Origin of the sequence: Paenibacillus sp. 11B (genome assembly GCF_030487755.1) — a bacterium.
In the GTDB taxonomy this organism is placed as follows: Bacteria; Bacillota; Bacilli; order Paenibacillales; family Paenibacillaceae; genus Paenibacillus; species Paenibacillus vandeheii.
In genome coordinates this window covers 1-57,671 of sequence record NZ_JAUKNS010000005.1, presented here as the reverse complement: position 1 = coordinate 57,671, position 57,671 = coordinate 1, and the positions used below count along the sequence as shown (strand labels likewise).

The window sequence follows — 57,671 nt, the reverse complement described above, 5'->3', positions numbered from 1 at the left end:
AGCATCGCTGGCCGGGTGCTTCGTGACGAACGGTTGCTTGAAGCGGCGAAAACATGGCTGCTGCATGTGGCAGCCTGGGATACGGAGGGAACGACATCCCGCGATTATAATGACGAGGCAGCCTTTCGGGTTGCCGCCGCGCTGGCTTGGGGTTATGACTGGCTGCATGATGAGCTGAACAGCGAAGAGCAAGATGTGGTAAGGCGCAGTTTGCTGCGGCGGACAGAGCAGGTGGCCCAGCATGTGATGGTTCGCTCGAAGATCCATCATGTGCCTTACGACAGCCATGCGGTGCGTTCATTGTCCTCCGTGCTTGTACCTTGCTGTATGGCCTTGCTGCATGAGGAACCAAAGGCCGCAGCGTGGCTGGATTATGCGATCGATTATTATGCCTGTCTGTACTCCCCTTGGGGAGGAAGTGATGGAGGTTGGGCCGAGGGTCCGATGTACTGGACAACAGGCATGGCCTATGTGACCGAAGCAATGAATTTGTTGCGAAACTACGCGGGCATCGACTTCTTCCGTCGGCCGTTCTTCCAGCGTACCGGGGATTTTCCACTCTACGTATACCCTCCTGATGCTCGGCGCGCCAGCTTCGGAGATCAGTCTACGCTGGGTGACCCGGTAAACTTGAAAACAGGCTATCTTGTCCGCCAACTGGCGGGTGTTACAGGCAATCGTTGGTATCAGTGGTACTTTGAACGTGTACGCCAATCCGATCCGGGGACAGAGGGAGCTTTTTATAATTACGGTTGGTGGGACTTTAACTTTGACGACTTGGTATACCGCCACGATTACTCCCAGGTGGAGGAAGAGTCTCCTGTAGACATCGAACCGCTCAAGTGGTTCCGGGATGTGGGGTGGGTAGCCATGCATCACCGGATGGATAATCCGGATGAGCATATGATGCTGCTGCTCAAGTCGAGCCGGTATGGCTCCATCAGCCACAGTCATGCGGACCAGAACAGCTTCACTCTGCATGCATTCGGTGAGCCGCTCGCCGCGGATACTGGCTACTATATCGCGCACGGCAGCTCCTTTCACCGGGAATGGCGCAGGCAGACGCGCTCCAAAAACAACCTGCTGATTGGTGGAGCAGGACAGTACGCCGAGAACAACAAGGTGCTGAATATGGCCGCAACGGGACAGATTGAAGAAGCCTATTGGCGAGACGGTGATGGTTATGTACGCGCGGTAGCGACCGATGCCTACGCCAGCACCGTACCACATGTGAAGCGTGTTGTACGTGAAATCCATTTTCTGCAATCATCCTACTTCGTTATTGTGGACCACATTGATCTGGAGAAGCCGGACAGCGTTCAATGGCTGTTCCATGCACTGCACCCGCTACAGCTGAAAGGGCAGAGCTTCCGTCTAAACGGAAATAAGGCAGGGTTAGAAGGGACTTTTGTCTATGCTTCCTCCGGTGAGCTGGCGCTCAGCCAGACGGATCAATTCGCAGAGGTGGACCCGGCAGAGTACGAAGGGCTGGAAAAGCATTATCATCTAAGCGCGGAAACGCGGCCTGCCTCAAGCCATAGAATTGTAACACTGCTTGTACCGTATAAGGTCGAGGAGCCGAAGTATGTCCCCTATTTCATCGATGACCAGGATCACGGCATCCATCTCTACTTCACCGACAACGGTGTAACGAAGAAGATTGAGGTATCCAAGACGTACTAGAGGTGCTGACCTAAAGAAAACGCAATCTCATCTAAAACATCCCCATTGTTGCAGCGGTGGGGATGTTTTAACATCTAATTTGAAAGCGCTTCACCAAAGAGTGGTACCTAAATCTAAATCAGGATGAAAAGAGGGGTAGCATGAAAAAGTGGATGGTCTCAGGCATGGCGCTATTGCTGGTGGCAGCTGTCATGACAGGGTGCAACAAGGGGAGCGGCGCGGCATCCGGTGAGAGCGGGGGGGACGGCAAAACGAAGTTCTCCATGTCGTTGCGTACGTTGGCGTATACGTATGTGGAGAAGTCACCGGACATTAACAAGGATAAATGGGTCAAGAAGCTGGAGGATCTGACCCATACCGATCTGAAAATCGTCCTGGTGCCTCATAAGGAATATGAGCAGAAAATGGTCCAGATGTTTGCCACCAACGATATTCCTGATGTGGTGCAGGGTGACGGCGGGGTCAACGGTAAAGAGATGGCCGGATCGGTCGAGGCCGGGGTATTTCAGCCGCTGGATGAACTGCTGCAGCAGTACGGGCAAGATTTGCTCAAAGCCGTGCCGAAAGAAGCCTGGGACCAGGTAACCCATGACGGCCATATTTACGCCATCCCCGAATATTTATCCAATCCATCTCGTCGGGCAACCTGGATTCGCAAGGATTTGCTGGATCAAACGGGGCTACCGGTGCCCACTACGGTCGAGGAGACTATGGACGTTTTACGTGCCTTTAAGAAGCTTGGTGTGGAGAATCCATATATGGGGCGTGAAGATTTCAAGTATGCAGATACCTTTTTCGGTGCCTATGACGTACAGCAATTCCTGTCCATGATGGAGCAGCAGGGCGACCAGGTTGTACCGAAGTTTATGGATAATGAGAATATGCAGCAAGCCCTTACCGTCTACAAGACCATGTACGAGGAAGGGCTCATTAACAAAGAGTTCGCGACCATTAATTCAACGGTTTTCAAAAATACGATTCTCTCTGGCAAAGCGGGCATGTGGTCCATGAACGCCAACGAACTGATCCAGTGGGAGAAGCAGATTAAAGCGTCAGTTCCCGATGCCAAAATCGAGATTATCCCTTCACCTGTCGGCCCGGACGGAAAAGGTGGTTATTATTTGTACGGTCCGGTGACACGGGCTTACTTTATTAACAAAGATGCGGCTGATCCGGCGTCCATTATCCGTTTCTTTAACTGGATGGTGTCAGATGAAGCGGAGAAATTTTTCACGTACGGCACGGAAGGAGAGACCTACACAGAGGATAATGGCGTGATTTCATATACAGCTCCGACAGACTCTGCTGGCGTGGATGAGGAGCGTTACCGTCAGTCGTTCTTATGGTTCGTACAGGATACGACGTACAACAAAGGCTCGTTATCGCTGACAGAAGAAGGCAGAAAGCTGATGAATATTTACGATACTGTTTTAGCAAAAGAAGGCCGGGATGGCATCAACTTTGATCCGCGGTTGGAAGCCTTTGTACAGAATCCCGATATTGCTCCCAATTCGGATACACCTCCTCAAGTATTGCTCACACACATGATCAAGATGGTATACGGGAAGGAGCCGATCTCCGATTGGCCGAAAGTGGTTGAGGAATGGAAATCTAAAGGCGGGGATCGTGCGATTGAGGAAGCCACGCAGAAATTCAAGGACGGTGAAGGCGTATCTTTGCCGCGTCGCTAGAATTGGGCGGGATAAGCAACGACTTCAATTAGCAATAGGATGTCCTGCTCACCGTGCAGATGAAACATGTCAACGAGAAGCAGCAGCTCCGGAGAACGGGCAGATCGCAAGGGCATAATGTCAGGAGATTTGACTACCGTGCGGAGGGGATACAAGTGAATGACTTGTTCAAAACGTGGAAAAAGCGCGTTGTACTTGTTGCCATGTCTGTGATTCTCATTAGCGGCACCATCGTTCCAGTACACGAAGTCCGGGCAATGGATGACGCTGCTCCTCATTCTATTTTAAATGCGAAGCAGGAGGAGAATATCCCAGATCCGGAGGGCCCGGAGCTGGAAATTTACGCGGAAAATTTTGATGACCCCGACAATTTTGGCTCTACGGGTGGAATTGCACTGAGAGCTCCCTGGTTGCAGGAAGGTGCAGGCGGAAGCAAGGCCAAAACGTCATCTTCCACAACCGCACCGTCGCTGCCCAACATGATCAAGATGGACGGAACCGATGCTCTCGCACTGCCGCTAAATCTGACCGGATACGGAAACATCCGGTTCAGCTACTACACGCGTGCTTCTTCCTATATAAGTGGGAGCGTCATTATCGAATGGTCCAAGGACGGTGGAACATCCTGGACGACGCTGGAGACGTTCGAACTTCCACCGGGCACCCCGGACCTGAAGAACAAGGAAGGCAATACACTTAAAAGCTGGTCGCTGGGTGCGGAAGCGAACAATAACAGCACGGTGAAAATTCGTTTTCGGACAGGAGATGCCATGCAGGCCAACATGTATATCGATAATGTTGCCATTTACGGTCAGGCCATTCCTGGTATAACACCTGCTCCTTCTCCAGTGCCGCCTGGAGAAGAGGATACTGAATTCACACCACCACAAGGAGTGACTTTATACGAGGATGTGGAGATTGGCACAGCTGGCGGGCGAGCAATCTATTCATCCATTGCTGTTCCCGAGACAGCGACAGCTGAACCGATGCCGGTCATGGTCTATATCCATGGAGGTGGATGGAACCATGGGGATAGAAAGCAAGCACTCGGATCTATATGTAATTATGTACTTAAACGCGGTTACATTGGTGTATCTCTGGACTACCGGCTGACACCTGAGGCACCTTTCCCAGCACAGATTCAGGATGTGAAGCTTGCTATTCGATATTTGCGGGCCCATGCAGCTCAGTACAATCTGGACCCGAGTCGTATTGGTGTCTGGGGATCATCTGCGGGCGGCCATCTGGCAGCATTGCTCGGCACAACAGGGGATATGGTCGCTGGTGACACCGTAGTGCTCGATACAGGAGTGACGGTAGATGTACCGGATCTGGAAGGTTCCGGCGGATGGCCTGAGTATTCCGACAAAGTGCAGGCGGTCGCCGACTGGTATGGACCCGCTGATTTTACGACGACATTTGCCAATAATTATAGCTCGGTCACGGCTCTGCTTGGCGGGCATCGTGCATTCGATGTACCGGAACAGGCCAGACTTGCCATGCCGGGCACATATGCTTCATCGGATGACCCACCGTTTTGGATTCGGCACGGCGATGCTGACGCCACCATTCCCTATACCGACAGCGTTACTTTTGCCGGACAGCTTCAATCCGCGGGTGTCCCAATTGTGGATCTGAAGGTCGTACCCGGCCAGGGCCATGGGTTTACGGGAACGGCATCCGAGACTGCCAATGCAGAGGCGTGGGCCTTCCTGGATGAACATGTGAAGAACCGGGTAGTTACGGAGCCAATAATTTTCAAAAGCAATCCTGAAGACACTTCGCCTGGAGGTGAAGAAGTGGATGAAGAAAAACCGTTGATAGAGAAGGTCATCGCCAGCAAGCTGCCAAGCGACGATGCGGCGATTGACAGCGGCAAGCCTGACCTGAATTTTAATCAGGCTACGGGTTCCAGCACCGGATTGCTCAGCATTTCCTCGACTTCGTCCACCAAGAAATATGTGTATTTCAAGTTTAATTTGACCGGAAATGAGCCCGAGGGAGATCGGTATCGATTGCGGATTGCCGCAAAGAAAGGCACGTCGAATACGGATACGGAATTATCTGTGTACGGTTTGGATGCAACAGACTGGAGCGAATCATCGTTAACTTGGTCGAATGCGCCAGTCAAAAGTCTCAGCGAAAGTTCGCTACTTGGTACATTCCAGGTCACGGCAGATCGTAATGGAAGCCCGGCAGTTTACGAAGTCGATGTAACCGATTATGTGAAGAGTATTTCAGAGGCGGGACAGGTGGCATTTCTGCTGGGGGACGCCGGGTCAACAGGCTTTTCCGTGAACGTGTATACCAAGGAAGCCAACGGAACGAGCAATCCACGTCCGCAGTTATCCGTCATCGCTTTAATTGAAGATGGAACTGACACACAACCCCCGGAGTGGGAGCCGAACGCCTCCCTGGTAGTTCGCAACTGGGGAACGGAGTTTGCCGAACTGAGATGGCCCGCTGCCAACGATGATATAGCTGTATCTGCCTACCGGATTTATCGGGATGGAGGTTTGTTGGCTGAACAAGGTAAGCAGTCATTTCGTGACAGTGGACTTGCAGCCGGAACATCATACACATTTCAAGTGAGGGCCATTGACGAGGTGGGCAACGTCAGCAGTGCTTTGTCAACCAATATGACCACCCTTGCGGTTCCCGTATCGACCCTGCCGGTTGCTTCCGTCTCGGCAAGCGGAAGCGACGGCAACCTGGCGACCAATACCATCGACAATAACAGCTATACACGCTGGTCTGTTGCCGGAGAGGGGCAGTGGATCACGTATGATCTGGGTCAGGCGCAGCAAGTTGGCTATGTTGGTGTTGGTTTTTACAAAGGGGATGTAAGGAAGACCTTTTTTGAAATCGAAACGTCTGTTGACGGTGAACTGTGGACGCAGGTGTTCAGCGGAGAAAGCAGCGGGGATACGACAGAGATGCAAGCATTTGTTATCCCGGACACTTCTGCACGTTATGTACGGATTACCGGGCTTGGGAATTCAGATTCAAGTATTTATACGAGCCTGACCGATGTGCATCTGTATGCCCCTTTTGCTGGGGGAGGGACGCCTGTTGCACTGATTCCATACCTTGAGCCACAACCTCCTGAGGGGACGGTGCCCTTTATCGCTCCAGGTCTGACGGAGACAGATGGAACACCACATGCTGTCCATTCTCCACATGTCGTAACCGGACGAACGATTGATGTAAGGGATTACGGTGCAGATCTGGCTGACAATACAAGCGATGACCGACTTGCTATACAGGCTGCTATTGATGAGGCGAACGTTGGCGATGAAGTGTTTTTACCTAATGGAGTGTACAATTTGTTATCCGGACCAGATGGGACCACTAATCTGATGCTCAAATCCGGGGTGAACCTGAGAGGAGAGAGCAGTGAAGGAACCGTGCTCAAGACATCGCTGGATCAGGTGACGGGCAGCGCCGTCCTGAAAGCATCGGCTCAGCATAGCATTCTCATATCCAATATGACCCTAACTTCTTCCTGGTCCGGTAGCTACACGACCGACCACAAATCCAATAATCCCTCCGCAGGGGGGCCAGATAGCATGATTCACATCGCCAACTATGGCGAGGCTCCGTCGTATAACATTACGATCGATGGCGTGATTGTGGAGAAATTCAAACGAATGGCTATCCGCATCGAGCACAGCCGCGATGTTGTTGTGAAGCATGCAATATTCCGCAATGCAACAGATTTGGGCCCAGGAGGTTCAGGCTATGGAATTTCCATTCAGGGGACGGCCAAGACCGATCGGCTCGGCTTTGCCAATGATACGTTATGGAATGTGGTAGAGGATAGCACGTTTGAAGGTCCTTATCTCAGGCATGGAGCACTGATTCAGTTTGTGGCCCACAACAACGTGCTGCGGGGCAATACGTTTAACGGAACAAAGCTGGATGCCATCGATCTTCACGGCGAACTGGAGTATTTCAATGAAATCTCAGGTAACATTATTACAGATGTTCTTACTGGTGCAGGTATCGGACTCGGCAATACAGGGGGTTCAGCACCCAGCAACCACAGTAAGTCAGGCAAAGGAAACTACATTCATGACAACACGATCACGAACAGCCAAATCGGCATTTCGGTAACCATGGGCACACCCGATACATTAATCGAGGATAATCTCATCGAGAATACAACCACGATTGCAGATGCGGCAGGAATCAAAGTGTTGAACGGACCGGGTACGGTGATTCGAGGCAATGTAATCCGTAACAATACCGCCAGTGGATACTGGGGTGTGCGGCTTGAGCGTGACAAAGGAGATGCTGGAGCGGGCAACATCGGCGAAGGGAACCCCGAGAATGTGTTGATTGAAAATAACCGAATTGAAGGTAACACGAACGGAATCGGACTTTTTGCCGGAGTCGGCATTCTGCTGAAGGTCAACATTCTAAACAATGTAAATGAGAACTACTACAAAGCAGCAGGTGTGACAGTTACCGAGCTATAAATGATCAGAACAAGTAGCCTGGCAGGCGTCTATATAAGTTGAAGCTCAATGTTACACCTAAACGGAGAGTGCAGAACCAATTTGAAGAAGCGAAGCGTTCGCCTTTATCACCGGATTTTTTCCCTTGGACAAAGGGAATGATGAAAATCTGGGGATAAGAGCGATCGGAAAATGGTACTGCAATCGGAGTGATAAGGTGTAACATTAATAGTTCAACTTATGTAGCCTGATGGGCTACTTTTGTTGTGAATCATTGATTTAAGATTCATTAAAGGTTTGTCCCCTACCATGGTTTCATAAGCCTCAGTTGCTTAACAGAAACCAAGAAGGAGGATTCAATCATTGAATAGTTTACTACGTAAAGTTGCAGTAACGGCCTTGTCCGTGACGATGGTAACATCATCTTTTGCCGTGGTAGGAAGCCCGAACGCTGCATTTGCCGCAGAAGATACGAGCACCAGCACAGGTGTCACGCAAGCCTATGAATCGTTGTTCCAGACGGACAACGTTATTGATGTGAATGTTACGATTGATGATGCAGACTGGAAGAGCATGCTCGAAAGCCCGCTGGATAAGGAATATAAGAAGGTCAGTGTGGAAGTGGACGGCAACAAGCTGGATAACGTTGGTTTCTCCACCAAGGGCAATCTGACTTTGAAAGCCGTAGCTTCAATGGAAGATTCGGACCGCTACAGCTTTAGACTGAAATTCGATAAATACGACAAAACACAAACCCTGCTCGGTCTGGACAAAATGGTCCTGAACAACAACTACGCCGATCCATCGTACATGCGTGAAGTTCTTCATTATGAAGCTCTACGCAGCATTGGTATGGATATACCGATGACGAACTACGTTAACTTGTATGTAAACGGCGAACTGGTTGGTTTCTATACCGGGGTTGAAGCGGTAGATGACAGCTATCTGGAACGCAACTACGGTGAAGATTATGAGGACGGAGTCCTCTACGATACAGATGAGAAGAGTTACCTGCAATATTCAGAAGGCAGCGACTACAGCACCATCACGGAAGATTTGGGTACAGACGAGAACAAAACCAAGCTCAAAAACTTTATCAAAACGCTGAATGACATGCCTGAAGGTGAAAAAGGCAATATTGAGAGCGTATTGGATGTCGATTCGGCGCTGAAATATATCGCGGGCAACATGGTTTTTGGCAACTATGACAGCTATAACGGTGACAAAGGCCACAACTACATGCTATATGGAGATGCGGATGGCAAATTTACCGTTGTGCCTTGGGACTTTAACATGTCCTTTAATGGATACTCCGGTGGAGGCGGACGTGGAACAACAGGATCATCCACGACCAACACCAATGCAACGAACGTATCTGTGGACGAGCCAGTGCTTGGCATTAGCATGGAAAACGTACCGATGATCAACAACTTGCTTGAAGTGCCAGAGTATAAGGAAAAATACTTGAGCTACGTCAACGAATTGACGGATTATCTGGAAGGCATCCAGGACCGCATCACAGATCTGGCTGACATCATTCGTCCTTATGTAGAAGCAGATCCTACGAAGTTCTACACAACAGAACAGTTTGAATCGAACATTGCATACTCTGCCAACGCTGATGCAACGGGCGGCACGGGCGGTATGGGTGGTACACCACCAGAAGGATTTGAAGGTATGACACCGCCAGAGGGCATGGAAGGCATGACGCCTCCGGAAGGGTTTGAAGGTATGACACGACCGGATGGAACAACACCACCAACACAGCCAGATGGTACGGCGGGAACAGGGACAACAGACAACGCAGGCAATACCCAGACACGTCCTGGCGGCAACTTTGGCGGAGGTGGGGGTATGGGCTCCATGGCAGCAGGATCGCTGACCACGTTTGCCCTGAACCGACTTGCCAACCTGCAAGAGCAGCTTGGACGTGAAGTAACGCCTTTGCCTGAGACTTCGGAAGATACAGGTACGGATAACGGAACAGGAACAACAGACAAAGCGATCACTGTAACCCTGGATGGCAAATCAGTTACGTTCCCTGATCAAGACCCATTGCAACAAAGCGGACGAGTGACGGTTCCTGTGAACGCTATTCTTGAAGCTTTTGGGTGCAGAAGTAACGTGGGACAAAACAGCGAAAACCGTAACCGCCGTTCTGAATGACCAGACGCTTGTGCTCCAGATCGGAAGCAGCACGGCAACGGTGAATGGTGAAACGCTCGAAATTGATGCACCAGCCATAATCAAAAACAGTCGTACGCTGGTGCCGGTACGCTTCATCTCTGAAGGACTGGGACTGACTGTGGATTGGGATCAAACGGCAGCACAAGTCACACTTACATCCAAATATGAAATCTCTCCGGTAGAGTAATGTTGTTCTACGGAGAACGAGGAAAGGGATTCGATGCTCAGATCGAATCCATTTTTGCTCTGCTTTTTCTACAGAAGGAATAATAAATTTTACATGTTGTACTTACTTTGCCGAGAAAAGCTTACGTAGGATAACAGAATAGATAATACTAAGACAGCAATTAAAATACTAAAAGAGGTCATTTCAGAAACAGGGGTTGGTTTGAATAATTGGAATCTCCCTTTAAATTCGAAAATATCGTGAGCTACTACAGAAATAATGTTGCGTATATCATATTTTCCAAGCACGGGAACTATAAAATCGTATACAAAAAATATAATGACAGGTAAAAGTGCTGATTTAAATAAAATCCCCAGTAGAAAACCGATTGATGCAAAGACAAGACTTATCATTAAACTGAATAAAAGTTGAACAATTAGGTTGTTATGATCCAGGCTAGTATTAAATCTTGCTGAAATGTCATTTGGAATTCCATTGATGATTTGTTGGTGAAACAAATATCCTGTTATGAATGAAACAAGTATTGTCGTAATAAAAATAATTAAAACTCCTAAATATAAGGAGAGAAATTTTGATGTGATTAATTGCGATGAAGCCATTTGAGTTGCTTTTATTCTAATAGTTTTATATTTATAGTCATAAGAGGCTAGATATATAGAATAGATTACAAAAATAATTGGAAAAAAAACAAATGTCATCCATTCCAATGTATTTGTGATAATTGACCTATTATTGAGTAATCCTATAGCATCACCTGCTTCAGCTAAACGAAAACGTACAGGATTATCCACAATTTGTTCGGAACCAGTTCCTGTGATATTTATTGGCATGTCCAGCATTTTATCAACATCCATACCTTCTTCTTTATACAAATTATAAGTTTTAACATATAGGTCATAGGAACTCGTAGCCTTTGATTTTAAGCCATATATGTTGAGGAAAGAAATGAAGACAGAAATAATTACAGTGATCCATATTATGTGAGAATACCACTGATATTTCAGTTCTTTTTTTGTACTATTTAATGTAACGTTCGTAGATTTCATTCAATCCTTCCCCCTCATGAAGTTTGAAATCTTTGATTTGGATCGCAGATTGATCATGGATTAAAATTAGATCATCAATGATGGATGTGTAATATTCAAAATGATGCCCTATTGCTACAATCGTGGTATCCATTGACAACTTTTCTAATATAATTTTGAGATCCATCAGAGTATCGTGATCTAATCCATTGGAAGCTTCATCAAGAAATAAGTATTTGGGCTTAGTTACCAAAGCTATCATAAGGCTTAATTTTTTTCTTTGTCCCAAAGAATAAGATTTAACTTTATTTTTGAGAATTTCTGGTTTAAGAAAATGTGGCATTAATATATTATGATTTTTTTCATTTAAACTAGATGTTTGATTAGATAACAACTCTAAATTTTGAAGTCCCGTTAAATTGTGATAAAGGGGACTGTTATCATAAACAACCAATACCTTTTCTCTAACTTCTTCTAAAGGTTGATCATTATATTTGATTTCCCCATGGTAATTTTCGAGATTTAAAAGACATTTTAGTAAAGTGCTTTTTCCAGAACCATTTGGCCCCGAAATAAATGTAATTTTATTTTCAGGAATTTGTAATTCGATATTATTGAAAATAACTTGTTTTTTATATTCTTTTGATAGTTTTGATATAGTTATCATAGTTGTCACCTCTCATAACTGAAAACAACGACCATTGTAAATGGTCGTTGTTTTCAGTTGTTATAAGTATTTTAGTAGTTAGTAGCTGTCCCATCTTTGAAAACTTTAATGTAATCGGAAAAGTCAGACTCGTAGACGTTTACATCTCCCCAAGGAGTGACTACTCCGGCTCCGATGGTAGTTTTAGAAAGATAGATATGGTAAGAAGCAGCAGAAGAACTTTGCTTAGTGATACCACCTTTTCTCACAGTATTCGGAAATACAAATCCTGAATCTTGGCTACCACTACTCGTTGTGATTTGAGTTGCATTTGCAGTCCAATCTACTACCGCATCGGACCAAGCTAGAAAACTGCCTCTTGATAATTTTACTGAATAAGAGGAAGTAGCTGCCGCTAATGAGCTTACATTGTCTTCACTAATATTCTCCTTGTTCACCTGACTAAGTGTAGCATTGTTTGCTGCTTTAATTACTTCAAGTTGATCAGGAGTGAGGTCCTGAACACCCGAAGCGAAAATTGGAGAAACAGAGAATAGTAAACTTAAAGCTAAAGCACCTGACGCAACTTTCGGTAAAATACGCGATAATTTCATTCGAAAACCTCCCATATAATTAGAATACTTTTAAATATTACCAAAAAAAATTACAAAAGTATACATTTATTTGTAAAAAATATATTTGTTTTTACATATTTTGTTTTTTTGTTGTGGTGTCTTACCTATTATATAGGGAGATAATATTTAAATGTCTTTGCTAGCTCATATACAAGGTTATATTTCTGATACAATGAGGGAAAAGGAGGGAACACATATGGCTCCCGATAAAACAAAACTTTTTCCTAATGATAATATTCGTACCGTTTGTTACATTCAAAATTTGCCGCCGCGCTCTAATGTGCTGATCGGTGATTATACGTATTATAGTGACAATAGTCGTCCACCCGAGCAATTTTATGACCGCATTCAGCATCATTATGATTTCCTGGGTGATCGTCTGGTGATCGGCAAATTTTGTGCAATTGCCGAAGGCGTGACATTCATTATGAATGGTGCCAATCATCGAATGGAGGGCATGACGACTTATCCCTTCAATATTTTCGGTGCTGGTTGGGAGAGAGTAACCCCTACGCTGGATCAGCTTCCTTTTAAGGGAGACACTGTATTGGGAAACGACGTCTGGATTGGGCAAAATGTAACCATTATGCCGGGTGTCACTATTGGAGACGGTGCCATCGTCGCTTCCAATGCTACGGTCACCAAAGACATCGAGCCTTACACCATTGTGGGTGGAAATCCTTCCAAGCCAATTAAAAAGCGCTTCGACGATGAAATCATTGCTTTACTGATGGAGCTGAAATGGTGGGATCAGGATGAGGCGTGGTTGGACACACATTTGGATCGACTGGTCTCTACATATGATTCGCATGATTCGCAGACTTTGCGTGAGCTTTTGAAGAGCAAGTAGGTTATGTGCGTGAATTCATTTGCAAAAATGCGAGGCTATCGCTGGTTCCTTATGGAGCCGGCTTTTTTTATTTCGGCCTCCAAATGCTCCATTATCATCGCACTTCATGCAACCTTGCATATCCACATTAAGCCCCTGGATGGAAGCGCCTAAGAGAGCCAATCCATCTATAGGTGGACTTAACTGCCGCGGAATTCGGCTACACTGAATGTAGATCGAAGAACATGTGGAGAAGGTGAGGAAAGAAACATGATGAATATTGTGATTGTAGCCGTCATTGTTCTATTGTTATCTTTAAGGGAGAAAGAAGTGAAGACCTCACGTTTATGGTTGTTACCAGCTATTCTTGCGTTTTGGGTGCTTTCGAGCATAGCACAGACGCCACTAACGGTGGGCAACATCCTGTTATATATTGTTTTTCTCATTATAGGTTGCGGGCTTGGCGCGTGGCGTGTACATCTGGAACAGCTTCGAATCCATCCGACCACAGGCAAAATGATGTCCAAGGGATCTCTGGCCAGCAGCTTGCTCCTGATCGTAGTTATGATGCTGAGACAGCTCGCCAGCCAATGGGATGTGCATCATGCTTTGGTCTCCCTGAGCAGTGCTCTGTTGTTTCTGCCTTTGGGAAGCATCGCTGCCCGACGTTATTTTCTGTATGCCAAAGTCCAGCGTTTTCAAGGCAGAGGTGTATAATCGTTTCACATTTTAGGATTGGAAAGGATAGCTATGCAGAACGATTCGAAATGGATGCAGATTCGAACGGTGGTACTGGATCATACAGCAGATATTATTTTAACGTTGTTACTGCTCTACAGTCTGATTGAGCCCCTCAAAGAATTGTCGTGGGTCGAGTTGGGTGCAGGACTGATCGTTAGGCTGCCGTACCTGATGTTGGTTTGGGTTCCACAGTCACTTCGAAATGAGCGAATACGGACGTTAGCGGTATTGGTGATTTGGGTCGTGACGCTGCTCTATGCCCAATTCTTCCAAGCCGAGAGTCGCATATTTGAATTAACCTTTTATCTCATCGGATATACTGCGCTGAAGCTGCCCATCCATCGTTCTTCGTTGCTTGGTATCATTATTCTCATCGGGAATGCGGCGCTACTTTATGTGGATGAATACGAAGGTGATCAGATTCTGGTGTATTCGATGGCTCACGCTGTAACCTATATTCTGTGCTGGGCTGCAAGAATTAGACGGGAAAGCAGACAGGACAGCAAACGCCATTATGAGGAATTGCAGAATGTACATGCTGAACTGACACATGCCCATCAGGAGCTTCAGGATACACATCAGGAGCTGGAGCAGGCTACCGTGCGATTGATGCAGTATGCCGTGCTTGAAGAGCGAAGCCGGATCTCTATGGATTTGCATGACAGTGTTGGCAACCGATTGACCTCCATTATTGTTCAGCTTCAGGCATTACCTTATATGATGAAGATGGACGCAGCGGAAGCGGACAAAGCGATGGGAACAGTACTTGAAGTGGTCAGACAATGTCTCCAGGAGGTTCGGACCGTTGCTCATCAGATGGGCAGCAATGAAGCAGGCCTCGGGCTGGTCGCCTTGACGAGTCTGGTGAATGAGATACGAGAGATGGCAGGCTTCACGATCAAACTCACTCCCCAGGAGCAGACGAGTCATTGGACGCCAGAAACGTCCGAGCTACTGTACCGTGTACTTCAGGAAGCGTTAACGAATATCATTCGTCATGCCCAGGCTTCCCAAGTGAAGGTGGACATATTGGAGAAGGAGAATCAGCTTTATATGATTGTGGAGGATAACGGAATGTATCGAAAAGAAAATCCGATCTCCCCCGGTTTTGGACTGTCGAGTATGAGAGCAAGGTGTGAAAGGGCAGGCGGCTCCTTGTCCATTGATGCGGTCGACCCACATGGAATGAGGCTAACCCTTACGATTCCTCAAGATGCGAAGGAGATGATGGGAGGTGATGAACAATAATGGAGCAGAACATACATGTACTACTCGTGGACGACCAGCATCTGGTCCGGCATGGGCTCCGTTTTATTATTAGTGCACAGCAGGATATGGAAGTGGTAGGCGAAGCGGGCGGGGGACATGAAGCAGTCCGGCTGGCAGCTGAGGTTCGTCCACATGTGGTGTTAATGGATGTGCAGATGGAAGCAGGAGACGGACTGGAAGCGACAGCGGAGTTGCTGAAGGTGCTGCCTGACTGCAAAGTAGTCATCCTGACCACCTTCGATCATGAGGATTATGTGTACAAAGGAATACGTGCTGGAGCCGTCGGATATTTGCTCAAGGATGCGGCACCGGATGAACTTGTAGATGCGGTACGAGCTGCGTACCGGGGGGAGGCTATTTATCGCACTGCGGTGGCATCGAAGGTGATCGGCCTCGCCATTCGTTCAACCCCGAGTCATCCGGATTCGGTGAAGGAAACGGTAGCAAACGAACAACTGCCAGAACCCTTTACCGGACGGGAATTGGAGGTTTTGCAACAGATGGCATACGGATTACGGAATGAGGAGATTGCCCGTAAGCTTTTTATTGGAGAGAGCACAGTCAAGACTCATGTACATCGTATTCTGCAAAAGATTCAGGTGGAAGACCGCACACAGGCGGTCGTCTTTGCGATTCGTAATGGATTCGTCAAGTAAACGGTGCTTCATCCTTAGTGGAGTAATAATACAAATCAATAAATAACCAGCTGCCCCATGCGGAGCTGGTTATTTCGTGTGACCGCAAAACAATGTCTCAACATTGAGAAAAGAGATGGAATGTTTGGTGTGAGATAAGTCATAGAATAACTTTAAGTAAGCGCTTCCAATAATGTCAAAATGAATTCACGGAGGGGTTCAGGATGCGATTCAAGAGTGCTGCAAAACCGCTCGTTGCTCTGTTCATGTCTGTCACGCTGTTAGCCGCATGCCAAAGTGTTCAGCCGCCATCAGTAAGTGAACCACAAGGGACGGTGGATACACCGACCACGACAACCCAGAACGAACCTGCACCACAAACCAACAAGGAAACCCCGCGTAACGAGACCTTGTATATCAACGGGCTGCAATGGGGGCCACCTACCAACTTTAATCTGCTGAGCGGAAATCCCGCATTTCCTGTGAATTACGGCAACTCCAGGGAACTGGTGTACGAGACGCTGTTCATGGTGAATCAGCTGGACGGTGGGCTTGAACCTCTCCTGGGCAAGTCGTATGAATGGACGGATGAAACCACACTGCGTATTGAATTGAATGCGGATGCGAAGTGGAGCGACGGGACGGATTTTACGGCAGATGATGTTGTATATACCTATGAGCTGGGCAAAAAATACGATATCAACTGGAGCAGCTTCTGGACTTACATCAGTGAGGTGACAGCAGATGGAGCACAGGCCGTGGAAATCAAGCTGAACCCCGATAACCCGAACAAACTGACCGTACTAGACAGCATTGAACTGATTCCGATGCTGCCGAAGCACATCTGGGCAGAGATCGAGAAGAAGAACAATAATGATCTGACCGCGATTCGCAAAGAGATCAATGACAATCCGGTGGGAACCGGAGCATATAAGCTTCATTTTTATAACGACCAGAAAATTACGATTGTCCGTGACGACAACTACTGGGGCCAGAAATTGTTTGGCAAGCTGCCTGCACCGAAGTACATCACCCATGTGATCTACAAGGACAATGCCGCAGGAGATCTGGCGTTCAAGAGTGGGCAAGTGGACGTCTCGCAGCAGTTTATCCCTCAGGTGTGGAAGATGTGGGAAGGCGGGGCTGCCGTCAAAACATATCTGAAGGATGCGCCGTATTATCTGCCCGGTTCCATGCCAAGCATTTTCTTCAATCTGTCCAAAGCTGGACTCGATAATGCTGACGTTCGCCGCGCGATAGCCATGAGCATCAACTATGACAAAATCTCGGAGCTCGCCATGAGCGGATATTCTGCACCGATGCAGCCTTCCCTGACCTTGAACTCGGACGCCGAGTCCAAATACATTGACCAGGATGCCATCAAATCGTTGCAATGGACGATGGATATTGAAGGTGCCAATGCCCTGCTCGACAAGATTGGAGCGAAGAAAGGCAAGGATGGCATCCGCGTCCTTAACGGCACACGCCTTGGACCTTTCGAAGTTGAATGCCCATACGGTTGGTCTGACTGGAATGCTGCCCTGGAGATCGTAGCACAGAGCGCCAAGGCTATCGGTATCGAGATTCGCACCAAATTCCCAGAATCCCCGGTGTGGACGAATGATCTGCAAACCGGCAAATTCGATATCATCATGAACACACCGGCGGGCGGGGTCAGCCCAAGCCAGCCTTGGAACCGTGCGATGACGATCATGTACTCCAAAGGGGTTGCCCCAATGGGCGAGATGGCGTTCTGGAACTGGGGACGTTACCAGAATGACCGCGCAGACGCCATTATTGAAGAGATTCCATCCGTGTCTGACGAGGCGAAGCTGAAGTCATTGTACACCGAACTGAATACGATCTGGCTGAAAGACATTCCTTCCATTCCGTTGATGTACAGACCATGGGTGTTCGACACCGTGAATGAATCGGTCTGGAAAGGTTTCCCGACCGAAGGAGACGGCACCAACATTCCACCGCAAATCTCGATGGATGGAGCCGGCATCAAGGCGTTATATCAGATTCACAATTAAGGAACTCATATTGAATCAGGACACGATGAAGTAACACGTCACTTCAGACATAAGGCCCTTATCCGCTAAACTCGGGGGTGCTAAATTCTATGAATGCCTATTCCAGATATGTCGCCAAAAAAGTATTCTGGTACGGCCTGACCCTGGTCATTGCCATCGGACTGAATTTTATTTTGCCAAGACTGATTGAGGGCAATCCGGTGAGCATGATCGCTTCCAAAATGACGTCAGGGATGACCGACTCGGATTCCATCAAGCGGGTGTATGAGACGTTTACGGTTGAATTCGGCATTGATCAGCCGCTATGGACACAATTCGGCATCTATTTGAAAAATCTGTTTACAGGCAACCTCGGTACGTCCTTTGGACTGTATCCGAAGCCTGTGACGGACATTCTGGCCTCCGCCGTCCCTTGGACGGTGGGGCTTCAGCTTCCGGCCATTCTGGTCGGCTGGCTGATTGGCAATTTGCTCGGGGCTATTGCGGCGTACCGGAAGGGTGTTTTTGATAAAGTGCTGTTTCCGGTAGCGTTGTTTATCAACTCCATTCCCTTTTTTACTCTGGCTATTATTATGCTGTATGTCTTTGCGTTATCACTGAAATGGTTCCCGCTGTCGGGGGGATATGACTTCCAGATGGTACCACAGCTGAGCTTCGACTTCATCATGTCCGTGGTTCGACACCATACCTTGCCGTTTCTCTCCATTGTTCTCGTGACCATTGGTGGTCAGGCTATTGGCATGCGAGAGATGTCCATCTATGAGCTGAATTCCGACTATGTGCTGTACAGTAAATTGCTGGGCATACGCGACGGCCGAATTGCGCGTTATGTATTCCGCAACGCCATGCTGCCGCAAATTACGGGACTTGCGCTCTCCATCGGCACGATGGTTGGCGGATCACTCATCTGTGAGATTGTATTCAGTTATCCGGGCATCGGCACATGGCTGTTCACGGCCATAAGGCAGCTGGATTACCCACTAATCTCGGGGTGCACGCTGCTGATTGCCATTGCTGTATTGCTTGCGAATTTTACCATTGATGTCATCTACGGCTTCATTGACCCGCGCATCAAGGCCGCTCAAATGGAGGAACAGTGATATGAAGCATTCGATCTCGATTTTGCTGAAGTCACCCAAATTCATGATCGGTGCGGTGACTTTTGTCGGCATGCTGCTCTTGGTTACGATCTATCCGCTCATCAATCGCAGTGATCCCCTGGAGATGATTGCGATGGCGTTCCAGCCGCCGGGTGATGGCCTGCTGCTTGGCTCGGACAATTTTGGACGGGATATTTTCCTTGAATTGATGTATGGCATCCAGACGTCTATACGCGTGGGACTGATTGCAGGTATTTTTGCGACCGTTATCGGTCTGGTCATGGGCCTGGTGTCGGGATATATCGGAGGAATGCTGGATAACTTTCTGACGGCAATTACCAACATATTCATCGTTATACCTTCGTTCATCATCCTGATCTTGATCTCGGTCAGTATTGATTCACGCAGTTCTCTAGTGACGGCCATTATTATCGGGATAACCAGCTGGCCCTGGACAGCCCGGGCTGTGCGAGCCCAGACGACATCTCTTCGCAGCCGGGATCATGTGCATATTGCGAAAATTTCGGGACACAGTACGCCACGGATCATTATTCATGAGATTTTGCCGTATATCGCGTCTTATGTAGTGATGGCTTTTGTACTCCAGACGGCCTCGGGCATCCTGTCCGAAGCTTCCATCTCCATGCTGGGGCTGGGACCGTATAATACGATCTCACTCGGCATTTTGATGAACTGGGCATTGGTGTTCGAAGCACCAGTAGCAGGGGCATGGTGGGCATTCATTCCTGCGGCGCTGGCGATTGCCGTCATTACCTTCTCGCTTTATCTGATGAATACGGGCATGGACGAAATTTTCAATCCGAAAATAAGGAGCTAAGACCATGAACCAACCTATACTTCAGGTCAGCGGTCTCAAAACCTACTACCGTACCCGGCTCAAGGAAAATGTCTTTGCCGTTGACGGGGTGGAATTTGGACTGGAAGAGGGGCAGACTCTTGGTATTGCAGGTGAATCGGGCTGTGGCAAATCAACGCTGGCACTTAGCCTGATGGGCTTTTATTTCCCGCCCCTGCATTATGGCAGTGGTTCGATCCGGATCAATGGTACCGATATTATGCAGTTGAACAAAGAGCAGCTTCGTGCTCGTATTCTGGGCAAGGAAATTGCCTATATTCCCCAGGCTGCCATGAATGCACTGAATCCAACGCTGCGGATTATCAGGTTTATTGAAGACATCATGAAGGAACATCGTCCGGAGATGAAACGTCCGGATGTGCGGAAGATGGCTACGGAGCGCTTCCAATCATTGAATCTGTCGCCGGATGTGCTGGATATGTATCCAAATGAATTGTCCGGCGGTATGAAGCAGCGTACGGTCATCGCGATCTCCACGATTCTGAATCCGAATGTGCTGATTGCGGATGAACCTACTTCGGCACTGGACGTCACTTCTCAGAAGGCGGTCATCCGTTTGTTGAAGGATTTGCTGAACCGCAAGGTCATCAAGTCACTGGTATTCATCACACATGAGTTGCCATTGCTGTACCATGTGACGGATGAAATTATGGTGATGTATGCCGGGGAGATCGTGGAGCGAGGAACGGCAGAGCAAATGATTTTCAATCCACTGCATCCTTATACCCGCAAGCTGATGGGCTCCATCATTGTTCCGGAAGAGGGCATGAAGGAGCATAAGCTGGCTGCCATTCCCGGTGCACCACCGAATCTGAAAAATGTGCCGGAAGGCTGTCGCTTCGCAGAGCGCTGTACACTGGTGACCGACGAGTGCCGCCAAGGGAAAATTGAGAACATTCATGTTGATGGGCGCTTATATCGCTGTCTCCTGACACCGGAGATGCTGGAGCAGATCAGGGTGAAGGAGCAGGAAGGGCACTTCGAGCAGGAGCGGAATGATGAGTTCCAGGAGCGGGAACAGAACCAAGAGGAGAACGCTTCTAACGGAGAAGAAGTCGAGGATGTTCAAGTTGACACAGACGATAGTGCAGACCAATGAAATGATTCCTTCTGGGCGTAATCGGCTCGGATCAAGGCTCCCTGAAAGGAGTGAGGTAGTATGACGATGGGCAAGGTGCTGATCAGCGGCCGCCATCTGTCCAAGGTGTACGGTACAGGCAATCGCAAAAAGGCAGCGGTGGACGATGTGAGCTTTGATTTTCATGAAGGGGAGATTATCTCCATTGTGGGAGAGAGCGGCAGTGGTAAGACCACGCTTGCGAAAATGATTATGGGATTGCTCAAGGAATCGGATGGAGCGATCGAATACGATGGCAAGCCAAGACAGCTGAAGCGGTACCGTGAGCGTAAAGCCTATTGGAAGGATATTCAGGCCATTTTCCAGGACCCGTTCTCCTCGTTCAACGTATTTCACCGGGTGGAAAAGCTGCTGGTGGACTGTATCAAACTTCAGGGACTGAAACTGAACAAGGACGAGGAATATGCCAAAATGAAGGAAGCCTGTTCCTTCGTTAACCTGAAGTTCGAGGAATTATACAACAAATATCCGTTTGAACTGTCCGGTGGACAGATGCAACGGCTTATGATTGCCCGCATTTTCATGCTGCATCCCAAGGTGCTGATTGCGGATGAACCGACTTCCATGGTGGATGCCTGCTCGCGTTCAACCATTCTGGATATGCTGCTCAAGCTGCGTGACGAGAACCGCATGACTATTGTATTTATTACGCACGACGTGGGGCTGGCTTATTATGTGAGCGACACGATCTGCATTATGGAGCAAGGACGAATGGTGGAGGCAGGGAGAGCAGAGGAGGTCATTCACCATGCAGAGCATCCCTATACCAAGCAATTAATCAATGACGTACCCAAAATTCATTCTCCCTGGGTGCTCGATTGACACAAATCAAGCCCTGGACCGTGTTGAGCGGAACAGGGCTTCTTATTGTCCAAGATGAAAGGTTCGTTTTAGCGAGTGGGTGGTTGTGGCGTCTGTGCAGACTCTTCTAATGGGGGTGTTGAATGGGTGTGATCTTCCGCGTTATTCTGGTCTGTCTGCTTGCCGGAATAAAAGTTAATGATATCATCAACCGTAGAAAACACGACATTTACATCAAAATGTTCATTGTGTGTTTGAATAAAAACCTCTTTTCCAATCCTGTTGTTGCTGTTTAGTTTAAAGCTTCTTTCATCGTTAATCCGGCTGTAAATACAGGAACCTTACCTGCTGGAAGTTGAATTTCCTTGCCTGTTCTGCGGCTCTTGCCCGTACGTGCTTCACGATTACGTACTTCGAATTTGCCGAATCCAACCAGTTGAACCTCTTTGCCTTCTTTCAATGCTTCCAAAATCGAATCCAGTACAACCGTTACGGCCTTTTCAGCGTTCTTTTTGGAGAATCCGCCGTTCTTGGCTACTTCTGTGATCAATTGTTCTTTGTCCATTTGTCATACCTCACTTTTCGTATTTGGTTGAAATAAAACAAAAAGCTGCCTTGTACAGGCAGCCTTAATATAATTAAACTTTAGTAACGTTCTCAGCTTGTGGTCCACGGTTACCTTGAGTTACTTCAAATTGGACGCGTTGTCCTTCATCCAAAGATTTGTAGCCGTCGCCTTGAATTGCACTGAAATGAACGAATACGTCTGTTCCTTCTTCAGTTTCGATAAAGCCAAATCCTTTATCCGCGTTAAACCATTTCACTGTACCTGTTTGCATGTGATTCCTCCAAAAAAATAAGTTTTTAAACGACCATTTTGAAAAGGCTAATTTAGAAAATCAACGCTAATCAGGTATATTCAAACCCACAGACTTGATGTCCGCTAATGTATCGATTAATATGATAATACCATGTCCGCTAATATAAGTCAAGATTTGGAGGTTTTTTCTATTGGATAAGGGATCTGGTACTTCGGTACAAGGAGAAATGGTTGTTCAGGAATTCATACATATACTTACGATTAAGGGAGAATTGACTCCCAAAACCTTGAAGGAATATGCGAGTGATTTGAAGCATTTTACCGAATGGTATAAAGGAAATAATTCTCGGGGGGAAGGGATCTCATTCCAAATCGAGGACGTGCAGACATCGACTTTAGTCCGTTACCGGGAAGATTCACAAAAGGTAATGCAATTGAAACCATCTACCATTAATCGCAGATTGATTACATTGAAGCGTTTTTTCAAGTGGGCCGCCTCGGAATCCAGGATCATCAGTGATCCTGCCAAACCACTGAAATTCATTCCGGAAGACAAGGTTAGCCCGCGCCGAATGACTACCGAGGAAGAACAATCGTTCATATCTGCGGTTGAGAACGGCAACTCGCTTCGGGATCAGACCATCCTTACTCTCATGTTTCATACGGGTTTGCGAACGATGGAGGTATGTAATCTTGCTCCCATAGATATTGAATTGGGAAAACGAAGCGGGCAACTCACCGTGAGGGCCGATAAACGAAACGGTCAACGGAAAATTCCGCTGAACATGACGTGTATTGCGATGTTGAAGGCGTATATGGCTGGACTTGATCTGGATAGTCCTTACCTGTTTCCTTCCGAGAAAACCAGTGATCGCTTAACGGAGAGGGCGCTGCGCCATTTGATCAAAAAGGTGATGACCACAGCCGGACTGGAAGGGCTAAGTTCCCATGATCTTCGTCATCGGTTCGGATACGCTATGGCCGAGCATACACCACTGCATCGCTTGGCCGAAATGATGGGGCATACCAATCCCGATACCACCATGATTTACGTGAAGGGGTTAAATGCCAATCTATCTTCGTCAGTAGAAGAGGATGGAGAAACGGAATCGTATTAAAGCACATGCAGCAATTGAGCATGAGTGTACACAGCAGTGGATAGAACTGGACCTGAGCAGTTCCCTCTTGAAGAAGATTAACGCCCTAGCCCGCTGAAGTGGGTTAGGGCTTATTTATTTCCTGCGAACGACTTACATACCACTCGTCTTTGCCATTTTCATTGATTCGGGTATCCATCATTATCATGGCATAGGTTCCATTATGCTTTTCCCAAAACTGTATCGCCTTTGTATGATCTGGATGTAAAAGCAAGGCTGGCATGATGTCCCCTTTTTCCAACATAGTTCTTCGTTCGTTACTATAATAGGCAGCGATGAAGGAAGATTGTTCTTTATGGGGAAGTGTGTTTAACGAATCCTCCAAGCTGTTGAACAGTTTCCATTCGGTGATATTCTCTTTCTCATCATGTTCATCCAGCGTGTCACGAATCGCTTCTTATCACCTTAAAAGTAAGCGGTTACACAATCGAATTTATATTGTATATTATGATGGCAACCTTGGATCATATCGACATATACGTTATTGCTTGGGCTTAAGGCCCCTTAAATAAAGGAGGAATCCGAACGTGTACCGGGTATTGCTGGTGGATGATGAAGAGGATGTACGCGAAGGGTTGGTCGTAGAGGTAGATTGGGAAGCGCTCGATTTGCGAATTGTTGGTCTGGCGGAGAATGGCCGGGAAGCCCTGGAGATGGCAGAGCGGGTGGACCCGGATATTGTGGTCACAGACATCAGCATGCCTTTTATGGATGGACTTGAACTTGCCAAAAGATTACGGGAGCGTAATCCGCTTGTGAAAGTGGTGATTTTGACCGGATATGATGAATTTGACTACGCCCGGCAAGCGGTCTCGCTGAGTGTGGATGAATATTTACTGAAGCCTTTCTCGGCGGGACATCTGACAGAACTGCTTACCAGATTGCGTGCGCAGATGGAGTCAGAAGTGGCTGAACGGGAAAATGTACAACAGCTGCGCGATCACTATTATACAAGCTTACCCTTGCTGCAGGCCGATCTGATGGCAACTTTGCTGCATCGGCAGAAATCGCCGGAATATATTCATGACAAAGCGAAGCAATGCGGACTGGATCTGCGCGGTGAACGGTATGGTGTCTCTGTATTGACCCTCCATATGGATGGAGAAGGGAAGAAAACGCCGCGGCGTGGGCAAGCGGAAACTTCACAGGCACGGAATGCTGAGATAGTGCAGCAAGGAGTGGATCGCGAGCCGTCTGATGCTGAACGTCAGAATACAATTGAACATAGACAAGGTACAGGACAGTCCTTGCTTCAATCGGAGGATGCGGAGTTGAAGCAATTCGCTGCGCTGAACATTGCAGCAGAAGTGTGGATGGAACACGAAGCCGGACATGCTTTTATGCATCAGGAGACGATTGTACTGCTTTACGTGGATCGCTGGGGTAGAGCAGAGGGGGAGAAACGCCAGCAGCAGGCACTCGAAAATGTCATGCGCAGCATTAACCACTATTTACGTATTCCCGCTACCGTAGGATCAGGACAGATTGTCAATACACTGGCGGGTGTAAAGCATGCTTATGAGGATGCACTGTTGGCGCTGGATTACCGACTTGTGCCGGGGACCGATCCGCTTATCTATATTGCCGATGTCGAGCGGCAGACGGCGGGCAAGCTTCGTTTTGACGAGCTGAAGCAGCAGGCGCTGACACGCTGTCTGAAGGCGGGAACGCAGACGGAACTGGAAGAAGCGCTGGAGATCATTTTCCGGGAAATTACGGTAGAGCATGGGCGAAGTGACATTCAGCTCTATTTAATTGAAGTTCTAACGACCGTCTGGAAGGCAGCTCAGGCATCAGGTGAGGCGATGGAGGACATCTTTGGGGCGGGGTTCCAGTTGTACGCCGATTTGTTCCGTTTACCAGGGTTGTCCGAGGCACAGAACAAAGTGCGGGAGGTTTGTCTGCTTGTACAACATCGCATCGCCAGCGGACGGCAGCATGTATACAAGGATATTGTGGAGCAGGCGTTATCATTTACCAAAGAACACTATGCCGATCCGGATCTGTCCATTCAGAAAGTATGCGGACATCTGCATATTAGCTCGGGTTATTTTTGTGGCATTTTCAAAAAAGAAGTGCAGCTCACCTTTCTGCAATATCTGATGCAGATCCGTATGGAAGCGGCCAAGGAACTGCTTCGCTCCACGGAGCTGAAGTCGTTTGAGATTGCAGGTCAGGTAGGCTTCGCCGAACCGAATTATTTCAGTTTTTGTTTTAAAAAGCATATCGGCATCTCGCCTAAAGAATATCGCAAGCAGGCAGCACTAACAGCTAATGAAGGCTCAATCCGATGAGTCCGTTTGCCGGATGGATGAGATCCCTTTGGCTTAGGCTGCGGTCCAGGTTGAGGTCATCGAGAGTCAGCAGTATCCGCTTTATTATTACGTGGTCCTTCTCCGTCTTCATCGTATTGGTGCTCACCATCATGGCGCTGCTGCTGCATGACAAATTCACACAGGCTGCGGAGCGAAGTGCGGAGCTGACGACGAGACAGATCGTGGACCAGGTCAGTTACAATCTGGAGGATTATGTTCGTAGCATGTCGCATCTGTATCGAGCTATCGAAGAGCATATGCTGCGGGATGGAACGTGGGAAGGGGATCAGGTAGACAAACAGCTCGACACGCTGCTTAGCAGCCGCGAAGATATCATCTCCATTACTTTGCTGGATTCGACAGGGCATTTGCTCAAGAACAGACCTTCAGCCGAATTAAAACCGAGTGCCCATGTGACACAGCAAGGGTGGTTTCAATCTGCGCTTAGAGTGCCGGATCACCTTAGTTTCTCGCTGCCTCATATCCAGAACATGTACACAGGCCCATACAAATGGGTCGTTTCCATGAGCAAAGGTATTACGATACGGCAAAATGGTCAGGATCAGCAGGTCATTTTGCTGGTGGATATCAACTTCAAACAGATGGATGAACTGAGCCGCCGGGTCAGTCTGGGGCAACGGGGATACGTCTATATCATCGACGAGAGTGCAGGTAATATCGTATACCACCCACAGCAGCAATTGATGTACATGGGGCTCAAAAGTGAAAATATTGAACAGGCTTTGGTTGCAACAGGTAGTTATGAAGATGAGGCGGACGGGCAGAAAAGGTTGAATTCCGTCAAGTCTGTCGCCAATATTGGGTGGAAGATCGTTGGTGTGGCCTATCTGGATGAGATCATGACGACCCGCCAGGAGGTTAATGGATATCTGATTCGGGTGCTGCTCGTTGTGTTGGTCTTGGTCATCCTGGTTTCGCTGTTCCTCTCTTCCAGTCTGACACGTCCAATTCGGCGCATGGAACGAAAGATGAAGGCTGTGGAACGGGGGGATTTCAACGTGGAGCTACCTATTGAAGGGCCGCTGGAAGTGGAACGTTTATCCCGTCGCTTTAACTTGATGGTTAATAAAATCCGTACCTTGATGAGTGAAATTATCCATGAACAGGAACAGAAACGGCGTCTTGAACTGGAAGCTTTACAGGCTCAGATTAATCCGCATTTCCTGTACAACACGTTGAATTCGGTCGTGCGTATGGTGGGCATGAGCCGGAATGAGGAAGTTATTACGATGATCACTTCGTTGTCCCGATTGTTTCGCATCAGTCTCAGTCAAGGCAAAACGATTATTACGGTCAGGGAAGAACTGGAGCATGCCCATCATTACCTGACGATTCAGCAAATGCGATTCAAGCGCAAATTCAATTTCAGCATGGATGCGGATGAGGACACACTGGACTGCCTGACACTTAAGCTGGTGCTTCAACCACTCATTGAAAATGCGATCGTGCATGGCATTGAATATCATATGGACGAGGGATGCATTGAGATTCGTGTATACCGGGAAGGAGACAAGCTGGTGTTCCGCATTACGGATAATGGGGTTGGCATGACGGAAGAACAGATGTCAAAACTCCTGGTAGGCAGTCCTATCGTGAAAAGTGGTGCAGGATCAGGTGTAGCTGTACGCAATGTACATGATCGAATTCAGCTCTATTATGGCGAGGCTTATGGTCTTGAATTCGATAGTGAGCTGGAAGAAGGTACAACGGTCTGGATTCGGATTCCGCTCCAATGGGAACGGGAGGAGGACGATGCTCATGATGAACAATAAAGGGAACAGCACGTGTGCCAAGCGAACCAACAAGGCGAATAAGATCAATAGAACGGACTGGATCGGGCATTTAGTTATGAAAATGAAACTCTGCGTCCGCGTGGAAATTATTCGCGTGAGAGTCCCTATACTTCGTTATATGTCCATTGCAGCAGCTATCTGCTGCCTGTTGTTATGTATGGCGTGTGGGTTGTCGAACGCTGATCCGACGGGGTCGCCGCCGCGTATTGCACTAATTACGCCAGCGGGAACAGGGGAACTTGCAGAAGCGATTCGTCTTGGGGCTGAAGCGGCTGCCAAAGAAGCGGGGGCGGAGCTGATTACGGTGGAGGCTTTTCCCTCAGAGGGGTTAACTTACGCGCCCTCTAACCCTGACTTCGCAGCAGGACAGGGAAAGGTCAAGCAAGAGCATTTGCAAAATGGAACTTATCCACTGAGCGAGCGTGAACAAGCTCAGGTCGATGCAGTCATGCTGGCACTGGAACAGGGAGCATCCGCCCTGTTGATCGATCCCTTGAGTGAGAAGGCACTAAGCGGCATCATCCAGAAGGCACAGACAAAGGATGTCAACGGAGTGGCCCTCCCCGTAATTTTGCTGAATGACGAGTTTCCTGTAAAAGGCATAACAAGTGTCATCTCGATGGATAACGTTGAGGCTGGACGGCAGGCGGGCGAGGCGATGGCTGTACTGCTGGGAGGACGAGGGCGCGTTGCCTTGCTCGGTCCTGATCCTGTAAATCCGGGTCTGATTAACCGAGAGCAAGGGGTAGAGGAATCACTAGCCCGGTATCCGGACATTCATGTGGAGACACAATCCGTGTGCAGCACCCGGGATGGTTGCTGGCAGGCGACGAAGCAACTGCTTGATCAGCGGCAGGTGGACGGAATAATTGCCCTTCAGGAACCTGCTTCTCTGGGTGCAGCGGATGAATTGAACCGGCGAATTTCCGAGAAAAATGGGAACAAGGTGAAGATTGTGGGATTTGGCAGTGAACAGCAGCAGTTAGAACAGTTACAGGAAGGCAGAATTCAACACTTGATTGTACAAAATGGATTCAGTGCAGGATATCTTGGCGTGAATCAGGCCGTTGCACGGCTGAACAATCAACAAGTACAAGCCAGAGTAACGCTGGAAACGAAGCTGGTCAGTACGGACAATATGTTCTGGATGGATAACCAGAAGCTGCTGTTTCCTTTTGTACAATGAAGACAGGAAGATAATTGAGGAAGATTTCGATAAAACAGAGGAAGATATTGTATTCGAATTTATTGTAAACCCTTTCATAATAAAGACATCGGTAAAGCCGAATGAACTTGGGGGAGGTCATTAGGATATGAAGAAAACGTGGATGACATTGTTGCTTACAGCATGTATGGTTGCGGCGGCGGGGTGCAGCAGTGGTGGAGACAGCGCAGGCGGAAGTACGGGAACAGACGCAGGAGGTCAGGCAGCAGGAGGAACAGAAACGCCGAAGATCGGTGTGGCGATCTATAAGTTCGATGATACGTTCATGACGGGGGTAAGGAATGCGATGACCGCAGCAGCGGAAGGCAAAGCCACACTCGATATCGTGGATAGCCAGAACGCACAGCCAACCCAGAATGAAAAAGTCGATCTGTTTGTATCCAAGAAGTACAATGCAATGGCCGTGAATCCGGTGGACCGGACCGCAGCAGGAGTCATTATTGACAAAGCCAAAGCGGCAAGCATTCCGGTGGTCTTCCTGAACCGTGAGCCGGTTGCCGAAGACATGAACAAGTGGGATAAAGTGTATTACGTTGGAGCCAAGGCGGAAGAGTCCGGCACGATCTCGGGTCAGCTCATTGTGGATTACTGGAAGGCTCACCCTGAGGCAGATAAAAACGGGGACGGCAAGCTGCAATACGTCATGCTGAAAGGCGAACCGGGCCACCAGGATGCTGAGCTGCGGACCAAATATTCCGTTCAGGCCATTCAGGATGCAGGTATCGAGGTAGAGGCGCTGGCGGAAGATACGGCGATGTGGGATCGGGTCAAAGGCCAGGAAAAAATGCAGGCGTTCCTCGCCTCCCATGGAGACAAGATCGAAGCGGTACTGGCTAACAACGATGACATGGCACTTGGCGCCATTGAGGCGTTGAAAGCAGCCGGATACTTCAAGGACGGCAAAACGATGCCGGTTGTCGGTGTAGATGCGACCGCTCCAGCCATTCAGGCTCTTCAGGACGGAACGATGCTGGGTACGGTGTTGAATGATGCCAAGAACCAGGGCGCAGCAACGGTTGCACTCGCTTCCGTACTCGCGAAGGGTGAGACGCCAACGAAGGAAAATACGGGTTATGACATTACGGATGGCAAATACGTCTGGATTGCATACAAAAAAATTACGAAAGACAACATTGCCGACGCCCAATAACAGCAGCAAACAGGGACGTCCGTCATGAGATGGCGTCCTTTTTTGCCGGGTTTACGGAAGGAGAGGATGAAAGATGGAATCACCTTACCTGCTGGAGATGGACGGAATATCCAAAGCATTTCCGGGTGTGCAGGCACTGAGTCAGGTCACATTGAAGGTAAAGCCGGGCACGGTACATGCGCTGATGGGAGAGAACGGAGCGGGCAAATCCACGCTAATGAAATGTCTGTTCGGTATGTATCGCCCGGATGAAGGAACGATTCGGATGGACGGCAATGAGGTGGAGATTCCGAGTTCGAAAGCGGCGCTTCAGCATGGCATATCGATGATTCATCAGGAGCTGAATCCGGTACCTCATCGACCGGTAATGGAGAACATTTGGCTCGGACGGTTTCCCAAGTGGGGACTGCTGGTGGATGAGAAACAAATGTATGCTGATACATTGGCCCTGTTCCAGGATCTCAATCTGGACATTGATCCCAAGGCTCTGGCCGGAACTCTATCCGTTTCCAAAATACAATCGATGGAAATCGCCAAAGCGGTCTCTTTTCAATCCAAAGTCATTGTGATGGATGAGCCAACGTCCTCGCTCACGGGCAAGGAAGTGGACCAGCTCTTCGCCATTATTAATCAGCTGCGCAGTCGCGGCGTGTCCATTATCTACATTTCGCACAAGATGGAGGAAATTCTGACGATCTCGGATGAGGTCACGATTATGCGGGATGGCTTTGTGGTGGGTACTTGGGATGCTGTCGATTTAACGACCGATCTGATCATTACGCGCATGGTTGGACGTGATCTGGATGAACGGTTCCCGGAACGGACGAATGTACCTGGAGAAGTGATTTTGAAGGCAGAAGGCTTAACCTCCAGTCAGCCGAATTCATTCCGGGACGTGACGTTTGAACTGAGGAAAGGCGAAGTGCTTGGAATCGGCGGCCTTGTTGGCGCACAGCGAACGGAATTGATTGAGTCGCTGTTTGGCTTACGCGGACTTGCTTCAGGTACGATATCAATTCATGGACGCAAGGTGAAGATCAAGTCGCCCGCCGCAGCGAAGCGCCATAACATAGCGCTGCTGACCGAGGAGCGAAGAGTCACGGGGATTTTTCCAGTGTTGTCTGTATATGAAAATACCATTATTGCGAGTCTCGGACGTTACCGGAATCGGATTGGTCTGTTAGATGAGAAGAAAGGCCGAGATGAGGCACATGAGCAGACTCAGAAGTTCAGAACCAAAACGCCTTCGGTTAACACGCTAATTCGCAACCTTTCTGGCGGTAATCAGCAGAAGGTGCTTCTGGCTAGATGGTTGTTGACTGACCCGGAAATTCTACTGCTCGATGAACCGACACGCGGGATTGATGTGGGCGCGAAATTTGAAATCTACACCATTATTACGGAACTGGCCCGCCAGGGCAAAAGCATTGTTATGATCAGTTCGGAGATGCCCGAACTGCTAGGCATGTCCGATCGAATTATGGTCATGAGCGAAGGACGGCTCACCGGAATCGTGGATGGAGCCGAGGCAACAGAGCAGGATATCATGAGGCTGGCCGCACAGCAGCGGATGGCTTAGTCAGGAGGGAATATATGAACACACAGGTTATCAATCAGGTGAAGCAGTATGTGGCGCAGCGCGCAATTTTTATTGTGCTGATCTTACTCGTCATTGGTATTGCCATTGCCGATCCACACTTTCTCGCTTTCTCTACACTTCGGGATATATTACAACAGTCCTCCACACGGGCCATCATTGCGCTGGGTGCTGCGTTTATCCTGGTAACAGGTGGGGTTGATTTGTCGGCAGGACGCGTCGTAGGTCTAACCGCTGTTGTATCGGCATCCATGCTGCAAATCGACGAATATGCCAATCGGTTCTTTCCCGATCTGCCACACTTATGGGTGGGATTTCCGATCATCATCGGGATCATCGCTGGTCTGGCGGTCGGACTCGTTAACGGCATCATTGTAGCCAAACTACATGTTCCACCTTTTATTGCCACACTGGGGACGATGGTTGCGGTCTATGGTCTGAACTCGATTTATTTTGATACGGAGCCCAACCAGTCACAACCAATTGGTGGACTGAGACCTGATTTTACCGTTATCGGATCTGGTTACATTGATCTTGGTGGTGGTTATTCCATTCCGTATATCGTATTGATTGCCATAGCAGTTGCGCTGATCTGCTGGGTGGTCTTCAACAAGACTCGCCTCGGGAAGAACATGTATGCCATTGGTGGCAACATTCAGGCTGCACATGTATCCGGCATTCATGTGGCACGCAACCTGATTGCGTTGTATGCCATTGCAGGTGCATTGTATGGACTGGGCGGTGTGCTGGAAGCCGCGCGTACGGGCGGGGCAACGAACAATTACGGTAATATGTATGAGCTGGATGCCATTGCCGCTTGCGTTGTGGGGGGCGTCTCCACTGCAGGTGGTATTGGAACGGTGCCTGGTGTTATGGCAGGGGTGCTGATCTTTGGGGTTATCAACTATGGTCTGACCTTTATTGGCGTAAGTCCTTACTGGCAGCTCATTATTAAAGGGTTGATTATTGTGGCCGCGGTGGCATTTGATATCCGTAAGTATATGGCAAAAAAATAGAAGTGTAGTAATAAAGCATAAGGCCAGCTTCCTGGAATGACAGGGGCTGGCTTTATGCTTATTTTTCTCTTTTAATGAAATACAGCCCATATTATTCCGTAAAGTGGAAAGATCATGACGCTAAAGATCAGCATGAAACCACCGACCTTGTAGGCCAACTTTGTACCATAGTGAGAATGATATTTGCGTGCGATCAAAACGGAAGATAACCAAAAGATTATAGCTACTATAAATGGAATGTGAAATCCTTGATGACCATTACTATAGATAGGCAAGTTCAATAGATTAAATAAATAGTGGCTGAGCTGTAGCTTTTCTGTGCCCCAGGGAAAATTAAAGGCCACCCCCATTGCGAGCACAAGCAAAGAAAGTGTCCCGATGCCTATCGGTTTTCTTTGTTGTATCATTCAATCCCTCCATATCTGGTGTGATATCCTAAATAAACCCATTAATGTATTGTAACATAGTGTTGGGCAATGTGATGTAAAATAGTTTCGCATTCTCCGTTTTCCTATAAACCGTTTGTCCTAATTTAATTATAAATTTATACATTCATGTGAATTTGACGAGCCTCCAAATATCGACAACATCAGCTAATCATAATCGATATAATACATGTAAATAGAATCCGGATGCGAGAATTATGTCAAAGGGGGCGTGGCTGTTTGCTGAGTTACACGATGAAAATGGTTATTTTCCCGCTAGGATGTCTGCTTGTAATGCTGTCCTCTTATTTTCTAGGGCTTACTTCCCATCTCGCGTTAATGATATGTGCTGGTGTGTTATTTGTAGCAAGTATATATGGGGAGAAACGTTATCCTGCACTGCGTAACGTCCACTGGGTCTTTCTTGGGATATTCCACTATTTCAGTGCATTGAACTGGTGCAATATGCTGTACTATCTGCTGATCATGTCGATGATTCAGGATAAACAACGCGTTGCCCAGACTTTGCCCATTTCGATGCTGCTTGTGCTCGAATATACAGTGATTCGGCTCACCTATGTACCGATAGATACATATAATTTGCTGGTATCCCTGTTTGACATGTTAACTGCGATAGTCATTATATTTTTGTATCATACCTTAATTAACAGCGAGGCAGAGAAGCGCAGACTTCGAGAGAAAAATGATTTTCTTACCCTCCATGACCCACTCACCGGGCTGCTGAATTACGAAGGATACATGGATGCCCTTAATAAAACGGTGGAGGAGCACCGCTCCTTTTTGCTGATAATTCTGAATATTCAGAATCTCAATGGGTTTGACAAAGAGGTCGAAGACAACTGGTGCAGCGTTATCAGAAATACGGGCGAGAGCATTACAAAACAATTTTCGGATTCGTACGGTATATCCCGTTATGCAGGAGATCGCTATGCAGTCATTTTGCCTGAGACACAGGACATTGAAGAACGCGTGACGTCACTCCTGTCAGGGGATTTGCGGGGGCTGCAGGTAAACTACAGTATTTCCCTCTATCCGGGAATGTCCGAGACGCTGCAGCACTTTATTACGGTGGCGGAGGACAGTTTATTCCAGCATCAGCGCAATAAATGGTTGAAAAACGAAGAGGAGGTCTTCCGTTCCGAAAGACTCCGGGCTGTTGGTGAACTGGCCGCTGGCATGGCTCACGAAATTCGCAACCCGCTGACGGCCATTCGCGGATTCCTGCAGCTGTCACGGGGGCAGGCCTTCAATATCGCTCCTTGGTATGAAGTCATTATGGGGGAGATCACACGGGTTACGGAACTGACGGCTGAGTTTTTGCAGTTTTCCAAACCACATACCAATCACATGAAACCTGAACGAGTGGGGCATTGTCTCGAACGAGTCATGTCGTTAACTGAGTCGGATGCAGCATCACGGGGCCATCGAATCACACTTGAAATGACCGGTGAGCCAGTCGTGGTCAACATGGATCGGGACAAGATCGTACAGGTCCTGATCAACCTGATCCGTAATGCTTTTGAAGCGATGACAGACCCGGGTGAGGTGCATATTGATCTGCTGCATGATGGAGATAAGGCGCTTATCTCGATTAGCGATACGGGCAGCGGCATTCCGGAGAACTCTCTGGCCACGATCTTTAATCCATTCTATACAACCAAGGAAGAAGGTACAGGACTTGGACTGGCACTCTGTCAGAAAATCGCTCTGGACCATCATGGCAAAATCACCGTTCATAGTGAAATGGGGATTGGCTCTACATTCACCCTTCATTTACCTATTGGGGCATAATTCCAACTGAACTGCTCCCCGTCAAGTAGACAGTTAAAAAACAAAAAATGGTTCGTTTAGAAACCTTAGCTCAATGACGTGCTAAGGTTTCTTGTTATGCTGCTCTTCGCTCTTCTGAATTCGTTCGGAGACAGACCGCCGGTTATCCAAACTGCGACTTACACAAGATATGCTCTTTGTAAATCCGTACTTCAACTGGAGTCCTTTATACTCCATAAACGGTTTGTCCTACTTTTATTATAAAATTTTACATTCATGTGAATTTGAAGATCCTCCAAATATCGACAACATCAGCTAATCTTAATCGATATAATACATGTAAATAGGATCCGATGTGAGAATTATGTCAAAGGGGGAAGGCTGTTTAATGAGTTACACGATAAACTGGGTGGGCTGTTGCAATAGTTCAGTAGAATAATATTCAATTAAAACGGAGGGGATGCTATGTACCAAAAAACGATTCGTAGTAGCTTTACATTGGACGGCATTGCTATACATAGTGGGAATTTGTCAAAGATAACTCTGCATTCTGCACAACCAAACACAGGTATTGTTTTTAGAAGAGTTGATGTAGATCCATATGAAATTATTCAAGCTAAAATCGATAATGTATCCAATACGGAACGTTGCACACAGCTTAAAAACATGCATGGATACACTGTATCTATGGTTGAACATACACTGTCTGCTGTTCGAGGGATGGGCATCGATAACGTGATTATTGATGTTAATGGTGAAGAATTACCCATTTTTGATGGCAGCTCTACCGAGATTGCAACCAAGATTTCAGAAGTTGGCCATCTGCAGCAAGAAGTCAAAAAAAACTACCTTCATTTACAACAAAAAGTTAGAGTTGAGCACGGTAATTCTTTTCTTGAAGCTCATCCCTCCTCTATGGTCTCCTATTGCGTGTGTTTTAAAAATGAACATGAAATTGCCTACCTCTCGGATCAGACATCCAATTTTAATTTTATAGAAAACGATTACTTAACTGATATTGCGCCAGCTAGGACATTTTGTTTTGAAGAAGAAGTAATGTACTTAAGAAGCAAAGGTTTAATTCAAGGAGCTTCTTTAGAGCATGGAATAGTTATTGGTAAAAAGGAAATTTATCCCAACTTACGTTTTCATGATGAATTGTCTCGTCACAAGTTGCTGGATCTTATTGGCGATTTAGCTTTGAATCCTTCTTTTCATGCAAAAATCATAGGCTCGGGAACCTCTCATTTTTTGAACACTCTTTTTGCTCGAGAATTATTAAATAATCTAATCTAAATACAAAAGGAGACTATATCATGCCATGTAATTTATATGAAATTTCTGAACAGTTAAATGGGATTCTAATAGGTAATGGCAATGTCATTATAACGGGCGTAGGTTCAATTAATGCTGCTAGAGAGGGAGAAATTACTTTTGTTACGGATAAAAATCTAAATAAATTAGATAAATGTAATGCTTCAGCTTTCATTGTGCCAGAAACAACAATAATAAAATTTAAAGTACCTGTTATTAAGGTGAAAAACCCCAGACTCGATTTTATTCGCTTAATTGAAATGTTTAGTGAAAAAAACAAAAGTAGTGGTGTAGTATCATCAGAAACAATTGAGCCTTCGGTAACGTTAGGCTACAATGTGCAGATCGACGATTTCGCGGTAATTAAAGAAGATGTTTCTATTGGAGATCATACTATCATTTCCGCGCATTCATTTATTGGTAAAAATGTGACCATTGGAACGAATTGCTTGATACACCCTAATGTCACTGTGTTACATGATACTTTCATTGGAGATAACGTCATCATTCACTCAGGTGCAGTGATTGGTGCTGACGGATTTGGTTTTGAATGGGATGGGCAAAAACAAGTGAAAATCCCCCATATTGGAAATGTCATTATTTTTGATGATGTTGAAATTGGTGCAAACACGACTATTGATCGTGGAACGATTGATTCAACAACCATTGGTAAAGGGACCAAAATGGACAACCTTATTCAAATTGGCCATAATGTTCAAATTGGTGAGCACTGTATTATCGCAGGTACAAGTGCAATTGGGGGCTCATCGAAGATTGGTAATCGCGTCATATTGGCTGGTGGAAGTGCAGTTATTAATAATATTACCATTGGAGACTGCTGCGTGGTTTTAGCTAAAACCATGGTTACTAAAAACATGCCCGAGAACTCAACGGTGTCGGGATATACAGCTCGTTCACATAAGAGACAACTAAGAGAATCCGCTGCACTTTCCAGACTACCGAAAATGATAAAAAAACTAAATGAGAAGCTTGATGAACTTTCCAAAACAAAGGAAGGTGCTAAATGATACATCACTCAGCCATTATTCATCCTACGGCAGTAATTGGGGACAATGTCGAAGTCGGACCTTTCAGTATCATTGAAGAAAATTCGAAAATAGGTAGCGGGTGTAGGATTGGAAGTCACGTAATCATAGGGGTTAACACGATATTGGGGGAGAATAACTATATTTCACATGGTGCAATTATCGGTTCAGACCCACAAGATAAAAGTTACCAAGGCGAAGAATCATATCTCATTATTGGAGATAATAATACCGTGAGAGAGTATGTCACCATATGTAAAGGCACACATAAAGGAGATTGTTTCACGAGAGTAGGAAGTAACAACTTTATTATGAATTATGCTCATATCGCACATGATGTAGTGATGGGAGATCACAACGTCATCGTCAATAATGTGCAAATTGGCGGACATGTTAATATTGAAGACTATATCACTTTTGGTTGTGGTTCTGGTGTACACCAATCATGTAACATCGGAAGGTTTGCAATGATTGGAGCCGGAAGTAAAGTTTCACAAGATATTATTCCATATTCTTTAGCAGATGGTACGCGTTCGTACATACATGGCATTAATATCGTTGGTCTAAGAAGAAATGGATTTTCAAATGAAGAAATAAGCACGATAAAAAAGATTAATACCATTTTATTTCGCCAAAAGCTAACTCTTGATCAATCTATTGAAGCAATAAACAACTTAACTCCTTCTGAATTTAAGGAACACACATTGAATTTTTTAAATAAATCTACACGCGGAATTGTACGAATGAAGCGATAAAATGGAAACGCCGCAAAGGTCCGGAATAAAACGGAACCTAATGCGGCGTTTTCGTCTTGTCTTCAAGGGTAAAATTGGTTAATTTTGCTGACCCTGATGCAACTGATAATAAAAACCTTGCTGCTGCATCAACTCATCATGGTTGCCTCGTTCGGCAATTTTGCCGTCATCGATGACGAGAATCTGATCGGCTTCACGGATCGTGCTTAGCCTGTGGGCGATGACGAAGCTGGTGCGATCCTTCATCAAGGTTCGCATCGCTTCCTGAATCTGCATTTCGGTGCGCGTATCGATGCTGCTGGTCGCTTCATCCAGAATAAGAATGGCAGGATCAGCGAGAATGGCACGAGCGATGGTTAACAATTGTCGCTGTCCCTGACTCAGATTGCTGCCACCGGAGATGATCGGGGTGTCGTAACCCTGCGATAATTTGCGGATGAAGGAGTGGGCATTGGCCAGCTTCGCCGCTTGCTGAATCTGTTCGTCCGTTGCATCCGGTTTGCCGTAGGCAATATTGTCACGAATGGTTCCGGAGAATAGATAAGCATCCTGTAACACAATGCCAAGTTCGCGCCGAAGCTGATCTTTCTCAAGTTCCGAGATGTCGCAGCCGTCAATGGTAATTCGTCCGCCCGTAATCTCATAGAAACGGGGCAGCAGGTTGATAATGGTCGTTTTACCCGCACCAGTCGGTCCAACAAGTGCAATCATCTCGCCTGGCTTCGCGGTAAAGCTGACCTTTTTGAGAATTTCTCTCTCAGGGCTATACCCAAAGGATACCTCCTCAAATACCACTTTACCTTGAATCTGTTCCAGCTGTATCTTCTGTTCTTCCACGTATTCACTTGGTGTATCAATAATGTGGAATACACGTTCAGCACCTGCAATGGCTGCCTGAATCAGATTATACTGGTTCGCCAGATCATTGATGGGCCGCTCAATCTGGCGGGAGTAGGCAAGAAAACTTACAATTAGCCCGATGGACGTCAGATCATGATAAGCCATCCAGCCACCTACCGCTGCCAGTATGGCAAAACCGATATTGTTCATGACATTCATCGTTGGGCCTACCAGACCGGATACGCTCTGAGCCTGGGTACTGGAAGTGCGAAGCTTCTCGTTCAGGTTCTGAAAATGTTTATGCGCCTGCTCCTGACGATTATAAGCTGCGACCACCTTTTGTCCGGCAATGGTCTCCTGAGCGTAGCCATTAAGCTCACCAAGCAGCTTCTGTTGTGCAGTAAAATGTTTGCGTGTTCTTGAAGCGATCAGCCGAGTGGCGATCGTAATCAGGGGAACCGTCACCAGACTGAGCAGAGTCAGTCGGACATCCAGGGCAAACATAATCGACAGGGAGCCAACCAGCAAGATGGCGCTGGACATCAGCTGGGTTACACTTTGATTCAGCGTCGTGGACACGTTATCGATATCATTGGTAGCCCGGCTCATCAGATCACCGCTCTGATTTTTGTCGAAAAAGTGGATCGGCAGCTGCTGCAGCCTAGAAAACAGAGCATGGCGCAGATCCTTCACGGTCAGTTGGGATACGCCGATCATGACATAGGATTGAGCCCACATCATGAGCGAGCCGAGCACGTATACGGTCAGCAATAGCATGCAGTCTTTCAGCAGGCCATCCGTCATTTTGGGGACGATATGTTCATTGACCGCACGGCCGAGCAGATAAGGTCCTGCCAGATTAAGCAACGTTCCAAGAGCTGTCAGTACAAGAGCCGAGATAACCCCTTTGCGATGACGTCCCATGTATGACCATACTCGAATGATGGCGTGCCGGGCGTTCTTGGCTCTTACTTTGGGAACCGGACCTCGGCCGGGTGGCCCAGGTCTTCCGATCGGCGGAACAACGGTTTGATGGATGGAGGAGGAAGCATTTTTAGCCAAATTGAACATCCTCCTTCCGTTGCTGTGAATAATAAATGGATTGGTAGTGTGACGAATGGGCCATGAGATACTCATGTGTACCACTTGCCACGATTTCTCCTTCATCAAGCACGTAAATGCAGTCTGCATCCTTTACGGAAGATATCCGTTGTGCAATCAGGAAGGTGGTGCTGTTTTTCATTAGGGAATGCAGTGCCTTCTGAATGCTCGCTTCCGTACGCAGATCGACGGCACTGGTACTATCGTCCAGAATCAGAACTTCCGGTTGCATGAGCAGGGCGCGGGCAATAGAAATCCGCTGCTTCTGCCCACCCGAGAGATTGACACCGCGCTGGCCCAGTTCCGTGTCGTATCCATCTTTCAGGTTCATGATAAAATCATCAGCCGCCGCTGCTTGGGCTGCGGCACGCAGTTCAGCTTCCGTTGCGTCAGGTCGGCCGAAGCAGATGTTATCCCGGATACTGCCACTGAACAGAATGGATTCTTGTAAAACGATGGACACTCGGCTGCGAAGATCCTGGAGATCCCAGTTACGCACGTTCGCTCCGTTCACAAGCACTTCACCCTGCGAAGCATCATACAAGCGGGGGATCAGCTGTACAAGTGAAGTTTTGCCCGAGCCTGTTGAGCCGAGTAAGGCCACTTTTTCTCCCGGTTTAGCCGTCAGTGTAATTCCAGATAGGGTATGCTCTCCATCATAGCGGAAATAGACGTCTCTGAATTCCACTTGACCTGCTCCTTTACGAGACACATCATGACCGGATTGGATATCAGGCTGGGTATGAAGCACCTCATTGATTCGTGCAGCAGACACCTTGGCGCGGGAGAAGCTCATCAACATCATGCTAATTGAAGTGAGGGATGAGAGTACAACCGTTACGTAGTTGATAAAAGCAATCAAATCCCCGGCGGCAATATCGCCTCCTACCACCTGGAAGCCTCCAAACCACAGCACCGCTACAATGGTCGCATTCAGCATCAGGCTTAATACCGGTGCATTCAGCGACACGATGCGCCAAGCTTTCACTGCTGTATGGGTATAATCTTCATTGGCTTGCTGGAAACGTTTCTTCTCCTGACGTGCGCGTGCAAAAGCTTTGACGACACGAATGCCGGCAAGATTCTCCTGAAGAACGGCGTTCACCTTGTCGAGCTTGTTCTGAACACTGGCGAAGAGTGGATAAGAAGCGGAAATCAGGATATATAAGATGATGAACAGAATCGGCACGGACAAAATGAGAATCAACGCCAGTTTGACACTGATCGTAAACGCCATAATAATACTGCCGATAATCAGCATCGGCGAACGGATAAACATGCGCAGAAGCATCTGTACAAAGGTCTGCATCTGGGTGATATCACTCGTCAGGCGGGTGATCAGCGAGCCCTCCTGGAAGGTATCCAGATTACGGAACGAGAACTTCTGGATATGATCAAACAATTCCTGGCGCAGATCGGTGCCGTATCCAACGGCAGCTTTACTTGAAAACAGCGTACATCCTGCACCGCCAACCCATCCGATTAACGCAAAAAGAAGCATAAACAAACCTGTAGTCACGATGTGGGACAGGTTCCCTGCAAGCACACCATCATCCACAATGCTGGACATCAGCTTGGGTTGAAGCAGGTCCATGGCAACCTCAAGGACCATGAGCAGCGGAGCAAGAATGGCCGCTGACTTATACGGGGTAAGGAATCGTTTTAACGTCCACAATGGGAAAAATCACCTCATTCGTTGTGAAATAATCATGTTGCAACTATTCATGAGACAGAAGTACCTCATTTAATATTCTTGCAGATTCTGAACCATGCGCTGGGCGAGCGCCGACATGAGTTGCGATTCTTCAGGTGTAAAATCTTTTTGAGCTTGGTATTCAAGCTCCTGGAATACTTCTCTCAGTTCCTTAAGCGCATCACGGCCCTGATCGGTCAGATAGACACGCAGACTGCGCAGATCCTTAGGGTCGGCTTCACGCCGTACAAACCCCGAGCTTTCCATGCGTTTCAGCATAACTGTTACCGTTGCAGGGGCGCGGCGCAGCTGTTCGGCCAACTGTTTCTGGGTCTGACCATCTTCCCGTTCAAGCTGGAATAACAGCGGCGGTTGTCCAGGATATAACTCAGGGTGGTTGACAAGCTTCTCATGAACCTTGTATCGCTGTAGCTTGACGAGTTCCGATAACTCGCCCATTAAACGTTCATTCCGAGCTGATTTCATAACTGCTTCCATCCTTTTAATTAGTCGACTAACTAAATGATAAGTTTCCTTTGACATATCGTCAAGTGCTTTTTGATATTCCGAAGAAGCTTGTTAGAGCGAGACATAATGTGGGTTTGTGAAGGTATGGGAAATATTGACGTGGATCAGAAGTATATGTTAGATTGTTATTATCTAATTGTTAATAACAAAATGTTAATAACAGAATGGGGTCTTTCGAAATGACACATGCGGGTAATTCGGATCAATATTCATCAGATCATCAGAATCACGTGAACATAAGCGAACAACAGTTTCTTGAAACCTATGACGCAGGCGATTACGAACGTCCTTCCGTTACCGTGGACATGTTGGTATTTACAATACGAAGTGAAACGCAGGAGAATTATCGCAAACTCGCGGAGCCAGAGCTCCAGCTGCTGCTGATTCGTCGGGGAGGTCATCCCTATATGGGGCAGTGGGCGCTTCCGGGTGGATTTGTCTCTATGCAGGAATCGCTGGAAGATGCCGCCAGACGGGAACTTTTTACCGAAACCGGACTGGATGATATTTATCTGGAGCAGCTCTACACCTGGGGGGATGTGCAGCGTGATCCGCGTACGCGTGTAATCAGCTGTTCTTACATGGCGCTGGTCGACAGCAGCGAGCTGCAGCTTCAGGCTGGCGACGATGCCAGCGAAGCGGACTGGTTTCGGATGGAGCAGCGGCTGCTGGAGGAGAAACGTCATATCCATGAGCGTGGACGCGTGACGGAGCGCAGGGTGCAGTTGATTTTGACCAATGGAACAGAGGAATTGTCGGCTGTCATTGAGACGAAGGAAACAGTGGAAGGTAGAGTGCGCCACAGCAATATTTCGGTGAATGAGGTTCAAGGTATTGCCTTTGATCATGCGAAGATCATACATTACGCGCTGGAACGTCTGCGGGCCAAGGTGGAATATACGGATATTGCTTTTAATCTGATGCCGGAGACATTCACATTAACTGCTCTCCAGAAAGTATATGAAATCATCAGTGGCAAAAAACTGCTGGCTGCCGCTTTCCGGCGCAAAATCGCCGATTGGGTTATCGAAACGGGTGAGTATACGGGGAATGCAGGACATCGTCCATCCCGTTTGTACAGACTGAATCCGGAAAGATTAACACCATAAAGTTAGGAGGGAATTTCGATGGAGAAGTTTACATTTTTCTGGCGTACAGCGTCTCCGTTCTCACAGTGGCACCCGGTGGATTTTACCGTCAATGGCGTTCACTACACCAGTGCAGAACAATATATGATGCACCAAAAAGCGCTGCTTTTCGGCGATCAGATTATTGCAGATAAGATCCTGAAAGCAAGCTCCGCATCTGTACAAAAAAAGCTGGGCAGGCAGGTCGCAGGATTCGACCAGACTGTATGGGAAGAGGAGTGCAAACGTATTGTCTATGAGGGCAACGAAGCCAAATTCACCCAAAACAAACAGCTGCTGACCACGCTGCTCGCCACCCGAGGAACGACTCTTGTAGAGGCAAGCCCGGATGACCGCATCTGGGGCGTTGGGCTGGCGGAGGAAGACCCGCGCATTCGCCATAGAAGAACGTGGCGGGGGACCAACTGGCTGGGTGAGATCCTCACCCGTCTAAGAGAAAATATAGGAAGTGATGAAGATGAACGACCAACAACATAAGAACGATATTCAGAACAACAACCGCAATATAACAACAGGCGTCAACAGCACGAATGCACGCTCCAAACGTTCCCGTATTGCTCATCAGACGCTGGCTATTTTGGAAGCAGGAGAATATGTGAACGGATATGATCGCCGGGTTCAGATCGGTGCGGACTTACAGCGAGCGATCCGGGATTCGGTATTGTACCGTCCTACGGAGCTTATCGCTCTTCGAGAAAAGCGCAGTAAAGAAATGATTCGAATGCAACCTTCCGTCGAAGCTTCAGCCGTTCGCATCGAGGTTACGGGCGAGACCACACTCGCGGCCGCTTCACGCCTTTCTGTGGATGAAGGAAGGGAAGATGTCGTTTGCCTCAACTTTGCCTCAGCGAAAAACCCCGGTGGCGGCTTCCTGGGAGGCAGTCAGGCACAGGAGGAAAGTTTGGCACGGGCTACGGGACTGTACCCATGTATCGTCCAAATGAGCGAAATGTATGATTACAATCGCAAGCAGCCGTCTTGTTTGTACTCCGATTACATGATCTATTCGCCTCAAGTTCCGGTGATCCGTGATGACGAGGATCGGCTGCTCGACAAATATAATCTGACGGCATTCATCACAGCGCCTGCTGTAAATGCAGGAGTGGTGAGAGACCGGGGAGATGCTGATGATCAGCAAATTGAGTCCGTCATGAAAGGGCGTATTCGCTATATTCTGGACGTGGCCGCGCTGCATGGGCATCAAACTATTGTATTAGGCGCATATGGCTGCGGTGTATTCAGGAATGATCCGGCGAAGGTAGCGGAATATTTCCATGATGTATTGGTAAGAGAGAGCTTCAAGCATTCCTTTGAGCGCATCGTATTTGCCGTATTGGACCGGACAGCCGGACAGAAAACGTTCAAAGCATTTGAGGATCGTTTGGCTGGAGAGTGATTTGGAGAAGTTTACAAAGTCAAAAGGTGGAAGGGAGAGGACAGGTATGAAGTTTCGCGAGATACAGCAGGATTTGTTTGCCATGGATGATCATTACACGCTTGCACACTGCATTTCCGCGGATGCCCGCATGGGGGCAGGAATTGCTGTGCAGTTCCGGCAGCGATTTGGATTGGAGGTTCTTCAGGAGCAGGCGCAGCAGGAGCCACTAGAGATTGGACAGTGCTATCCGGTAGGGCGGACCCTGAATTTGGTCACCAAAGCCAAGTTCTCGAACAAACCAACCTATCCGTCCTTTACTCGTGCGGTGGAATCCATGCGTGACGTTTGTGCCAGAGAAGGGATCAACAAACTGGCGATGCCGCAAATTGGCTGCGGGCTGGACAGGTTGAAGTGGGATAAGGTGAGAGGCATTATTCAGGATGCTTTTGCCGAAACGGATGTTGAGATCGTCGTTTGTACCCTGTGATTAGACCATGCCGACGGACTTTTACCTTCAGAGATACAATTTTGAATACAAAAAACCTCTGCTTTGAGCGGATGGAGAGAGCATGTAGCTGACTCTATTCCGATCTGCAAAGAGAGGTTTTTTGATGTTTTATTATGCGTTGTGAGTAAGGATTATTTTATTTCTTGGAGAACATTTCTTTGGCTTCATCCATGGCCATTTTGTTGCCGATTGAAGAATAATCCAGCCAAGGCTGAGCACCGATCGGGTAGACATGGCCTGCTTTGACAGCCTTAAGCCCCTGCCAGATTGGATTGTTTTGCAGCTCTTTGAACATGTTCTGAGCTTCATCATCCGAGTTCACCACAACAAAGATCGCATCTGCATCAAAGTCGGGCAGCACTTCACGGGAAACGACTTGATATGGTTTGGACGAATCGAATTCCTCAATGCCTTTAGATGGGGTGAGACCCAGATCCTCATACAAAATCGGACCCATCGGACGGCGTGTACTAAACACACGTAATTCTTTGGCAGTAACACGGATAGCCATTACGGTGCCATCCCCAATGGTGTCATGGATCAGAGATTTCACTTCATCCGTTTCTGTCGCATAATCCTGAATGTATTGCTCGGCTTCCTTCTCGCGGTTCACGAGTTTGCCAATGTCTTTTAAGTGGTCGCGCCACGTGCCATCATCCAGATTGAAGACGTGTACAGGAGCAATTTTCTCAAATTTGGCGATATCATCACCGGAAAATTCTTCGTCCAGGTAGATGACATCCGGTTTCAGGGCAAGCAAAGCTTCCATATCCGGGTCCTTAACGGGACCGAGCGGTGTAGTATTTTGAAGACGGTCAGCAACGTGGGACAGGAAGGCTTTGGCTTCCCCGCCGATTACCGAACCAACCGGAGTAATCCCGAGAGACAGCAGGTCATTGGTCAGATGGATCGACATGGATGCGATGCGTTGGTCTCCGGAAGCGGAATTGGTGTCCTCCGAAGCAGAGGATGAATTATTGGCGTTCCCGCAGGCTGCGAGTACAAGCACCAGACAGATGCTCATGAAGAGCATAAGGTTTTTCTTTAACATGGGTAATCTCAATCTCCTTGAACATCTCATGGATGTCGTTTTTATGTTGGGTATAACGGTGGAATCATTGGATTGTTGCGGTAAAGCCATTACTTTGTTCGTACCAGCAGGTATAAAAAGTAAGGTGCGCCTATCGCCGCGACCACGACGCCTGCCGGAATGGAATTGGGCTGAAAGATCGTTCGCCCGACCGTATCGGCAGCGACCAGAATAACCATACCGATGAGTCCGGCGGCTGGGATCAGATGGCGATGCATCGGGCCAACCAGTCTGCGGGCCAGATGAGGCGCCGCCAGACCAATGAATCCAATCCCGCCAGCCATGGACACACTGACGGCAGACAATGCCACTGTGCACAATAGCAAAATAACACGTTGGGATCGGACGGGTGTACCAATACTGGTCGCGGCAGCATCTCCCAGATTAAAGGCATCCAGCGTTTTGGAACGACTCCATATGTACGAGATGCAGAGTACAATCCATGGAAGCAGAGCCTGGACATGAACCCAGTCTCTGCCCCAGACGCTGCCTGCCAGCCAGCGAGCGGCGAAGGAATAGGTATCTTCATCCAAACGGAGGGACAAATACAGCGTCAAGGCATGGAATCCGGCCGCTACGGCAATGCCCACCAGAATAAGCTTAATGGGGGATACTCCGTTATGGCGATCATAGGATAGCAGCATGATAATCAGCGCCGCGGCGACACTGCCTGCAAAAGCAAACAACGGAATCAGCAAGGCAACCGAGCCATTCATGGAATGGGAGAAGCTTACAAATACCATCAATCCAAAGGCCGCTCCTGCATGCAATCCGAGGATGCCTGGATCGGCCAGTGGATTGCGTGTAATACCTTGCAGCGCAGCACCAGCGACGCCGAGGCCTGCTCCAGCCAGTACAGTAACCAGAATGCGTGGCAGTCGATAGTCAAACAATACAATCTGATCATCCGGCGTACCATTGCCTAGCAGGGTGTGAAGCACGGCCATTGGTGACAAGCGAATTGTTCCCGTGTTGAGGCTGATCACGATGACGGCACAGGCTATGCAGAGCAGCGTAACACTGACCGCTATGGAACGTTTGCCTCGTGAGTGTGTATTGGAGTTCATCGCTACAAGGCCCTCCTTTCTTTTCGGGCCAGATAGAGGAAGAAGGGTACACCGACAAAGGCGACCATAATGCCTACTGCCAGTTCCTGAGGCGGATTCACAATGCGTGATCCCAAATCGGCGAGCACCAGCAAGACGGCTCCGAGCAGGGAGGACATCGGAATGATAAGTCGATAATCCACGCCAACCAATTTGCGAGAGATGTGTGGAATAACTAATCCAACGAAGCCGATCGAGCCTACAGCAGATACGGATACGCCAGCCAGCACTACTACCGCCGTCAGGGCAAACAGCCTGGTCCAGCGGAGGTTGATCCCGAGATTAATCGCAACTTCTTCTCCGAGCGACATAAGGGAGACACGACGGGCCATGGGCATGGTGAGCACGAGAGCAACCAGCAGCACAGGCAGAATCAGCTTCAGATGCCGCCATTCAATACCGCCGAAACCACCCGCATACCAGAAGGCCAAATCCTGACTCAGGTCAAAATATATCGCTACACCAGTGCTGAGCGAACTTAACATCGCTGCAATAACGGCACCCGCAACGGTAAGCCTTATCGACGTCAGTCCTCCGGGAGCTGCCATGCCCAATAGGAAAATGAGCAGAGTGCCCAGAACAGCCCCTGCAAATGACAGGAACATGATCCAGCCATAAGGTAATCCCGGCCAGAAAGCGAAACTGAGCGCCACGACAAAGGTAGCTCCTGCATTGATTCCCAATATGCCGGTGTCTGCCAGCGGATTGCGTGTAATCCCCTGCATGAGCGCTCCGGCCACAGCAAAGGCGGCGCCAATGACAGCAGCAGCAATAACACGGGGCAGCCGCAGCTCGTGAATAATCTGATGCGGTGTCAAAGCCGGGTTGTACTGAAATATGGCAGTCCATACGGTCTCCAGTGTTAACCCCTTGGCCCCCAGAGAAATGGCGACAAACATACTAAGCAGCAGCGCGGCAATAGCCGCCAAAAACATCAAGCCCACCGTCACTGCGGATTTTTGTGATTTGGACGGACGTTGTGACAGTCCCGGATGTTGAATGCGGGTCACTCCTTTGTTACCAACAACACCTTGCTGTTGTTATTGATTATCATTATCAATTAGTGAACATTATAAAATCTTAATTCAGGCCCGTACATGGCATAAATTAAGATTATAGAGATGGACATTTTTTAGATTACAGAAATGCGGCTTTGTTCGTCAACATGGAGAGCGCTTCATCGAGCTGGATGTTGATGGAATAGGGAGCGTATACCACCCATGAATTCCAGTCTATGACATGCACGTATCCGTTTTTTACTGCGGGATAGTTTTTCCACAACGGATCTGTAGTAATCTGCTGCAGCAGTGCGCTCCGTTCATGCATGGATGTAACCGCAATCAGGAGCACATCTGCTTCCAGTCCATCCCATTCCCCAGGCGTGAAGGACATCCAGTTGAAACCTACACCGACAGGTTTGCCTGCCAACTCTCTCTGAATCCGATCGGGAGCGGCCAGTTGCAGGCTGCGGTAAAATACATGGCCGAAGTTGCGATTGCTGTACATGCGTGGTCCTTTTACAGTTAAAGTACAGACAGCGACGGTGACCTGACCTGCCGTTTCCCTGATCTTTTTGCGAGCCCGCTCCGCCTTGCGGTCATGCCGTTCCAGCCACTCCTTCGCCGCTTGAGTACGATCCACGATAGAGGCGATTTTCTGCAAATGACCGAAGATGTCTGTCTGATTCCAAGGAATGGTGATGATTGGGGCAACATCTCCAATATGTTCCATTGCAATAGCTGCTGCGTTATCTTTGGTTAGAATCAAATCGGGATTCACATCAAGGAATGCCTGACGTCCCTGTTCCCAAGGTTCATAGGCATGGAACGGCAGCGTCAACGATTTGGGAACATGGGGCAGATGGCCCTGGATCTGAGCCGCACATGGTGTGATGCCAAGCGTCATCAGGTGATCGGTGTATGGATAGGAGAGCGAAACGATATTTCGATGTACCTGCTTGGCATAGGAAGTTGGCGCATAACCGGCCTGGTTCCTGAACCGTCGGCTGAAATAGAATTCGTCCCGATAGCCTACCTGGCGGGCCACATCACGAATACGCAGATCTGAAGTCATGAGCAGTTCCTTGGCCCTATTCATTCGTAAATGAGTGATATATTCGATTGGATTTTTCTGCATCCGGCTCTTGAACAGTTGTGAATAATACGACGGATGCATACCGGCCAATTCGGCCAGCTTCTCCAGCTTGATTTCGTTCATATAGTTTTCACGCATATACTGTAAGGTTGATCTGAGCCACTGTTCAGGCTCGTCCTGTCCTTCCGCATCCGACTGACCTTCCTGCGGCCAGAGCATATGAAGCAGATCGGTCAGGAGCAGCTGCACTTTCAAGCTGTTTTGTGAAGCTTCGGTTGTTAATTGTGCGGCAATTCGCTGTATCCCATAGTAAGGGCCTTGAATCCACCCTGTTACAGGTGAACCAAGCTCTCGCTCATATATTCGCCTTTCTTCCGTTTTCTCGGCAACCCGAAACAGATCGAAATGAATGATATACAGTTCAATCTCATGGTCAGCATCAGAGAAGAGCTCCAGAGAAGTTCCCGGAGTACACAGGAAGGCGGACTTGCGGGCAACAAGGGTTTCGATATCGTTCGCCACCAGTTTACCCGTGAATTTGTGCATGTAGACAAAGGTATGGTGAGGGAGCTCGATCTGACTCCATTGCCAATGCGTATTTATGGTGATCAACTCTGCCTGACGAAGTTCGAGCAACGTATCGTTCAGAAAAGTACTCATTTCCGTTCGTGAAATGGATTCATCAGCGCGTTTCGGCTGATCCGGTTGGGTCAACATGTGGGCGGTACTTGGGTTAGGGTTGTTGCTCGAATGAATTAACATGGTGAGACCTCCTTTCCTGACAGATTGGATGTATCATAGCGAGCGCAACCGCATATCCGATGTGAACCACTGTCGGTATGTCATCAGGCTGAGCAGGATGCTGGTAATAGCGGCTGAGCTGGTAAAAGCAAATACGATTAGAATCTGGTAACGAACGGCCTCAACCGGATCCGCACCCGCAATAATCATACCTGTCATCATGCCAGGAAGCTGTACGAGTCCTACCGTTTTCATCCCATCGATCGTGGGTATCATGCTGGATTTCACGGAACGTTTCAACACGTCCTGAAAAGCACGTCTTGGCGTTGCCCCCAATGCAAGCAGGGATTCAATCTCACCTTTGGAGGACTCAACCTCGCGTTTCATCTGGTTCAGAAACAGCCCGGACACCACCATGGCATTACCGATGGTCATGCCGCTCAATGGAATAATATATTGGGGAGTAGGCTCCACAATACCCAGACCTAACAATAACCCCATCATGAGCAGCTCCGTAACCGTAATTGCAGCCGCAATATATAAGGAAATCCAGCGAAGTCCTTTTCCGCGTTTGCCGGCATTAATGGAAGCTACTGTAATCATGAATCCGACAATGGCAATAATCAGAGCGGGGTGGTCCGAGTTAAAAATAAATTGAAGTACATAGCCGACGAGCAGCAGCTGTACAGCGGAACGAACAGTGCCTATGGCAATATCCTTCTCCAGATCAAGCTTCTGCCAGACCGAGATGAGCATGGTGAGCATTACAAATATAATGGTAAAACTAAGAGCGATGAGTGACATGAGTTCTCCTTATTCTGCCACAGGGGCAGGACGCATAATGAATTGTCTGGCCAGTTCGGTGGCCGGATTGTCAAAAAAACGGGCTGTTGGCTGACGCTCCAGCAAGGTCTGGTTGCCCATGAACCAGGTGGTTGTACTGAACGATTGTGCCTGCTCCTGATCATGGGTAACCCAGACAAGAGAAGTGCCTTCCTGCTGGCTCCATCGGGTCAATTGTTCTTCCACGAGTCGAGCGTTAGTCCGGTCCAGGGAGGCAGTCACTTCGTCCAGCAGCAGCACCTCGGGCCGCAGCATCATGGAACGGATCAGGGCTATGCGCTGTTTCTCCCCACCGGAGAGGTCGCTGGCCCGCTTTTGAATATCAAGATCCTCCAATCCCATCCCTGCAAGCAGTCGTTGGGCCAAGTTCTGATCATAGGGCTGCCTGTGAAGCAGATGCACCGTTTTCAGGTTATCTTCCACACTTCCTGCCAGCATAACAGCCTGTTGTGCCACATAAGTCATGCGCATACGCCAGGTACGTGGGTCCGAATCCCGGTAAGAGATTCCTTTCCAGATCAGGTCTCCCTCATCAGGAATATCCAGCAGGGCGAGGATGCGAAGCAATGTGCTTTTCCCCTGGCCGGATGCACCGAGTATGGCAATACGCTCTCCCTGATCCACTGCTGCGTTCACTTGTTCGAATAAAATACGCTGTTCGGTTAAACCGAGACGTTTCACTAGCTTATTAATGGTTAAAAGTGTGGACAAAGTCGGGTCGTCCTTTCATCCGTGATCTGCAATTATCTTAACAAAAATACGGAATAATTGAAATGAGAGTGGATCTCAATTCGTTTGTTTGAATGTAGATCATGGAATGGGAGAGAGGAAACCGGTCTGACGCAAGCGGTTCTTTTTGGTAAAATAAAGAAGACACCGTGTTGGCCTAATCAAGATCGTGATCTTTTTACAATATTTGATATCAGGGGAGGCTTTACGATGACGAAAATTGTTGGACGGGACAAAGTAAATTGGGGCATTATGGGCACAGGATGGATTGCATCTCAGTTCGCGCGGGATTTGGAGCATGCCGGGAACGCCGTAAAAGCAGCGGTAGGTTCACGAACAGCCGAAAGCGCAGAGAAGTTTGCAGCTGAATATGGTTTTGCACGCGCTTACGGTTCATATGATGAAATGCTGCAGGACCCTGAAGTGGATATTATTTATGTGGCAACCCCCCATCCGTTACATAAGGAAAATGTGCTTGCCTGTCTGGAAGCGGGCAAAGCGGTACTCTGTGAGAAACCGTTTACAATGAATGCCCGTCAGCTGGAGCAATTGGTGGAGAAGGCGCGTGAGCGCAATCTTTTCCTCATGGAAGGCATGTGGACACGCTTTCTGCCTCCGATCACTCAGGCCAGAGCATGGATTGCGGAAGGTAGAATCGGCGAGGTACGTCTGGTCAAAGCAGACTTTGGTTTCCGTGTAGGCTGGGAACCGGAAGGCAGGTTGCTTAACCCGGATCTGGGTGGAGGTGCTTTGCTCGATGCAGGGGTATATCCGATCTCCTTTGCGTCCATGATTTTTGGCGAGCAGCCTCAGCATGTGTGGAGTACGGCGAACATTGGACAGACGGGTGTGGATGAACAATTCTCCGTATTGTTGTCTTATTCCGAAGGTCGTTCTGCATCGCTGAATGGGGCCATTCGGCTTAACCTGAGTAACGAAGCGGTCATATATGGCACAGAAGGATACATTCGTTTGCCACTCTTCCTGGCAGGCAAGGAAGCCTATCTGCACGTGAACGGTCAGGATGAACCGGAGAAATTTACCGATGACCGGACGTGTATCGGATATGCGTTTGAAGCGGAGGAAGCAGGGCGCTGCATCCTGGAAGGACGTACAGAGAGCAGAACGATCCAACTGGACGAATCCCTGGAAATTATGAAGCTGATGGACACGATTCGTGGTCAGTGGGGCCTGCGTTACAAATCCGAAATAAATAGATAGGGGTGGAGAAGCGATGGTGAAAATTCTGATCTCCGGATTTGAACCTTTTGGCGGGGATGCGGTGAATCCGACGGGAGAACTGATGGAAGCACTTGCGCATGAAGTGATCGAGGGAGCGGAGCTGAAAACAGTGCTGCTGCCTGTGCACTTCGATGAATGTGCGGATCTGCTAATCGCAGAGATGGAATCCTATCAACCGGATGCCGTCATCGCCTGTGGACTGGCCAAAGGCAGGACAGCCATTACACCTGAACGGATTGCTGTCAATGTCAAAGACGTTCCTCCTGGCTCCTTCGCGGACAACCAGGGCCAACATCCCGTGGACGAGCTCATAGTGGAAGGCAGCCCGGACGGCCTATTCTCCACGCTACCGATTCGTGCGATGGTGAATAACATGGGGACAGCAGGTATCCCAGCTGCGGTGTCCAATACCGCAGGCACGTATATTTGCAACAATACGATGTATCGGGTGCTGGATCATATCCGATTGAAACAGCTTCCGATTCGTGCTGGATTTGTACATTTTCCAGCTTCAACAGAGATGGCTGTGCTTCAGCCTTCGGTGCCGTCACTGCCCATCCCCATGATGCTGGATGCTCTGAGAGTTATGATTCGCACGGTAGTGGCGGAGTAATTAAGTTTGGATCGTTGTAAGACGAACGAATGAGATTACATGGAACAACTACATTAATACGGAAAAATGCAGATGGGTTATTGAACACAAAAATGCAGAGATGAAGAGGTTCCACTGTATGGCAACAACCAAGTACCTAGGACCATTTCGTATGCGAATACAGATACAGACGTATCTCACAGCATTTGTTATGAATGTGAATCGAATGGTAAAGCTAGTCGAGCAAAAGCAGTCCGCCCTCGTATGAGGAGCGAGCTGCTTTTTAGCATTCTTGATTACATTTCCAAATTGAATCTCTCTTTTGCTCAAAAGCATGGCTTTTGCAGGGCTCTCAGAGAGGGCACTTTTTTAAAAAGTGTCCATCTCTCGGTCATAGTTCAGTTTTCCGGCTACAGACTTTATTTGGTGTTTCGGCATATTTAAATAAATCAACAAAGCTTATGACTGAGACAAAATTCCTTTAACAAATAATGAGACACTGTGCTTGTAGAACTCTTCCTCGGTGACGAGTTGGGACTGATATTGCCGGTGAATCAGCTCGCTCATCTGAAATCCGTAGCACATCGAGAGAAAAGACATAGCGACAAGACGCTCATTCTGTCTGGCTATAACTTTTTTCTTCTGCAAGCGTTCAAAATATTCAACTAGCAAGGAGTGAAGCTTCGCCGGCGGATCGGCCAGCACTCTGTCTAATTCGGGAAGCATTCCTTTGTCGCGGATGCCAATTAAAATGATGTCCGCATTTTTATGGAAAAATAAACGGTACTGCTGACTTACATTCAGCAGATCGACTTCCGGGTTATCGGTCGCGTCCTCTTTTAACAGCTTCTCAAATTGCGGGATATCCGAATGTCTTTCAATGATGGCTTCCAATATGCCTTGCTTGCTTCCAAATTGCCGGAAAATCGTAGATTCATTGACTTTAGCTTCCGTTGCAATAGCTTTGGTGCTTACTCCCCGATAGCCATTCATTTTGATGAGACGTGTCGCGGCTTCAATGATTCTGTCTGAAGTTTGCATTGCATTTCTCCTTTTACATATGTTAAACCTATTCTACTACAAGATTTTGCATATGCAGCAGGGTCGGGGTTCATCATTTCATAAACGTTTATTTAAGGCAAATCGCTTCTTTTTTCCCAGCGGCTTGGTTCCGTAATCTTGACATGATCAGGCACCAATTGCGTGAGCGTGCCTAATTTATCAAATGTAATCTGGATTCGGTCAGAGGGCAACAGCCATTGTTCGGTCTCGATTGCACAGCAATCCGGTATCGTACCCATTCCTATAATCGTGCCCGGGAGCGGCGTGAAAACTTTGAGAATCTCCTCCATCACTTTTGCAGGGTGTACAGAATACTCGGATGTGCTTCCCTTCCAGTGCAGTCTCTCCCCGATCCGTACATCCACATCCAGTGCCAGCGGGTTGTCGATTTCATCCGGTGTAACTAGAAATGGTCCTATTCCTTTACTGCGATCAAAATCTTTGCAGCGCGTCGGTCCGGTCAGCGCCTGGAAATCCGGCCACTGCACATCGCGGAGAGTACTGTCGTTAAAAATAACATAACCTGCAATGCAGTTCCCCTTCCCTGTAACAAAGGCCAGTTCCGGCTCGATATCCAGGTAGGAAGAGTACGAAGGCCAATGAATCGTATCCCCATCGCCAATTAGTGCATTATGGTTACACTTGTAATAACTGAAAATTACTTTATTCGGATCTTGCTGGAATTTTTCGGCGGTTTTTCGTTTAAGCTCTTCTCTTTCCGGCCCTGTATATTCTCTTTGCAGCAGATTTACGCCAGCATTTCTTAGATGTCTTGGCGTCAGCCCGAAATCGATAAGCGCAGCCGGATTCGGAACCGGCGGCAGCAGTTTTACCGCTGCAATCGGGCAGATTTCATTTTCATTGAATTGATGCGACTGTTCGACAGCATATTGCATCAATTCCTTAGCGGCATCATAACTTGCCGGCAAATAATGAAGATAGCTGTCCATACTTTTAAGACTGTCAAAGAATGTTCCCTGCATTTTCATGATTGCAGCAAAAGACACGACAAATTTCTCGTTAATTACAAGCCCAAACAAAGGTTCCTGAGATGTCTTGGTTTGAAAGGTTACTAGCTTCATGTTGCAGCGCCTCCATCCATGTTGTTTGATGTTGTTCTGTTACTATCGTATAGCATAGAGTAAATGCATGCAAGTACTTGCTTTCATTTATGTTTTCCATTCTCTATACTAAAGACATAATCAGTGTGCTTTACCCCAAAAACATATACGCAAAGGAGAATTTTCATGAAGTATGGACGTATTATCCAAAAACCTCGGGTTAAATTTTTTGAAGTCGCAAATGGCGTCTTTGCCGGTATTTCGCCGTATCGCGGCATCAGTTGGGCCAATGCCGGGTTCATCAACAAGGGTGAAGGGCTGGTGTATGACACGTTCTTCGATTTGTTCCATGCGCGGGAAATGCGGGAGGCTTTTATGGAAGTAAGCAACGGCGGCTCTCCCGCATATGTGGTGAACTCGCACTATAACAGCGACCATGCCTGGGGAAACAAAGTGTTTGAAAATGCTTGCATTATTATGCACAAGGAAGCGTCCAGAGAGCGTCTCACCGAAAATATCGCCTGGATGGATAGCGTCATCAGAAGAGGAAAGAATTCTCCAGAATCGACTTCGGGCGAGCGGTTTTTTGCAGCGGAATTCGAAGGATTCGACCTGGAAGGCGTAGAATGGGTGCTCCCGAATATTGAGATAAAGGACGATATCAACATCCGTCTTGGCGATACGGAAGTTATGATTTACAACGTAGCTCCGGCCCACTCTGACAGTGACTTGCTGCTGTGGATGCCAAAAGAAAAAGTGCTGTTCGCCGGCGATGTCGTGTTTAACGGTTGTACGGCATACAGCGAAGAGGGAACCCTCAATTGGGTTAAAGTGCTTGATCGGATTATTGATGAAATTAAACCCGAAATCGTTGTTCCAGGACATGGTGCCATCTGCGGCCTGGACTTCGTGAAGGAGCAAAGGGACTACCTCCTGAACCTGATTAGCGAGTTTAACAAGCATTACAATGACGAAATTGATTCCTTGTCCCTGACCAAGCAAATTGATATTTCCCGCTTCCTTCATTGGATTCAGCCAGAACGGTTGTATGTTACAGTGGATATCCTATTGAAAAGCAAACGAGGGTTACCACCCCTTCCAATTTGGAACGAGGTGCCTGCTAAGCTGGAAGACATGAAAGCTTTTTTGGCCGGAAAATATGGCGATCAGATCAAGCCATGGGACCCTATGAGTGTTTGGCAAGAATAGCAAGTTGAAGCTAGCGTACGAAAAACAAAAAACGGCCTTGTCGCAAACGATGCGAACAGCGGCCGTTTTTTTATTGTTCCACGGAATTATAATCGGCGCTTAGAACCGATTATGGAGAAAAATGGATATGGACTTATGACTTACTAGTAGAACACTTGCCAAACCAGCCTGCGGAAGAACGAAATAATCAACGAAGGAGTGAACTGAGATACAGGCGATCTAACGGATCGGCCAACCAATCAACGTACCTACGGACCAATCGTTCCACATACTAACAAGCGAAGCGGCGAATTAACGAAACTGCAGACGAGCGCTCCAGCCATCACATCTAACGAACTAGA

50 protein-coding genes (1 of these 50 running past the window's edge) are annotated in these 57,671 nt (G+C 47.9%); 32 read left to right on the top strand and 18 right to left on the bottom strand.

Annotation, left to right across the window (positions count from 1 at the left end):
- The 5 genes from Q0V21_RS22405 to Q0V21_RS22385 form a co-directional block, all read left to right on the top strand.
- A protein-coding gene (locus Q0V21_RS22405; protein WP_301880692.1) for a DUF4962 domain-containing protein crosses the window boundary here: on the top strand, positions 1 to 1,683 show its 3' portion. It extends 687 nt beyond the left edge of the window; only the last 1,683 of its 2,370 coding nucleotides appear in the window; its start codon lies off the left edge, out of view; the stop codon is at positions 1,681 to 1,683.
- Positions 1,684 to 1,823: 140 nt separating this feature from the next.
- Entirely contained in the window at positions 1,824 to 3,374 is a 1,551-nt protein-coding gene (locus Q0V21_RS22400) for an extracellular solute-binding protein (RefSeq protein ID WP_301880691.1), read from the top strand.
- A gap of 59 nt (positions 3,375 to 3,433) precedes the next feature.
- Entirely contained in the window at positions 3,434 to 7,855 is a 4,422-nt protein-coding gene (locus Q0V21_RS22395) for an alpha/beta hydrolase fold domain-containing protein (protein WP_301880906.1), read from the top strand.
- A gap of 342 nt (positions 7,856 to 8,197) precedes the next feature.
- The gene (locus tag Q0V21_RS22390) at positions 8,198 to 10,000 is read left to right on the top strand and encodes a CotH kinase family protein (RefSeq protein ID WP_301880690.1); all 1,803 of its coding nucleotides are present in this window, start codon (positions 8,198 to 8,200) and stop codon (positions 9,998 to 10,000) included.
- Positions 9,933 to 10,208 (top strand): copper amine oxidase N-terminal domain-containing protein, encoded by a 276-nt coding sequence (locus Q0V21_RS22385; RefSeq protein WP_301880688.1) that lies wholly within the window; start codon positions 9,933 to 9,935, stop codon positions 10,206 to 10,208. The genes Q0V21_RS22390 and Q0V21_RS22385 overlap by 68 nt, the downstream gene beginning before the upstream one ends.
- Positions 10,209 to 10,297: 89 nt before the next feature.
- Here Q0V21_RS22385 and Q0V21_RS22380 read toward each other — a convergent pair whose 3' ends face one another.
- The 3 genes from Q0V21_RS22380 to Q0V21_RS22370 form a co-directional block, all read right to left on the bottom strand.
- On the bottom strand, positions 10,298 to 11,254 hold the full coding sequence (locus tag Q0V21_RS22380) for an ABC transporter permease subunit (protein ID WP_301880687.1): 957 nt from the start codon (positions 11,252 to 11,254) through the stop codon (positions 10,298 to 10,300).
- Positions 11,226 to 11,900, bottom strand: coding sequence for an ATP-binding cassette domain-containing protein (locus Q0V21_RS22375; RefSeq protein WP_301880686.1), 675 nt, complete (start codon positions 11,898 to 11,900; stop codon positions 11,226 to 11,228). Before Q0V21_RS22375 ends, Q0V21_RS22380 begins: the two co-directional genes overlap by 29 nt.
- A 71-nt stretch (positions 11,901 to 11,971) precedes the next feature.
- The gene (locus Q0V21_RS22370; RefSeq protein WP_301880685.1) at positions 11,972 to 12,493 is read right to left on the bottom strand and encodes a hypothetical protein; all 522 of its coding nucleotides are present in this window, start codon (positions 12,491 to 12,493) and stop codon (positions 11,972 to 11,974) included.
- Between the two features lie 217 nt (positions 12,494 to 12,710).
- Here Q0V21_RS22370 and Q0V21_RS22365 point away from each other — a divergent pair, with 217 nt between their 5' ends.
- From Q0V21_RS22365 to Q0V21_RS22325, 9 genes are all read left to right on the top strand, one after another.
- Positions 12,711 to 13,364, top strand: a complete 654-nt coding sequence (locus Q0V21_RS22365; protein WP_301880684.1) for a Vat family streptogramin A O-acetyltransferase — start codon at positions 12,711 to 12,713, stop codon at positions 13,362 to 13,364.
- A gap of 249 nt (positions 13,365 to 13,613) precedes the next feature.
- Positions 13,614 to 14,060 carry a hypothetical protein gene (locus Q0V21_RS22360; RefSeq protein WP_301880683.1) on the top strand — a complete coding sequence of 149 codons (447 nt, stop codon included), beginning with the start codon at positions 13,614 to 13,616 and terminating at the stop codon, positions 14,058 to 14,060.
- Positions 14,061 to 14,093: 33 nt separating this feature from the next.
- Positions 14,094 to 15,332 carry a sensor histidine kinase gene (locus tag Q0V21_RS22355; protein ID WP_301880682.1) on the top strand — a complete coding sequence of 413 codons (1,239 nt, stop codon included), beginning with the start codon at positions 14,094 to 14,096 and terminating at the stop codon, positions 15,330 to 15,332.
- The gene (locus tag Q0V21_RS22350) at positions 15,329 to 16,009 is read left to right on the top strand and encodes a response regulator (RefSeq protein WP_301880905.1); all 681 of its coding nucleotides are present in this window, start codon (positions 15,329 to 15,331) and stop codon (positions 16,007 to 16,009) included. The genes Q0V21_RS22355 and Q0V21_RS22350 overlap by 4 nt, the downstream gene beginning before the upstream one ends.
- Positions 16,010 to 16,212: 203 nt before the next feature.
- The gene (locus tag Q0V21_RS22345; RefSeq protein WP_301880681.1) at positions 16,213 to 18,024 is read left to right on the top strand and encodes an ABC transporter substrate-binding protein; all 1,812 of its coding nucleotides are present in this window, start codon (positions 16,213 to 16,215) and stop codon (positions 18,022 to 18,024) included.
- Positions 18,025 to 18,113: 89 nt separating this feature from the next.
- Complete coding sequence (locus Q0V21_RS22340; protein WP_079349874.1) at positions 18,114 to 19,124, top strand: ABC transporter permease; 1,011 nt, start codon at positions 18,114 to 18,116, stop codon at positions 19,122 to 19,124.
- Between the two features lies 1 nt (position 19,125).
- Complete coding sequence (locus Q0V21_RS22335) at positions 19,126 to 19,962, top strand: ABC transporter permease (protein WP_024628830.1); 837 nt, start codon at positions 19,126 to 19,128, stop codon at positions 19,960 to 19,962.
- Positions 19,963 to 19,966: 4 nt separating this feature from the next.
- On the top strand, positions 19,967 to 21,100 hold the full coding sequence (locus Q0V21_RS22330) for an ABC transporter ATP-binding protein (protein WP_301880679.1): 1,134 nt from the start codon (positions 19,967 to 19,969) through the stop codon (positions 21,098 to 21,100).
- Positions 21,101 to 21,160: 60 nt separating this feature from the next.
- On the top strand, positions 21,161 to 21,961 hold the full coding sequence (locus tag Q0V21_RS22325; RefSeq protein ID WP_301880678.1) for an ABC transporter ATP-binding protein: 801 nt from the start codon (positions 21,161 to 21,163) through the stop codon (positions 21,959 to 21,961).
- Between the two features lie 271 nt (positions 21,962 to 22,232).
- Here the strand turns inward: Q0V21_RS22325 and Q0V21_RS22320 are convergent, their stop codons facing one another.
- Positions 22,233 to 22,505 carry an HU family DNA-binding protein gene (locus Q0V21_RS22320; protein ID WP_024628827.1) on the bottom strand — a complete coding sequence of 91 codons (273 nt, stop codon included), beginning with the start codon at positions 22,503 to 22,505 and terminating at the stop codon, positions 22,233 to 22,235.
- A 73-nt stretch (positions 22,506 to 22,578) separates the two neighbouring features.
- A complete protein-coding gene (locus Q0V21_RS22315; RefSeq protein ID WP_024628826.1) occupies positions 22,579 to 22,779 on the bottom strand; it encodes a cold-shock protein in 201 nt (66 codons plus the stop codon).
- Between the two features lie 172 nt (positions 22,780 to 22,951).
- Between Q0V21_RS22315 and Q0V21_RS22310 the strand changes: the two genes are divergently transcribed.
- Entirely contained in the window at positions 22,952 to 23,878 is a 927-nt protein-coding gene (locus Q0V21_RS22310; RefSeq protein WP_301880677.1) for a tyrosine-type recombinase/integrase, read from the top strand.
- A gap of 103 nt (positions 23,879 to 23,981) precedes the next feature.
- Here Q0V21_RS22310 and Q0V21_RS22305 read toward each other — a convergent pair whose 3' ends face one another.
- On the bottom strand, positions 23,982 to 24,242 hold the full coding sequence (locus Q0V21_RS22305; protein WP_301880676.1) for a hypothetical protein: 261 nt from the start codon (positions 24,240 to 24,242) through the stop codon (positions 23,982 to 23,984).
- 202 nt (positions 24,243 to 24,444) lie between these two features.
- On the opposite strand from Q0V21_RS22305, the gene Q0V21_RS22300 reads away from it, so the two are divergent.
- The 6 genes from Q0V21_RS22300 to mglC all read left to right on the top strand — a co-directional run bounded on the left by Q0V21_RS22300 (position 24,445) and on the right by mglC (position 33,034).
- Entirely contained in the window at positions 24,445 to 26,211 is a 1,767-nt protein-coding gene (locus Q0V21_RS22300; RefSeq protein WP_301880674.1) for a response regulator transcription factor, read from the top strand.
- Between the two features lie 17 nt (positions 26,212 to 26,228).
- A complete protein-coding gene (locus tag Q0V21_RS22295) occupies positions 26,229 to 28,025 on the top strand; it encodes a cache domain-containing sensor histidine kinase (protein ID WP_301880904.1) in 1,797 nt (598 codons plus the stop codon).
- A complete protein-coding gene (locus tag Q0V21_RS22290; RefSeq protein ID WP_301880673.1) occupies positions 28,012 to 29,232 on the top strand; it encodes a sugar ABC transporter substrate-binding protein in 1,221 nt (406 codons plus the stop codon). The genes Q0V21_RS22295 and Q0V21_RS22290 overlap by 14 nt, the downstream gene beginning before the upstream one ends.
- Positions 29,233 to 29,359: 127 nt before the next feature.
- Entirely contained in the window at positions 29,360 to 30,421 is a 1,062-nt protein-coding gene (locus tag Q0V21_RS22285; protein ID WP_024628820.1) for a galactose ABC transporter substrate-binding protein, read from the top strand.
- Positions 30,422 to 30,494: 73 nt separating this feature from the next.
- Positions 30,495 to 32,000 (top strand): sugar ABC transporter ATP-binding protein, encoded by a 1,506-nt coding sequence (locus Q0V21_RS22280; RefSeq protein WP_301880671.1) that lies wholly within the window; start codon positions 30,495 to 30,497, stop codon positions 31,998 to 32,000.
- Between the two features lie 14 nt (positions 32,001 to 32,014).
- Positions 32,015 to 33,034 carry a galactose/methyl galactoside ABC transporter permease MglC gene (gene mglC, locus Q0V21_RS22275; protein WP_094938618.1) on the top strand — a complete coding sequence of 340 codons (1,020 nt, stop codon included), beginning with the start codon at positions 32,015 to 32,017 and terminating at the stop codon, positions 33,032 to 33,034.
- A gap of 71 nt (positions 33,035 to 33,105) precedes the next feature.
- On the opposite strand, the gene Q0V21_RS22270 is transcribed toward mglC, so the two are convergent.
- Entirely contained in the window at positions 33,106 to 33,441 is a 336-nt protein-coding gene (locus Q0V21_RS22270; RefSeq protein WP_301880670.1) for a hypothetical protein, read from the bottom strand.
- Between the two features lie 258 nt (positions 33,442 to 33,699).
- On the opposite strand from Q0V21_RS22270, the gene Q0V21_RS22265 reads away from it, so the two are divergent.
- From Q0V21_RS22265 to lpxA, 4 genes are all read left to right on the top strand, one after another.
- Complete coding sequence (locus Q0V21_RS22265; protein ID WP_301880669.1) at positions 33,700 to 35,271, top strand: ATP-binding protein; 1,572 nt, start codon at positions 33,700 to 33,702, stop codon at positions 35,269 to 35,271.
- A gap of 444 nt (positions 35,272 to 35,715) precedes the next feature.
- Positions 35,716 to 36,546, top strand: a complete 831-nt coding sequence (lpxC, locus tag Q0V21_RS22260) for a UDP-3-O-acyl-N-acetylglucosamine deacetylase (RefSeq protein WP_301880667.1) — start codon at positions 35,716 to 35,718, stop codon at positions 36,544 to 36,546.
- 20 nt (positions 36,547 to 36,566) lie between these two features.
- Positions 36,567 to 37,592, top strand: a complete 1,026-nt coding sequence (gene lpxD, locus Q0V21_RS22255; protein WP_301880666.1) for a UDP-3-O-(3-hydroxymyristoyl)glucosamine N-acyltransferase — start codon at positions 36,567 to 36,569, stop codon at positions 37,590 to 37,592.
- On the top strand, positions 37,589 to 38,365 hold the full coding sequence (gene lpxA / locus Q0V21_RS22250) for an acyl-ACP--UDP-N-acetylglucosamine O-acyltransferase (protein ID WP_079349862.1): 777 nt from the start codon (positions 37,589 to 37,591) through the stop codon (positions 38,363 to 38,365). Before lpxD ends, lpxA begins: the two co-directional genes overlap by 4 nt.
- A gap of 78 nt (positions 38,366 to 38,443) precedes the next feature.
- Here lpxA and Q0V21_RS22245 read toward each other — a convergent pair whose 3' ends face one another.
- The 3 genes from Q0V21_RS22245 to Q0V21_RS22235 form a co-directional block, all read right to left on the bottom strand.
- Positions 38,444 to 40,276 carry an ABC transporter ATP-binding protein gene (locus Q0V21_RS22245; RefSeq protein ID WP_301880903.1) on the bottom strand — a complete coding sequence of 611 codons (1,833 nt, stop codon included), beginning with the start codon at positions 40,274 to 40,276 and terminating at the stop codon, positions 38,444 to 38,446.
- Entirely contained in the window at positions 40,260 to 41,981 is a 1,722-nt protein-coding gene (locus Q0V21_RS22240) for an ABC transporter ATP-binding protein (protein WP_301880664.1), read from the bottom strand. Before Q0V21_RS22240 ends, Q0V21_RS22245 begins: the two co-directional genes overlap by 17 nt.
- Positions 41,982 to 42,050: 69 nt before the next feature.
- Positions 42,051 to 42,485 (bottom strand): MarR family winged helix-turn-helix transcriptional regulator, encoded by a 435-nt coding sequence (locus tag Q0V21_RS22235; protein WP_301880663.1) that lies wholly within the window; start codon positions 42,483 to 42,485, stop codon positions 42,051 to 42,053.
- Positions 42,486 to 42,706: 221 nt separating this feature from the next.
- Here Q0V21_RS22235 and Q0V21_RS22230 point away from each other — a divergent pair, with 221 nt between their 5' ends.
- Genes Q0V21_RS22230 through Q0V21_RS22215 form a run of 4 tightly spaced genes read left to right on the top strand, consistent with a single transcriptional unit; the run spans position 42,707 to position 45,540 of the window.
- Positions 42,707 to 43,636, top strand: coding sequence for an NUDIX hydrolase (locus Q0V21_RS22230; protein WP_301880662.1), 930 nt, complete (start codon positions 42,707 to 42,709; stop codon positions 43,634 to 43,636).
- Positions 43,637 to 43,654: 18 nt separating this feature from the next.
- The gene (locus Q0V21_RS22225; RefSeq protein WP_301880661.1) at positions 43,655 to 44,152 is read left to right on the top strand and encodes a riboflavin biosynthesis intermediates N-glycosidase; all 498 of its coding nucleotides are present in this window, start codon (positions 43,655 to 43,657) and stop codon (positions 44,150 to 44,152) included.
- Positions 44,133 to 45,071, top strand: coding sequence for a TIGR02452 family protein (locus Q0V21_RS22220; RefSeq protein WP_301880659.1), 939 nt, complete (start codon positions 44,133 to 44,135; stop codon positions 45,069 to 45,071). Before Q0V21_RS22225 ends, Q0V21_RS22220 begins: the two co-directional genes overlap by 20 nt.
- Positions 45,072 to 45,117: 46 nt before the next feature.
- Positions 45,118 to 45,540 carry a macro domain-containing protein gene (locus Q0V21_RS22215; protein WP_079349855.1) on the top strand — a complete coding sequence of 141 codons (423 nt, stop codon included), beginning with the start codon at positions 45,118 to 45,120 and terminating at the stop codon, positions 45,538 to 45,540.
- Between the two features lie 157 nt (positions 45,541 to 45,697).
- Here Q0V21_RS22215 and Q0V21_RS22210 read toward each other — a convergent pair whose 3' ends face one another.
- From Q0V21_RS22210 to Q0V21_RS22185, 6 genes are all read right to left on the bottom strand, one after another.
- Positions 45,698 to 46,612 (bottom strand): iron-hydroxamate ABC transporter substrate-binding protein, encoded by a 915-nt coding sequence (locus tag Q0V21_RS22210; protein WP_301880657.1) that lies wholly within the window; start codon positions 46,610 to 46,612, stop codon positions 45,698 to 45,700.
- 89 nt (positions 46,613 to 46,701) lie between these two features.
- Complete coding sequence (locus tag Q0V21_RS22205) at positions 46,702 to 47,718, bottom strand: FecCD family ABC transporter permease (protein WP_079349853.1); 1,017 nt, start codon at positions 47,716 to 47,718, stop codon at positions 46,702 to 46,704.
- A gap of 2 nt (positions 47,719 to 47,720) precedes the next feature.
- On the bottom strand, positions 47,721 to 48,692 hold the full coding sequence (locus Q0V21_RS22200; protein ID WP_052016823.1) for a FecCD family ABC transporter permease: 972 nt from the start codon (positions 48,690 to 48,692) through the stop codon (positions 47,721 to 47,723).
- Between the two features lie 202 nt (positions 48,693 to 48,894).
- Positions 48,895 to 50,613, bottom strand: a complete 1,719-nt coding sequence (locus Q0V21_RS22195; RefSeq protein WP_301880655.1) for a helix-turn-helix domain-containing protein — start codon at positions 50,611 to 50,613, stop codon at positions 48,895 to 48,897.
- A 33-nt stretch (positions 50,614 to 50,646) separates the two neighbouring features.
- Positions 50,647 to 51,396: an ABC transporter permease gene (locus Q0V21_RS22190; protein ID WP_024633472.1), complete on the bottom strand. Its 750-nt coding sequence runs from the start codon at positions 51,394 to 51,396 to the stop codon at positions 50,647 to 50,649.
- A gap of 9 nt (positions 51,397 to 51,405) precedes the next feature.
- Entirely contained in the window at positions 51,406 to 52,146 is a 741-nt protein-coding gene (locus tag Q0V21_RS22185) for an ABC transporter ATP-binding protein (RefSeq protein ID WP_079349851.1), read from the bottom strand.
- 228 nt (positions 52,147 to 52,374) lie between these two features.
- On the opposite strand from Q0V21_RS22185, the gene Q0V21_RS22180 reads away from it, so the two are divergent.
- Together Q0V21_RS22180 and Q0V21_RS22175 are read left to right on the top strand one after the other, a co-directional pair.
- Complete coding sequence (locus Q0V21_RS22180) at positions 52,375 to 53,385, top strand: Gfo/Idh/MocA family protein (RefSeq protein WP_301880654.1); 1,011 nt, start codon at positions 52,375 to 52,377, stop codon at positions 53,383 to 53,385.
- Between the two features lie 13 nt (positions 53,386 to 53,398).
- Positions 53,399 to 54,019: a pyroglutamyl-peptidase I gene (locus tag Q0V21_RS22175; RefSeq protein WP_301880652.1), complete on the top strand. Its 621-nt coding sequence runs from the start codon at positions 53,399 to 53,401 to the stop codon at positions 54,017 to 54,019.
- A 438-nt stretch (positions 54,020 to 54,457) separates the two neighbouring features.
- Here Q0V21_RS22175 and Q0V21_RS22170 read toward each other — a convergent pair whose 3' ends face one another.
- Together Q0V21_RS22170 and Q0V21_RS22165 are read right to left on the bottom strand one after the other, a co-directional pair.
- Positions 54,458 to 55,039, bottom strand: a complete 582-nt coding sequence (locus Q0V21_RS22170; RefSeq protein ID WP_301880651.1) for a TetR/AcrR family transcriptional regulator — start codon at positions 55,037 to 55,039, stop codon at positions 54,458 to 54,460.
- A gap of 92 nt (positions 55,040 to 55,131) precedes the next feature.
- Positions 55,132 to 56,142: a fumarylacetoacetate hydrolase family protein gene (locus Q0V21_RS22165; RefSeq protein WP_301880650.1), complete on the bottom strand. Its 1,011-nt coding sequence runs from the start codon at positions 56,140 to 56,142 to the stop codon at positions 55,132 to 55,134.
- 165 nt (positions 56,143 to 56,307) lie between these two features.
- Here Q0V21_RS22165 and Q0V21_RS22160 point away from each other — a divergent pair, with 165 nt between their 5' ends.
- Positions 56,308 to 57,330, top strand: coding sequence for an MBL fold metallo-hydrolase (locus tag Q0V21_RS22160; RefSeq protein ID WP_301880649.1), 1,023 nt, complete (start codon positions 56,308 to 56,310; stop codon positions 57,328 to 57,330).
- Positions 57,331 to 57,671: the final 341 nt, after the last annotated feature.

Excerpts from the sequence above, each read along its gene's own strand:
- Q0V21_RS22280 (WP_301880671.1), top strand. The coding sequence starts at position 30,495 with ATGGAATCACCTTACCTGCTGGAGATGGACGGAATATCCAAAGCATTT.
- Q0V21_RS22295 (WP_301880904.1), top strand. The coding sequence starts at position 26,229 with ATGAGATCCCTTTGGCTTAGGCTGCGGTCCAGGTTGAGGTCATCGAGA.
- Q0V21_RS22160 (WP_301880649.1), top strand. The coding sequence starts at position 56,308 with ATGAAGTATGGACGTATTATCCAAAAACCTCGGGTTAAATTTTTTGAA.
- Q0V21_RS22400 (WP_301880691.1), top strand. The coding sequence starts at position 1,824 with ATGAAAAAGTGGATGGTCTCAGGCATGGCGCTATTGCTGGTGGCAGCT.
- Q0V21_RS22335 (WP_024628830.1), top strand. The coding sequence starts at position 19,126 with ATGAAGCATTCGATCTCGATTTTGCTGAAGTCACCCAAATTCATGATC.
- lpxC (WP_301880667.1), top strand. The coding sequence starts at position 35,716 with ATGTACCAAAAAACGATTCGTAGTAGCTTTACATTGGACGGCATTGCT.
- Q0V21_RS22200 (WP_052016823.1), bottom strand. The coding sequence starts at position 48,692 with ATGTTTTTGGCGGCTATTGCCGCGCTGCTGCTTAGTATGTTTGTCGCC.
- lpxD (WP_301880666.1), top strand. The coding sequence starts at position 36,567 with ATGCCATGTAATTTATATGAAATTTCTGAACAGTTAAATGGGATTCTA.
- Q0V21_RS22245 (WP_301880903.1), bottom strand. The coding sequence starts at position 40,276 with ATGTTCAATTTGGCTAAAAATGCTTCCTCCTCCATCCATCAAACCGTT.
- Q0V21_RS22375 (WP_301880686.1), bottom strand. The coding sequence starts at position 11,900 with ATGATAACTATATCAAAACTATCAAAAGAATATAAAAAACAAGTTATT.
- Q0V21_RS22320 (WP_024628827.1), bottom strand. The coding sequence starts at position 22,505 with ATGGACAAAGAACAATTGATCACAGAAGTAGCCAAGAACGGCGGATTC.
- Q0V21_RS22325 (WP_301880678.1), top strand. The coding sequence starts at position 21,161 with ATGACGATGGGCAAGGTGCTGATCAGCGGCCGCCATCTGTCCAAGGTG.
- Q0V21_RS22285 (WP_024628820.1), top strand. The coding sequence starts at position 29,360 with ATGAAGAAAACGTGGATGACATTGTTGCTTACAGCATGTATGGTTGCG.
- Q0V21_RS22235 (WP_301880663.1), bottom strand. The coding sequence starts at position 42,485 with ATGAAATCAGCTCGGAATGAACGTTTAATGGGCGAGTTATCGGAACTC.
- Q0V21_RS22340 (WP_079349874.1), top strand. The coding sequence starts at position 18,114 with ATGAATGCCTATTCCAGATATGTCGCCAAAAAAGTATTCTGGTACGGC.
- Q0V21_RS22365 (WP_301880684.1), top strand. The coding sequence starts at position 12,711 with ATGGCTCCCGATAAAACAAAACTTTTTCCTAATGATAATATTCGTACC.
- Q0V21_RS22345 (WP_301880681.1), top strand. The coding sequence starts at position 16,213 with ATGCGATTCAAGAGTGCTGCAAAACCGCTCGTTGCTCTGTTCATGTCT.
- Q0V21_RS22330 (WP_301880679.1), top strand. The coding sequence starts at position 19,967 with ATGAACCAACCTATACTTCAGGTCAGCGGTCTCAAAACCTACTACCGT.
- Q0V21_RS22270 (WP_301880670.1), bottom strand. The coding sequence starts at position 33,441 with ATGATACAACAAAGAAAACCGATAGGCATCGGGACACTTTCTTTGCTT.
- Q0V21_RS22355 (WP_301880682.1), top strand. The coding sequence starts at position 14,094 with ATGCAGAACGATTCGAAATGGATGCAGATTCGAACGGTGGTACTGGAT.
- Q0V21_RS22175 (WP_301880652.1), top strand. The coding sequence starts at position 53,399 with ATGGTGAAAATTCTGATCTCCGGATTTGAACCTTTTGGCGGGGATGCG.
- Q0V21_RS22315 (WP_024628826.1), bottom strand. The coding sequence starts at position 22,779 with ATGCAAACAGGTACAGTGAAATGGTTTAACGCGGATAAAGGATTTGGC.
- mglC (WP_094938618.1), top strand. The coding sequence starts at position 32,015 with ATGAACACACAGGTTATCAATCAGGTGAAGCAGTATGTGGCGCAGCGC.
- Q0V21_RS22210 (WP_301880657.1), bottom strand. The coding sequence starts at position 46,612 with ATGTTAAAGAAAAACCTTATGCTCTTCATGAGCATCTGTCTGGTGCTT.
- Q0V21_RS22370 (WP_301880685.1), bottom strand. The coding sequence starts at position 12,493 with ATGAAATTATCGCGTATTTTACCGAAAGTTGCGTCAGGTGCTTTAGCT.
- Q0V21_RS22215 (WP_079349855.1), top strand. The coding sequence starts at position 45,118 with ATGAAGTTTCGCGAGATACAGCAGGATTTGTTTGCCATGGATGATCAT.
- lpxA (WP_079349862.1), top strand. The coding sequence starts at position 37,589 with ATGATACATCACTCAGCCATTATTCATCCTACGGCAGTAATTGGGGAC.
- Q0V21_RS22230 (WP_301880662.1), top strand. The coding sequence starts at position 42,707 with ATGACACATGCGGGTAATTCGGATCAATATTCATCAGATCATCAGAAT.
- Q0V21_RS22170 (WP_301880651.1), bottom strand. The coding sequence starts at position 55,039 with ATGCAAACTTCAGACAGAATCATTGAAGCCGCGACACGTCTCATCAAA.
- Q0V21_RS22395 (WP_301880906.1), top strand. The coding sequence starts at position 3,434 with ATGAAACATGTCAACGAGAAGCAGCAGCTCCGGAGAACGGGCAGATCG.
- Q0V21_RS22360 (WP_301880683.1), top strand. The coding sequence starts at position 13,614 with ATGATGAATATTGTGATTGTAGCCGTCATTGTTCTATTGTTATCTTTA.
- Q0V21_RS22290 (WP_301880673.1), top strand. The coding sequence starts at position 28,012 with ATGATGAACAATAAAGGGAACAGCACGTGTGCCAAGCGAACCAACAAG.
- Q0V21_RS22165 (WP_301880650.1), bottom strand. The coding sequence starts at position 56,142 with ATGAAGCTAGTAACCTTTCAAACCAAGACATCTCAGGAACCTTTGTTT.
- Q0V21_RS22225 (WP_301880661.1), top strand. The coding sequence starts at position 43,655 with ATGGAGAAGTTTACATTTTTCTGGCGTACAGCGTCTCCGTTCTCACAG.
- Q0V21_RS22380 (WP_301880687.1), bottom strand. The coding sequence starts at position 11,254 with ATGAAATCTACGAACGTTACATTAAATAGTACAAAAAAAGAACTGAAA.
- Q0V21_RS22195 (WP_301880655.1), bottom strand. The coding sequence starts at position 50,613 with ATGTTAATTCATTCGAGCAACAACCCTAACCCAAGTACCGCCCACATG.
- Q0V21_RS22180 (WP_301880654.1), top strand. The coding sequence starts at position 52,375 with ATGACGAAAATTGTTGGACGGGACAAAGTAAATTGGGGCATTATGGGC.
- Q0V21_RS22205 (WP_079349853.1), bottom strand. The coding sequence starts at position 47,718 with ATGAACTCCAATACACACTCACGAGGCAAACGTTCCATAGCGGTCAGT.
- Q0V21_RS22220 (WP_301880659.1), top strand. The coding sequence starts at position 44,133 with ATGAACGACCAACAACATAAGAACGATATTCAGAACAACAACCGCAAT.
- Q0V21_RS22190 (WP_024633472.1), bottom strand. The coding sequence starts at position 51,396 with ATGTCACTCATCGCTCTTAGTTTTACCATTATATTTGTAATGCTCACC.